The 54,276-nt window shown below is 69.9% G+C and carries 56 protein-coding genes and 3 tRNA genes; 39 read left to right on the forward strand and 20 right to left on the reverse strand.

Translation table 11 applies throughout. The features are described from left to right. Positions 1–44: 44 nt before the first annotated feature. Genes ACFUJ1_RS29175 through ACFUJ1_RS29185 form a run of 3 tightly spaced genes read right to left on the reverse strand, consistent with a single transcriptional unit; the run spans position 45 to position 1,581 of the window. Positions 45–854, reverse strand: a complete 810-nt coding sequence (locus ACFUJ1_RS29175) for a DUF2637 domain-containing protein (protein ID WP_378650534.1) — start codon at positions 852–854, stop codon at positions 45–47. Between the two features lie 2 nt (positions 855–856). Beyond that, on the reverse strand, positions 857–1,135 hold the full coding sequence (locus ACFUJ1_RS29180; RefSeq protein ID WP_378650535.1) for a hypothetical protein: 279 nt from the start codon (positions 1,133–1,135) through the stop codon (positions 857–859). After that, on the reverse strand, positions 1,135–1,581 hold the full coding sequence (locus tag ACFUJ1_RS29185; protein WP_378650536.1) for a hypothetical protein: 447 nt from the start codon (positions 1,579–1,581) through the stop codon (positions 1,135–1,137). Before ACFUJ1_RS29185 ends, ACFUJ1_RS29180 begins: the two co-directional genes overlap by 1 nt. Positions 1,582–1,684: 103 nt before the next feature. Between ACFUJ1_RS29185 and ACFUJ1_RS29190 the strand changes: the two genes are divergently transcribed. From ACFUJ1_RS29190 to ACFUJ1_RS29200, 3 genes are all read left to right on the forward strand, one after another. Next, on the forward strand, positions 1,685–2,542 hold the full coding sequence (locus tag ACFUJ1_RS29190) for a sigma-70 family RNA polymerase sigma factor (protein WP_378650537.1): 858 nt from the start codon (positions 1,685–1,687) through the stop codon (positions 2,540–2,542). 9 nt (positions 2,543–2,551) lie between these two features. Continuing rightward, positions 2,552–3,343, forward strand: coding sequence for a PP2C family serine/threonine-protein phosphatase (locus ACFUJ1_RS29195; RefSeq protein WP_378650538.1), 792 nt, complete (start codon positions 2,552–2,554; stop codon positions 3,341–3,343). Positions 3,344–3,727: 384 nt separating this feature from the next. Next, a complete protein-coding gene (locus ACFUJ1_RS29200) occupies positions 3,728–5,203 on the forward strand; it encodes a hypothetical protein (RefSeq protein WP_378650539.1) in 1,476 nt (491 codons plus the stop codon). 326 nt (positions 5,204–5,529) lie between these two features. Here ACFUJ1_RS29200 and ACFUJ1_RS29205 read toward each other — a convergent pair whose 3' ends face one another. Then, positions 5,530–6,489, reverse strand: coding sequence for an HNH endonuclease (locus tag ACFUJ1_RS29205; RefSeq protein ID WP_378650540.1), 960 nt, complete (start codon positions 6,487–6,489; stop codon positions 5,530–5,532). 691 nt (positions 6,490–7,180) lie between these two features. Here ACFUJ1_RS29205 and ACFUJ1_RS29210 point away from each other — a divergent pair. Together ACFUJ1_RS29210 and ACFUJ1_RS29215 are read left to right on the forward strand one after the other, a co-directional pair. Next, on the forward strand, positions 7,181–7,354 hold the full coding sequence (locus tag ACFUJ1_RS29210; RefSeq protein WP_378650541.1) for a hypothetical protein: 174 nt from the start codon (positions 7,181–7,183) through the stop codon (positions 7,352–7,354). Between the two features lie 1,502 nt (positions 7,355–8,856). Further along, entirely contained in the window at positions 8,857–10,032 is a 1,176-nt protein-coding gene (locus ACFUJ1_RS29215) for a Fic family protein (protein WP_378650542.1), read from the forward strand. Here the strand turns inward: ACFUJ1_RS29215 and ACFUJ1_RS29220 are convergent, their stop codons facing one another. Beyond that, positions 10,033–11,148, reverse strand: a complete 1,116-nt coding sequence (locus ACFUJ1_RS29220) for a nitric oxide synthase oxygenase (RefSeq protein WP_378650543.1) — start codon at positions 11,146–11,148, stop codon at positions 10,033–10,035. Between the two features lie 165 nt (positions 11,149–11,313). Here ACFUJ1_RS29220 and ACFUJ1_RS29225 point away from each other — a divergent pair, with 165 nt between their 5' ends. Continuing rightward, positions 11,314–12,351 (forward strand): alpha/beta hydrolase, encoded by a 1,038-nt coding sequence (locus ACFUJ1_RS29225; protein WP_378650544.1) that lies wholly within the window; start codon positions 11,314–11,316, stop codon positions 12,349–12,351. Here ACFUJ1_RS29225 and hisC read toward each other — a convergent pair. After that, a complete protein-coding gene (gene hisC / locus ACFUJ1_RS29230) occupies positions 12,348–13,427 on the reverse strand; it encodes a histidinol-phosphate transaminase (protein WP_378650545.1) in 1,080 nt (359 codons plus the stop codon). The genes ACFUJ1_RS29225 and hisC overlap by 4 nt on opposite strands. Before the next feature lie 148 nt (positions 13,428–13,575). Between hisC and ACFUJ1_RS29235 the strand changes: the two genes are divergently transcribed. The 3 genes from ACFUJ1_RS29235 (at position 13,576) to ACFUJ1_RS29245 (ending at position 14,582) form a co-directional block, all read left to right on the forward strand. Further along, complete coding sequence (locus ACFUJ1_RS29235) at positions 13,576–14,295, forward strand: dienelactone hydrolase family protein (RefSeq protein ID WP_378650546.1); 720 nt, start codon at positions 13,576–13,578, stop codon at positions 14,293–14,295. Positions 14,296–14,383: 88 nt separating this feature from the next. Beyond that, positions 14,384–14,473: transfer RNA gene (locus ACFUJ1_RS29240), tRNA-Ser, on the forward strand. Positions 14,474–14,509: 36 nt separating this feature from the next. Then, positions 14,510–14,582, forward strand: a tRNA-Arg gene (locus tag ACFUJ1_RS29245). A gap of 124 nt (positions 14,583–14,706) precedes the next feature. Here the strand turns inward: ACFUJ1_RS29245 and ACFUJ1_RS29250 are convergent. Then, positions 14,707–15,018, reverse strand: coding sequence for a helix-turn-helix transcriptional regulator (locus ACFUJ1_RS29250; RefSeq protein WP_378650547.1), 312 nt, complete (start codon positions 15,016–15,018; stop codon positions 14,707–14,709). Between the two features lie 505 nt (positions 15,019–15,523). Between ACFUJ1_RS29250 and ACFUJ1_RS29255 the strand changes: the two genes are divergently transcribed. From ACFUJ1_RS29255 to ACFUJ1_RS29265, 3 genes are read left to right on the forward strand one after another with little or no spacing between them, the layout of a single operon-like run. Further along, the gene (locus ACFUJ1_RS29255; RefSeq protein WP_378650548.1) at positions 15,524–16,177 is read left to right on the forward strand and encodes a LuxR C-terminal-related transcriptional regulator; all 654 of its coding nucleotides are present in this window, start codon (positions 15,524–15,526) and stop codon (positions 16,175–16,177) included. Continuing rightward, on the forward strand, positions 16,174–17,358 hold the full coding sequence (locus ACFUJ1_RS29260; RefSeq protein ID WP_378650549.1) for a sensor histidine kinase: 1,185 nt from the start codon (positions 16,174–16,176) through the stop codon (positions 17,356–17,358). Before ACFUJ1_RS29255 ends, ACFUJ1_RS29260 begins: the two co-directional genes overlap by 4 nt. After that, entirely contained in the window at positions 17,355–18,377 is a 1,023-nt protein-coding gene (locus ACFUJ1_RS29265; protein WP_378650550.1) for a hypothetical protein, read from the forward strand. The genes ACFUJ1_RS29260 and ACFUJ1_RS29265 overlap by 4 nt, the downstream gene beginning before the upstream one ends. Before the next feature lie 68 nt (positions 18,378–18,445). Here ACFUJ1_RS29265 and ACFUJ1_RS29270 read toward each other — a convergent pair whose 3' ends face one another. The 4 genes from ACFUJ1_RS29270 to ACFUJ1_RS29285 all read right to left on the reverse strand — a co-directional run bounded on the left by ACFUJ1_RS29270 (position 18,446) and on the right by ACFUJ1_RS29285 (position 21,600). Beyond that, a complete protein-coding gene (locus ACFUJ1_RS29270; protein ID WP_378650551.1) occupies positions 18,446–19,168 on the reverse strand; it encodes a maleylpyruvate isomerase family mycothiol-dependent enzyme in 723 nt (240 codons plus the stop codon). A gap of 10 nt (positions 19,169–19,178) precedes the next feature. Next, complete coding sequence (locus tag ACFUJ1_RS29275; RefSeq protein ID WP_378650552.1) at positions 19,179–19,835, reverse strand: DUF998 domain-containing protein; 657 nt, start codon at positions 19,833–19,835, stop codon at positions 19,179–19,181. A gap of 230 nt (positions 19,836–20,065) precedes the next feature. Then, positions 20,066–20,470, reverse strand: a complete 405-nt coding sequence (locus ACFUJ1_RS29280; RefSeq protein ID WP_233015525.1) for a very short patch repair endonuclease — start codon at positions 20,468–20,470, stop codon at positions 20,066–20,068. Further along, entirely contained in the window at positions 20,467–21,600 is a 1,134-nt protein-coding gene (locus ACFUJ1_RS29285; protein ID WP_378650598.1) for a DNA cytosine methyltransferase, read from the reverse strand. Before ACFUJ1_RS29285 ends, ACFUJ1_RS29280 begins: the two co-directional genes overlap by 4 nt. A gap of 335 nt (positions 21,601–21,935) precedes the next feature. On the opposite strand from ACFUJ1_RS29285, the gene ACFUJ1_RS29290 reads away from it, so the two are divergent. Genes ACFUJ1_RS29290 through ACFUJ1_RS29300 form a run of 3 tightly spaced genes read left to right on the forward strand, consistent with a single transcriptional unit; the run spans position 21,936 to position 26,227 of the window. After that, positions 21,936–23,735 carry an ABC transporter ATP-binding protein gene (locus tag ACFUJ1_RS29290; protein ID WP_378650599.1) on the forward strand — a complete coding sequence of 600 codons (1,800 nt, stop codon included), beginning with the start codon at positions 21,936–21,938 and terminating at the stop codon, positions 23,733–23,735. Beyond that, the gene (locus ACFUJ1_RS29295; RefSeq protein ID WP_378650553.1) at positions 23,735–25,585 is read left to right on the forward strand and encodes an ABC transporter ATP-binding protein; all 1,851 of its coding nucleotides are present in this window, start codon (positions 23,735–23,737) and stop codon (positions 25,583–25,585) included. The genes ACFUJ1_RS29290 and ACFUJ1_RS29295 overlap by 1 nt, the downstream gene beginning before the upstream one ends. A 36-nt stretch (positions 25,586–25,621) precedes the next feature. Beyond that, positions 25,622–26,227: a putative glycolipid-binding domain-containing protein gene (locus ACFUJ1_RS29300; RefSeq protein ID WP_378650554.1), complete on the forward strand. Its 606-nt coding sequence runs from the start codon at positions 25,622–25,624 to the stop codon at positions 26,225–26,227. A gap of 25 nt (positions 26,228–26,252) precedes the next feature. Here ACFUJ1_RS29300 and ACFUJ1_RS29305 read toward each other — a convergent pair whose 3' ends face one another. Then, entirely contained in the window at positions 26,253–27,179 is a 927-nt protein-coding gene (locus tag ACFUJ1_RS29305; RefSeq protein WP_378650555.1) for a prephenate dehydrogenase, read from the reverse strand. A 59-nt stretch (positions 27,180–27,238) separates the two neighbouring features. Here ACFUJ1_RS29305 and ACFUJ1_RS29310 point away from each other — a divergent pair, with 59 nt between their 5' ends. From ACFUJ1_RS29310 to ACFUJ1_RS29320, 3 genes are all read left to right on the forward strand, one after another. After that, on the forward strand, positions 27,239–27,778 hold the full coding sequence (locus ACFUJ1_RS29310) for a tRNA adenosine deaminase-associated protein (protein WP_233015529.1): 540 nt from the start codon (positions 27,239–27,241) through the stop codon (positions 27,776–27,778). A gap of 28 nt (positions 27,779–27,806) precedes the next feature. After that, positions 27,807–28,238, forward strand: a complete 432-nt coding sequence (locus ACFUJ1_RS29315; protein ID WP_378650600.1) for a nucleoside deaminase — start codon at positions 27,807–27,809, stop codon at positions 28,236–28,238. A 45-nt stretch (positions 28,239–28,283) separates the two neighbouring features. Beyond that, positions 28,284–28,374 (forward strand) — tRNA-Ser (locus tag ACFUJ1_RS29320). A gap of 38 nt (positions 28,375–28,412) precedes the next feature. On the opposite strand, the gene ACFUJ1_RS29325 is transcribed toward ACFUJ1_RS29320, so the two are convergent. Together ACFUJ1_RS29325 and ACFUJ1_RS29330 are read right to left on the reverse strand one after the other, a co-directional pair. After that, a complete protein-coding gene (locus ACFUJ1_RS29325; protein WP_378650556.1) occupies positions 28,413–29,525 on the reverse strand; it encodes a tyrosine-type recombinase/integrase in 1,113 nt (370 codons plus the stop codon). Further along, on the reverse strand, positions 29,512–30,201 hold the full coding sequence (locus ACFUJ1_RS29330; RefSeq protein WP_378650557.1) for a hypothetical protein: 690 nt from the start codon (positions 30,199–30,201) through the stop codon (positions 29,512–29,514). The genes ACFUJ1_RS29325 and ACFUJ1_RS29330 overlap by 14 nt, the downstream gene beginning before the upstream one ends. A gap of 103 nt (positions 30,202–30,304) precedes the next feature. Between ACFUJ1_RS29330 and ACFUJ1_RS29335 the strand changes: the two genes are divergently transcribed. The 13 genes from ACFUJ1_RS29335 (at position 30,305) to ACFUJ1_RS29395 (ending at position 39,245) form a co-directional block, all read left to right on the forward strand. Further along, positions 30,305–30,535, forward strand: coding sequence for a helix-turn-helix transcriptional regulator (locus ACFUJ1_RS29335; RefSeq protein WP_378650558.1), 231 nt, complete (start codon positions 30,305–30,307; stop codon positions 30,533–30,535). Between the two features lie 98 nt (positions 30,536–30,633). Beyond that, positions 30,634–31,143, forward strand: coding sequence for a hypothetical protein (locus ACFUJ1_RS29340; RefSeq protein WP_378650559.1), 510 nt, complete (start codon positions 30,634–30,636; stop codon positions 31,141–31,143). Next, positions 31,140–31,295, forward strand: a complete 156-nt coding sequence (locus ACFUJ1_RS29345) for a hypothetical protein (RefSeq protein ID WP_378650560.1) — start codon at positions 31,140–31,142, stop codon at positions 31,293–31,295. The genes ACFUJ1_RS29340 and ACFUJ1_RS29345 overlap by 4 nt, the downstream gene beginning before the upstream one ends. Next, a complete protein-coding gene (locus ACFUJ1_RS29350; RefSeq protein WP_378650561.1) occupies positions 31,292–32,152 on the forward strand; it encodes a tyrosine-type recombinase/integrase in 861 nt (286 codons plus the stop codon). Before ACFUJ1_RS29345 ends, ACFUJ1_RS29350 begins: the two co-directional genes overlap by 4 nt. A gap of 87 nt (positions 32,153–32,239) precedes the next feature. Next, positions 32,240–33,052: a MarR family winged helix-turn-helix transcriptional regulator gene (locus tag ACFUJ1_RS29355; RefSeq protein WP_378650562.1), complete on the forward strand. Its 813-nt coding sequence runs from the start codon at positions 32,240–32,242 to the stop codon at positions 33,050–33,052. Further along, positions 33,049–33,303, forward strand: coding sequence for a hypothetical protein (locus ACFUJ1_RS29360; protein ID WP_378650563.1), 255 nt, complete (start codon positions 33,049–33,051; stop codon positions 33,301–33,303). Before ACFUJ1_RS29355 ends, ACFUJ1_RS29360 begins: the two co-directional genes overlap by 4 nt. Next, positions 33,296–33,586, forward strand: coding sequence for a hypothetical protein (locus ACFUJ1_RS29365; RefSeq protein ID WP_378650564.1), 291 nt, complete (start codon positions 33,296–33,298; stop codon positions 33,584–33,586). Before ACFUJ1_RS29360 ends, ACFUJ1_RS29365 begins: the two co-directional genes overlap by 8 nt. Continuing rightward, positions 33,583–33,921, forward strand: a complete 339-nt coding sequence (locus ACFUJ1_RS29370; RefSeq protein WP_378650565.1) for a helix-turn-helix domain-containing protein — start codon at positions 33,583–33,585, stop codon at positions 33,919–33,921. Before ACFUJ1_RS29365 ends, ACFUJ1_RS29370 begins: the two co-directional genes overlap by 4 nt. After that, positions 33,918–34,187, forward strand: coding sequence for a hypothetical protein (locus tag ACFUJ1_RS29375; protein WP_378650566.1), 270 nt, complete (start codon positions 33,918–33,920; stop codon positions 34,185–34,187). Before ACFUJ1_RS29370 ends, ACFUJ1_RS29375 begins: the two co-directional genes overlap by 4 nt. A 33-nt stretch (positions 34,188–34,220) precedes the next feature. Then, positions 34,221–35,093, forward strand: a complete 873-nt coding sequence (locus ACFUJ1_RS29380; RefSeq protein ID WP_378650567.1) for a hypothetical protein — start codon at positions 34,221–34,223, stop codon at positions 35,091–35,093. 19 nt (positions 35,094–35,112) lie between these two features. Continuing rightward, positions 35,113–35,406 (forward strand): HNH endonuclease, encoded by a 294-nt coding sequence (locus ACFUJ1_RS29385; protein WP_378650568.1) that lies wholly within the window; start codon positions 35,113–35,115, stop codon positions 35,404–35,406. A 119-nt stretch (positions 35,407–35,525) separates the two neighbouring features. Further along, positions 35,526–38,588, forward strand: a complete 3,063-nt coding sequence (locus ACFUJ1_RS29390; protein WP_378650569.1) for a phage tail tape measure protein — start codon at positions 35,526–35,528, stop codon at positions 38,586–38,588. A gap of 456 nt (positions 38,589–39,044) precedes the next feature. Continuing rightward, entirely contained in the window at positions 39,045–39,245 is a 201-nt protein-coding gene (locus ACFUJ1_RS29395) for a hypothetical protein (RefSeq protein WP_233015532.1), read from the forward strand. 140 nt (positions 39,246–39,385) lie between these two features. Here the strand turns inward: ACFUJ1_RS29395 and ACFUJ1_RS29400 are convergent, their stop codons facing one another. After that, positions 39,386–41,683 (reverse strand): MMPL family transporter, encoded by a 2,298-nt coding sequence (locus ACFUJ1_RS29400; protein ID WP_378650570.1) that lies wholly within the window; start codon positions 41,681–41,683, stop codon positions 39,386–39,388. 214 nt (positions 41,684–41,897) lie between these two features. Here ACFUJ1_RS29400 and ACFUJ1_RS29405 point away from each other — a divergent pair, with 214 nt between their 5' ends. From ACFUJ1_RS29405 to tgt, 5 genes are all read left to right on the forward strand, one after another. Further along, complete coding sequence (locus ACFUJ1_RS29405; RefSeq protein WP_378650571.1) at positions 41,898–42,491, forward strand: TetR/AcrR family transcriptional regulator; 594 nt, start codon at positions 41,898–41,900, stop codon at positions 42,489–42,491. Positions 42,492–42,593: 102 nt separating this feature from the next. After that, entirely contained in the window at positions 42,594–43,052 is a 459-nt protein-coding gene (locus ACFUJ1_RS29410; protein ID WP_378650572.1) for an RrF2 family transcriptional regulator, read from the forward strand. A gap of 46 nt (positions 43,053–43,098) precedes the next feature. Continuing rightward, entirely contained in the window at positions 43,099–44,832 is a 1,734-nt protein-coding gene (locus ACFUJ1_RS29415) for an ABC transporter ATP-binding protein (RefSeq protein WP_378650573.1), read from the forward strand. An 8-nt stretch (positions 44,833–44,840) separates the two neighbouring features. Next, complete coding sequence (locus ACFUJ1_RS29420) at positions 44,841–46,748, forward strand: ABC transporter ATP-binding protein (RefSeq protein ID WP_378650601.1); 1,908 nt, start codon at positions 44,841–44,843, stop codon at positions 46,746–46,748. Positions 46,749–46,774: 26 nt separating this feature from the next. After that, the gene (tgt, locus tag ACFUJ1_RS29425) at positions 46,775–48,016 is read left to right on the forward strand and encodes a tRNA guanosine(34) transglycosylase Tgt (RefSeq protein WP_378650574.1); all 1,242 of its coding nucleotides are present in this window, start codon (positions 46,775–46,777) and stop codon (positions 48,014–48,016) included. 16 nt (positions 48,017–48,032) lie between these two features. Here tgt and ACFUJ1_RS29430 read toward each other — a convergent pair whose 3' ends face one another. Beyond that, positions 48,033–48,812, reverse strand: coding sequence for a queuosine precursor transporter (locus ACFUJ1_RS29430; RefSeq protein WP_378650575.1), 780 nt, complete (start codon positions 48,810–48,812; stop codon positions 48,033–48,035). Positions 48,813–48,841: 29 nt separating this feature from the next. Between ACFUJ1_RS29430 and ACFUJ1_RS29435 the strand changes: the two genes are divergently transcribed. Then, positions 48,842–49,429, forward strand: coding sequence for a DUF4190 domain-containing protein (locus ACFUJ1_RS29435; protein ID WP_378650576.1), 588 nt, complete (start codon positions 48,842–48,844; stop codon positions 49,427–49,429). A 66-nt stretch (positions 49,430–49,495) separates the two neighbouring features. Here ACFUJ1_RS29435 and ACFUJ1_RS29440 read toward each other — a convergent pair whose 3' ends face one another. From ACFUJ1_RS29440 to ACFUJ1_RS29450, 3 genes are read right to left on the reverse strand one after another with little or no spacing between them, the layout of a single operon-like run. Then, positions 49,496–50,215 carry an RDD family protein gene (locus ACFUJ1_RS29440; RefSeq protein ID WP_378650577.1) on the reverse strand — a complete coding sequence of 240 codons (720 nt, stop codon included), beginning with the start codon at positions 50,213–50,215 and terminating at the stop codon, positions 49,496–49,498. Between the two features lie 46 nt (positions 50,216–50,261). Further along, positions 50,262–51,179, reverse strand: a complete 918-nt coding sequence (gene gluQRS / locus ACFUJ1_RS29445) for a tRNA glutamyl-Q(34) synthetase GluQRS (RefSeq protein WP_378650578.1) — start codon at positions 51,177–51,179, stop codon at positions 50,262–50,264. Next, entirely contained in the window at positions 51,176–51,658 is a 483-nt protein-coding gene (locus ACFUJ1_RS29450; protein WP_378650579.1) for a DUF309 domain-containing protein, read from the reverse strand. The genes gluQRS and ACFUJ1_RS29450 overlap by 4 nt, the downstream gene beginning before the upstream one ends. A gap of 437 nt (positions 51,659–52,095) precedes the next feature. Here ACFUJ1_RS29450 and ACFUJ1_RS29455 point away from each other — a divergent pair, with 437 nt between their 5' ends. Together ACFUJ1_RS29455 and ACFUJ1_RS29460 are read left to right on the forward strand one after the other, a co-directional pair. Further along, a complete protein-coding gene (locus ACFUJ1_RS29455) occupies positions 52,096–52,281 on the forward strand; it encodes a DUF397 domain-containing protein (protein WP_378650602.1) in 186 nt (61 codons plus the stop codon). A gap of 118 nt (positions 52,282–52,399) precedes the next feature. After that, positions 52,400–53,749, forward strand: coding sequence for a hypothetical protein (locus ACFUJ1_RS29460; RefSeq protein ID WP_378650580.1), 1,350 nt, complete (start codon positions 52,400–52,402; stop codon positions 53,747–53,749). Positions 53,750–53,793: 44 nt separating this feature from the next. Here ACFUJ1_RS29460 and ACFUJ1_RS29465 read toward each other — a convergent pair whose 3' ends face one another. Further along, on the reverse strand, positions 53,794–54,267 hold the full coding sequence (locus ACFUJ1_RS29465) for a GNAT family N-acetyltransferase (protein WP_378650581.1): 474 nt from the start codon (positions 54,265–54,267) through the stop codon (positions 53,794–53,796). Positions 54,268–54,276 lie beyond the last annotated feature (9 nt).

Below are 54,276 nucleotides of genomic sequence, written 5' to 3' on the forward strand. Positions count from 1 at the left end.
GTCACCGCCCCGGTAGCGACGAGGAGAGTTTCGAGGTTCATGGGTCAGGCACCTCCCACCGCGAGCGGCAGCATCGGCTGCACCACCGGACGCGGACGAACAGGGACAACGGGACGAACAGGAGCCGCCAACGGCGCAAGCGCCGGGGCGGGCTCGGGGACCGGGCCGGGCTCGGGAGCCGGGGCCGGGGTGTCGGCGGTCTTGGCTTTCCCGACGTAGTTGCGGGCGGTCGATGGCGAGATCCCCAGTGCCGCAGCGATGTCCGGGAACTTCACGCCATCGGCGTGCATCTCGATCGCCTTGGCGACCTTGGCCGGATCACGCCGAGCAGCAGGCTTGCGACGGCGAACGGGCGCCGGAGCTGGGCGGGGTGAATCGGCCGGCATCGGCTCGACCACCACGCCCGGCGACGGCTCGGCCTCGGCCGCGACCTCCGGGATGGTCTCGCGGTTGGAGGCCCGGAACAGCATCCCCAGCCCGTGGGTATCGACCAGCAGCGAGACCGGCGCCACCGCGGCGACGAGGGCAGCGGCCCACCAGGGCAGGTGCTGTCCGGCCATCGCCGCGTGCACAGAGTTGCCGATGACCGAGACCAGGGCGCCGCAGACCAGCACTCCGAGGAACCAGCGTCGCTCCGGCCCGCTGGCGAGCACCAGCATGGAGATGGTCGCCTGGATGATGGTGCCGTCGACGATCACCGGCCACAGCCACGCCAGCTCGCGGGGGGTGCGGGCCATGATCGCCAGCTCCTTGAGCGCGGCGAAGGAGAGTGCGAAGGCGGCGACGCCGATGGTCACGATCACCAGGACCGCGACCCAGCGGGCCACCTTCATCGCCGTGGAACGCTCGGACACGACTACGCCGCCTTCCCGGCGTTCACCGCGTCAGCGGTGGTGGTGTCGGTCTCGGCGGTGTCGTGCTCGGTCAGTGCCTTGCCCAGCTCATCGAGCAGGGTCCGGGCGTCGGTGATCGACAGCGACAGGTAGGCGCGGTGCGCGAGACCGGCCAGGTCGACCCGCACCGATGCCGGGACCACCGCGGAACCGAAATCGCTCTCGAACTGGTGCACCCTGGCCGGGTTGTACCGGACCTCCAGACCGTTGTAGCCGTCGACGTCCGCGTGCATGAAGGTCATCACGCCACCGCCTTCGCACCCGCGCCGTTGCTGGTCGAGCGCGGGGCGTTGGTGTCGCCCTCGATACCGGTCGCCCGGATGTTCCAGCCGATCCGCTTGAACTCCCCGTTGCCCTCGATCTTCGGCTTGATCTGCAACCCCGCCAGCTTCACCGGCCGCATCCCCGGCACGACCTCCGGCGCCGCGGGAACCGGCATCACATCGGCCACGAACGTCACGTCGAACGACGCCGTCTTCGCGTTCGCCGCCGCCGGATCGGTCACCGTGCCCCGCCACAGCCGCTTACCGCTGCCGTTGCCCTCGTTGTCCACGTCGGTCCGCTGCCGCTTCGGCGCGCTGCGATCGGAGTTGAACTCGGTCATCGGCTCGATGTCGCCCAGCAGGAACAGTCCCTTGGGGAACGCCTGCTCGAACGTCGGGGTGAACCACACATCCTTTAAAGCCATCTCGTCATCTCCTCATTTGTGTTGATACCCTCTCAATTTCTATTCCAGCAGGTAGCTGGTGGAAATTGATGGGGTGTAAACACAAGCGTACGGCGATGTACGAGTGTCGTCAAGAGGTTCTAAACTCAACAGTGTGGCGAGCGCAGATGAGTTCGAGCAGGTCCGATCCGACTCGGACCCGATCCGGCGTGGTCGGCGGGCAACTGAGCTGATCACTCACTACCAGCAGCGCGCCATCGAGCTGGCCCGGCTCCGCAAGGAGGCGATCGAGGACGCCCACCGCACCGGCCTGAGCTATACCGAGATCGCTGAGCGAATCGGCATCACCAAGAGCCGGATCAGCCAGATCAAGACCAGCGCCCCGCCTGCTGAGCGTGCCTACTTCGGCGTCGGCCCGGTCGCCGTCGGCATCCCACGCCGGTTCGGATTGGAAGACGGCCGAGAGCGCCCCTACTTCGACGCCAACGACCAGGCCACCCGGGAACAGGTCGAGGCCACCTTGGAGCGGCTGTCTCTCGCGACTACCCGGTTCGGGATCGACCCTGATACTGAGTCCGTTCCGCCCGGAGACGCCGTGGTGATCTGCGGTCCGAAGTCCGCTCCCGTGGCCCGGCACCTTCTCGACGGAGACGCCACCCTCAGCTTCGAGAACATCGACGGCACCTGGTACCTGATCGACAAGCACACCGGCGAGCGGTTCAGCTCCCCATTCCGCCACGACAGCAACGTCCGAACCGATATCGGCTACCTCGCCCGCCGGGTCGAGGATGGCCGGGTGATCGTCCACATCGCCGGGGTGACGAGCATAGGCTCGCTCGGCGTCGCGCACTGGCTGAATGGCAACCTCGCCGCCGTCTACCGGCCCGGCGGGCAGTTCAGCGCCGCGGTGATCGAATGCGACTTCGACGCCGAGTACGCGATCACCAACAGCCGGATTCTCGCCGGACCGTTCACCGGCTGAGGGTGACCAATGGACATCGCGGTATCGGTGCTGCCCGCTCACAGCAACGAGGATCGAGCGCTGGTCTTCGATGACGGCGTGGCGGTGCTCGACGGAGCCACATCACACGGTCCCGACGTTCCCCCCGCTTCTGACTACGTCGACGTGCTCGGCGCCGAACTTATCGCCCGGCTGAAGCAGCACAGCGACCCGGCATCGGCACTTGCCGAAGCAATCTCGTCCACCGCACACGCACTGCGCCTACGCCCCGGAGCATCCCCATCGAGCACCGTTGCCGTGGTGCAGCTCGCCGGTGACACGGTGCGCGTGCTGGTCATCGGCGACACCACCGTGGTCATCGGGCACACCGACGGCACCCACGAGGTCCAGACCGATGACCGGCTGAACAAGTTGGCGATCCCGCAGGCCGACGAGTACCGCCGCAGACTGGCCAGCGGAACCGGCTACGACGACCCGCACCGCGGGCTACTCGGCGACCTCCAGCGAGCCCAGCGTGCTTGCCGAAATCGGGAGGACGGCTACTGGATCGCCGAAGCCGACCCGAACGCAGCCCATCACGCCCGCATCATCGACTACCCGCGAGACGCGCTCGCCTGGGTCATCGTCGCCACCGACGGCGCCCGCGACACCATCGGCGTGCTCGGCATCCCGTGGCCTGAGGTCGCCGCACGCTCACAAGCCGACCTCGACGCGCTCCTCGCTCAGTGCCACACCTGGGAGGCCGACAGCGATCCGCACGGGCGCCAGCTTCCGCGAGCCAAGCGGCACGACGACAAGACATTGGCGGTCGTGCACCTGTAGGGAGTCGTTGCCGAAATTCGCTATATAGAGTCAAGGCGCACCGGCGGCGCTACGCGCCGCCGCCGCGCTACGACGCGCGCGCGGCTCCCTGAACCGCGGTCGCCGCGGCGCGTCGGTCGCGTCGGCGGCACCCAGCGCCCGCAAGGTACGGCCACGACACTCCTACCGCACTCTGCATCAACAGAGGCAGTGCTGGGCACGAAGTGAGCCGTACCCCGCTTGCCTCCCGCAGTCAAACACTGCTAGGCCAGATTCGATGCCGGTCCACTGGCTGGGGGCCCGTCCGAAGATTGGTTCGATAGATCAGCTCGGTCAGAAGCGTCCCGGACTATCGTGTACCCCGAGATTGAAGTCCGTAGCCGACGAGTTGCACGTGGGGGCAAGATGGCCGAGCGAGAAGTACGTGTACCACTGCTGTTCTCTGACCACTTCGGGGTAAGTACAGAAGACCTCCAGGACTACGGCGCCTTTGATATTTGCCTACTCGCCGATCTACCCCTATTCATCGACCCGTTCCTGCTGTTTGAAAGCAGTAAGACGGAGTATCAGAAGCTGCATACGGACATCATCGAGTATTTGAAGTTTTTGCGTAGCAAGGCAGGTTCGGCGTCCACTCCTGGCTTGCTCAAGGCGTGGTACACATTCGGAGAAGTTGAGCAGAATTGGCTGGGATTCTCCCTTTCCGGAAACAGCGGTCACGGGCTCGGAAAGAAGTTCGCAACATCCTTGCATAAATCGCTTGGTGACATTCTGCACGACTTTGGATCAGAAAACATCACTAAGGGCAGTCATCTTGAGAAACTGACGCTGATCGAGTCCGGTGTAGGGCGAGACACTATTAGCGACTTCACTACAAATCTCATCAAAGAGTATCTTCTGAATTTTACGCAGAAGTTTGCTCGTGACCACATCGACGAGACATTGTGTGAGGAAGTCAGCGTCGATCGAGTCAGCTTCAACTACAAGACCGAGCGTTGGGCGCCCGGCACATTCTTCCTCCCTAAGTACCTCGAGGACTTCGTACTCCTCACTCCGACCGACATGCTCACCCGGGATGAGACCTGGATCAGCCACACCGACATGGTCAAAAGCTTCAGCCGCCTGCCAGTGGCTGTGCCAGACAACGTGCTGAGAGACACTATTCGCAACTACTTCTATAAACAGCTTGAACCGAACCCAACTCAAGCTGAAAAACGAAAGGCCGCCGAAGAGACCATCAAAGAATTTCCCGAATTGGTGGACTATTACATCAAACTTCGGGAACAAGACGGACAAAAGGCTACCGCTGCAAGTCAGTCTAAAGTAGACGAAGCTCTCGACTTTTTCGTGCGCAGACTCCGGGGTATTGCCAATGGGCTGTCGGAAAAAACGGACTTTTTTGAGGCCCCGTTCGAGACTTATGAAGAGGCGCTCGCGCGTACATTGACGTTCAAGCGCTACGTCGAGAATGAGGATGGCTACCTCCTTCTGAATAAAGCGGACCGGAGGCCATATAAGGAGCGGGACGTGCAAATTCTCTTCACGGCTCTCTGGAAGGGGACGAGCTTCGACGTCAACCGTGAAGTCAATAATGGTCGCGGACCAGTCGACTTCAAGGTGAGTTATGGCGCTAAAGACAGTTCCCTGCTCGAATTGAAGCTCGCGAGTAACACGCATCTTCGTCGAAACCTAGAGAATCAGGTCGAAATCTATAAAGCGGCGAATAACACTGACAAAGCTATTAAAATAATCGTTTGCTATACCAAGGGCGAGCAGGAGAAGGTCAAAAAAATTCTTGAGGATTTGCAGATAGCCGAGGAGGAATCGGTCGTAGTTATCGATGCCCGAAATGACAATAAGCAGTCCGCCTCCACTGTCTAGCCGAGCCCACCTCTGCCCGACCTTCCGGTCGCGTGGACGTGCTGTGTGGTGGGTAAGCTTCAGCGGTTCGACTGGGTCAGCTCCGGTCAGTGGCGGGGGTTGGAGTCCCTGCCTCCTCATGGCCCGATTGTCTGACTTCACTCGGCCGAGTCAAGGGAAAGAGCGCCCTTGACACGACCTCCCTCAGCCAGGGATGGCCAGTATGAGGAAGCAGGGGAAGGGAAGTCACCTGAGGCACGCCAGAGCGACCGACGGAGCCTCTGTGGCGGCCTGCCCCTTCCTTGGCAGGGGCGGCCTCGGCGAGGCAAGTCCAACCGTGTTCGTCGTCATCTACGATGTTCGTTCCAGTGCAGGGCGAACCAATCTCGTTGTGCAGTACTGATCTTCACCGCGAGCGGCTGGCCGTGCAGTGTGCCGTAGGTCGGGTATCGGCGGTAGTCCGCCGCGATGTTAATCGCATCGTTGGCATCGACGGCGATGAGCCCGCGGTCGAACAGCGTGTGCAGGTCGCGGCGCAGCAACACTCCACCATGCTCGTGATGCTTACCGACCTTGGCGTAGCTGTAGAGATGGCAGGCGTCCAGGGCGGCGGCCGGCAGATCACCGGTGAAGGCGCACTTCGGCCCGAATTCAGTAAGCAGCATCTCGCGGAACTGTCGCTGACCGATCCGCACGCGCGTGGGCCTGGTCGCGTGTCCGTCTCGCAGCTGCGCGGTGGTGGAATCTAGAGGTCGCAGGATTCCGCCACCAAGGCGGGCATCGATCTCCTTGCGGGTCTCAGGCCACCGCAGCACTCGGAAACTGTTCTGAGACTTCGGCTTGACGCACAGACTGCGCAGCTCAGCCGCCGTGAACTCGCCGAGCAAGTCGCTCCAGCTCTGCTCATAGCTGGAGCGGTAGGTCGTTATCCCATTGAGTTCCTCGTAGACCGGATCGTCGGACGTCTGCTTGCAGTTCTGACACCGGTAGATCGGGCGTATGGTCTTCCGCTGCTCCAGATTCGTGCTGTTGCAGTAGGAGCAGCGAGCGCGCCGTTTGTCGGCGGTCCCGACGGTGATGTGGTCGATGACCGATACCCCGAGGGACTCGGTCTGGTTCCAGAGCAGGACGATGTCACCGACAGCGACGTCAGCGTGATTGGGGACGGTACTGTCCCAGCTGTAATGGCTCGCCGGGTCGTCGTCGTACTTCGACGCGCCGCCCAGCCGGCGATAAGCGGTCTTTGTCAGCACCAGCCACGCCCGATTGGACCGCCTATCCAAAGATGACAGGATGCTGTCAGCCAAGTTACGTCCCCTCAACCAGATTCCCGGTCGACAGTCTCCCGGGAGAAGAATCGAGTATGCGCGACGGTACCGACATGCCCTCGAATCATCCTCATGTCACCGCGTTGTCACATCTCACCCCGACAACCCCGGACGCGACGGAACTCTTACGGAGGCGTTATCGCACCTCGCGTAGGTGTACGGACAGCCGCGATGCCAGCCAGCGCACCAGGTACTCGACTCGTAATGGAAAGGTGCGCCGGGTGCGAGGCGAGGGGTAAAAGTCGGCCGCCTTTGTCCACGGCTCGGCCCGCCTCGTATGTGGGCCCGGCTGGGGTCGCCACCCGTGCTGTATTCAATCGAGCGCGGACCGTCCGGTGGTGGCAGTAGGCGTCCTCGCGGTGCGACCGGGTCACCCCCGGTCGGTGGCGGGGGTGGTGCAGGTGCGTCCGCAGACCGTGCCGGGGATGACGCCCGTGGTCCTTTCCGGGCCGACGGAACCTGCCCAGGGGTGTACCAGACCACACCCACCCCGGTAAAGGCCGAGCGCTGTCGACGCCGACGAGGGCACGCGGCGATGACGGGCGATCAGGTTGCGGTGACCTCAATGGGCAGGGCCGCGCGCCCCCGCCGACGCCGAGCCTGTACCGGGGCGGGCGCGGCCTGGTCCAGGCGGAGCCCAGATCCCACCGACCCGGAAAGGACCACTCCCATGGCCGTCACCCCCGCCCCGATCTGCTCCATCCGCACCTGCACCACCCCCGCCACCGACCTCTACAGCTTCCGCTGGCAGAACCGCACCGTCGAGAAGTCCTACTGCCACCACCACTACCTCCGGAACCTCGCCAACGACCGCGCCATCGCGACCTGGGACGACCGCGACTGAGTGCCAGGGGGCTTCGGCCCCCTCCTCGGCTGCTCCCTGGTGGAGGACTACTGCGCGTCCTCCGGCCGCGTAGTGGGCTGGAGTCCCTGCCTCCTCATGGCCCGATTGTCTGACTTCACTCGGCCGAGTCAAGGGAAGAACGCCCTTGACACGACCTCCCTCAGCCAGGGATGGCCAGTATGAGGAAGCAGGGGGAGGGAAGTCACCGGGCAAGACGAAGCAGAGGTGTCCCCCGCCTCTCGCTTTGGACGATCGCCAGGGCTGGCGAAACGCCCAAGCAAGGTATTCGACCTACTTCGGTGTCTTCTGACCTCGTTGGAAGAACTCCAAGACTGCAATGAGGACGGTAACGCCAGCAGTCCAGTCAACCAGGAGACCTACGGCACTTCCCAAGCTGAGGGCAAGTGACAGCACGACCAGCGGATGTGGCTGTGGATCGTTGGGTTCGGGGGGATGCGGGGTGTTCGTGTCAGTTTTCGGCGTTAAGCTCATCAGGCCTGACGTCCTCTCTTCGCGGGGCGGATCCGGGTTACACGGCCCCTGCCTCTCTCACAGGCAGGGGCCGCTCTGCTTCCCGAGCCCTGGTGCTGAAGGCTCAGCAACTGCTCGGGTGAAGAGAAGCCTAGCGACAAACACAGACGCATTCCGAAGGGACAGGGGCGGCCTTCACCTGGGTATATCTCGTAGCAAGGCAGATTTCCTGTGGATAACTTCCGTCCCTGCTGCTCAACAGCCAGCGCGGATCTGAAGAATCGAACGCTTGTGGATAACCCGTAGGGGCTTTGGATAAGTCGCCCGCGCTGAGCGACGAGCTACCTTATGACCCTCAACACAAAACGACCAGTCTGCTGTGTCGTACCTTCTCCGTACAATCGCCAACCCGCTTACACCCAGAGGGCTTACCGCAGTCCGGTCGGTATGGTTCCCGCATAGTTGCCGAGCGAGGCACCTCGATCGCTGGCGCTGGCATCCTGGGGAGATGAGCGAGAGGCGATCGGGATCGATGGACGTACTTGTGCCGCGGCGAGTGGCGGACCACGAGTTGGATTCGTTCATTCGTAGCCACGTTCAGCAGGAGCTCGCCAAGACAGGGGAGTGGCCTAGCCGGGTTGAGTACCGGACTGGTCTGGCAGTCGAAGGTTCGCCTGGAGTCATGCGGTGGCGAGTCACCTACACAACGGGTCCTGTGGGAGAGCAAATTTGGTAATGCTGAGGTAGCAGGGGAAGGAAGTCACCCGGTGTCACTGCGTTGTCACAACCCAGCGCGACGACCCCGGACACGACGAAACTCCCACGGAGGCGTTTTCGCACCTTGCGTAGGAGCACGGACAGCCCCGGTACCAGCCGGAACGTCAGATATTCGACTTGAAAGCGAGCGTCGCGAGAGCGACCGGGGGTTCAAATCCCTCCGTCTCCGCCAGGATCGGCCCGAATTCACGGATCTGCGTACAACCCTGAATAGCCGTCGAGGGTTTTCAGGGTTAGGGCGCTAAGCTTGAATCGTGGATCTCGATGCGATGCGTGGGAGCCCGATCGGGCAGCTTGTGCCGACCTCCGGATTCGATCGGCGTTTCGCCGAGCGCTTCACCTGCTCGGCGTACCTACCTGATCCGCTGCCACGGTCGCTGCAGTTGTCGACGCAGACCTGGTCGTTGGTGGTCGACGCGACCGCCGCGATGGCACGGGCGGACGAAGCCGCCGCGAAGTTGCCCAACCTGTCTCTGCTGGTGCGCCCGACGACCCGGCGCGAAGCCGTGAGCACCTCCGCCATCGAGGGCACGTATGCGGCGCTCACCGATGTGCTGGAGGCGGATTTTCTGGAGCTGAACCAGCTCTCGGAGAGCGTCGGCGAGGTGCAGAACTACGTGCGCGCCGCCGAGCTGGCCTACCAGTGGGTCGCGGACGGTCGGCCGATCACCGTGCGCCTGCTCGAGGATCTGCAGGCCGTGCTCGTCCGCGGCACCCACAGTGACGGACGGGACGCGGGCAGCGTTCGCACGACCCAGGTTTTCATCGGGGTCGGACGGGGGCGCGTCGAGAACGCGCGCTTCGTTCCGCCGCCACCGGGGGACCTGCTCCGCGATGGTCTCGCCGCGTGGGAACGGTGGGTGCGGGAGCCGTCGGAGCTGCCCGCGATCGTCCGGATCGCCCTCGCGCACTATCAATTCGAGGCGCTGCACCCGTTCACGGACGGCAACGGCCGCCTCGGCAGGCTGGTCGCGCTCCTGCAACTGGTGGTGAGCGGTGAACTGCGCTCGCCGGTACTCAATCTCTCGGCCTGGCTCGAAACGAATCGCGCCGAATATCAGAATGGCCTGCTCGACGTCTCGCTGACCGGTCGCTGGGACCCGTGGGTCGCATTCCTGTCCGCCGCGATTCACGCCGAGGCGCTGGAGACCTCGGCGCGGGCCGAACGCCTGTCCAGGCTCCGCGAGCAGTTCCAGGACAGGGTCCGGCATCTGCGGCGCGGTAGTGCCGCCGTCGCGATCGCGCAGGACCTGATCGGATACCCGATGCTGACCGCCAGGCTCGCCGCTGAGCTGCACGGGGTCTCGTACCAGACCGCGAACGAGGGCATCAAGAAGCTGGTGGAGCTGGGGGTGCTGCGCCAACGCGCGGAGGGGCGCTACGACCGGATCTTCGTCTGTGATCCCGTTCTGCGTGCCCTCGAGGCGTGACTACGCTCTCGCGACGAAATTCGGGCGCAACTCCGGCTCGGGCTCGTCGAAGTAGCGGTGGAATGTGGGAACGAGCCCGGACGAGAGCGGCGGGTTGATCCAGGACCAGTCGGTGGGGCAGCGGCGACCGGCGGACGCCTCCTTCTCGACGTGCTCACAGAACTGCTTCGCGACCGTGTGGTGATCCACCATGGCAACCCGCTCGGCCCGGAAGCTGTGCAGCACGGCGCGATTGAGCTCGATCAGCGCCCGATCGCGCCACATCGTGCGCGGGTGCGAGGTATCCAGCCCGAGGTGCGCGGCGATAGCCGGGAGCATGTCGTAGCGCTCGGGATCGGCGAGGTTGCGGGCGCCGATCTCGTAGCCGACGTACCACCCGTTGAAGGGGGCGAAGGGGTAGGTGACGCCGCCGATCTCCAGGTCCATGTTGGAGACGGCGGGCAGCGCGTGCCACTTCAGGTCGAGCTCGGCGAACCAGGGGAGCTCCGGGTGCTCGATGCGCACCTCGCGGACCAGTTCGGCGGGGATGTCGAAGCGGGCGAGCGGCTCGTCGGGGGTGCTGATGATCAGGGGGAGGACGTCGAATCGGGTGCCTGCCCCGTGCCAGCCCAATCGCAGTGCCAGGTCGGTGATCTCGACGCTGCCCGGGTCGCCGATGATGGTCCCGTCCGGCCGGCGATACCCGGCGTACCGGATGAGCTGGGAGTTCAGAATCCGAAACTCCGCACCGTCGGGGCGACGCGGCGGGCCGACGGTGATGGTGGATTGGATGGCCCCGTTGTTGGTGGCCTCGCGCAGGTGCCGAAAGCAGGCATCGGCCAGCTCGCGGGCGGTGCGCGCCTGCCTGGCGTCGATGAGTTTCAAAGAGCGCCAATGCTTCCGGCCGACGCAGCGCGCGTGGTTGCGCCAGGCGAGCCGGGCGCCGATCAGCACCTCTTCCGGCGTCTGCGTGTAACTCCCGTTGAAGCGCAGTTCGAGCGCGGCGCCGACACCGCGTTCCGAGGTGAGGTGCGCCAGTTCGGGCAGGCGGAAGAAGTCGAGGCAGTCGCGCAGCCGGCGCGGCAGGTCGGAGCAGACCGGCGGTTCGGGCGGCGACAGGGGTAACGCTGAACTCACAGTTGTCTCCGGCGGTCGGAACTGACTGAGATCGAGCACAAGCGCCACCACCATAAGCGGGGCCGGGCGGGATCGCGGGATGGTACCGGTCCGTCCGAACCCCTAACGATGCCGACACGCTATGAGTGACCGGTCGGTCTGGAGGGTTCTGGCAGGATGGCCGATATGCGTGGTTCTGTCCTGCGGCGAGGTTGCGCCGGCGCCGTCGTCACCCTGGCGCTCTCGACCGGCGCGGCGGTGGCGCAGGCCGCGCCCGACTCCGGCTCCGCCGCGACGCCTGCGCCCGCTCCCGCCGAGCAGGCGGGCACCGCACCGCCGACCACCCCGGCCATCCGCCGGATCGAGCCGGTGGACGACCGCAGGGTCCGCGTCTTCGTCGACTCGCCGGCCATGGAGCGCGAGGTCGAGGTGATCGTGCTGCTCCCGCGCGACCGCTCGCAGCCCCGCCCCACCGTCTACATGCTGGACGGCCGCAGCGCCGAGCCGGACACCAGCAACTGGCTGGAGAAGGGCCGCGCCGCGGAGTTCTACGAGGACAAGCCGGTGAACGTGGTCTTCACCGTCGGCGGCCCGGCCAGCTTCTACACCGACTGGCAGCAGCCGGACCCGGTCCTCGGGCTGAACCGCTGGGAAACCTTCCTCACCGAGGAGTTGCCACCCGCGATCGACGCCGGGTTCGCCGGGAACGGCCGGAACGCGGTCGCCGGCGTCTCCATGGGCGCCGAGGCGGCCATGATGCTGGCGATCCGGCACCCCGAGCTGTACCGGTCGGTGGCCGGGTACAGCGGGTGCTTCAGCATGGGCACCGATCTCGGGCAGGCCGAGGCGCGCGCGGTGATCGCGACCTACGGCGGCGACCCGGACAACATGTTCGGCCCGTCCGACCACCCGGACTGGCTGCAGCACGATGTGGTGCTGCACGCGGCGGCGCTGCGCGGCAAGGCGATCTACCTCTCCGCGGGCAGCGGGATGCCCGGCGTCTACGACGGCCCGGACAACCCCGACTACCCCGGCAATCTCGGCCTCGGCGGCGCGCTGGAGGCGGGCACGAGCAACTGCACCCGCAGGCTCACCGCGCGCTTCCAGGAACTCGGCATCGGCGTGACGGCGCACCTGCGCGCCACCGGCACGCACTCCTGGCCGTACTGGGCCGACGAACTCGGGGTCTCCTGGCCGACCGTCGCGGCCGGGCTCGAGCTCTAGCCGGCGAAGCGTTCGCGCACCGCCGGGTCGGTGGCGAAGCGCAGGAACTGGTCGTTCTCGTGCGGATCGCCGGTGGTCACCCGGACCCCGTCCACGCCGTACGGTCGCACCAGCACCCCGGCCGCGGCCGCCGCCTCGGCGAACGCCGAGTTCTGCTCGCCCAGCGCCAGCCAGACGAAGTTCGCCTCGCTCGGCGGCACCGGGTACCCGGCGGCGACCAGGGCGGCGCGCACCCGGTCGCGCTCGGCGATCAGCGCCCCGGTGCGGTCGAGCAGCTCGGGGCGGGCCTCCAGCGAGGCGATGGCGGCCGCCTGCGCCACCCGGTTCACGCTGAACGGGATGTGCACCTTCATCAGCGCGGTGATCACCGCCGGGTCGCCGACGGCGTAGCCGACGCGCAGCCCGGCCAGCCCGTACGCCTTGGAGAAGGTGCGCAGCACGACGACGTTCGGCCGGTCGCGGGCGATCTCGACGCCGTTCGGGTGGTCCTGCGGGGTCAGCCGGAGGTACTCGAAGTAGGCCTCGTCCAGCACGACGAGCACGTGCGCGGGGATCGCGTCCAGGAAGCGCTCGAGCGCGGCCCTGCCGTGCGCGGTGCCGGTCGGGTTGTTCGGGTTGCAGACGAAGATCAGCCGGGTCCGCTCGGTGACGGCCGCCGCCATGGCGTCCAGGTCGTGCGTGAGCTCGGGGGTGAGCGGCACGGTCACCGCGGTGGCATTGCCGACCTGGGTGACGATCGGGTACGCCTCGAACGAGCGCCAGGCGAAGATCACCTCGTCGGCGGGGGCGGAGCAGGTGATCTGCACCAGCTCCTGGCAGAGCGCGACGCTGCCGCAGCCCGCCGCCACTCGCTGCACCGGAACCCCGAGGAACGCGGCGAGCGCGGTGCGCAGCTCGACGGCGTGGTTGTCCGGGTAGCGGTTCGCCAGCTCGGCCGCCTCGGCGATCGCCTTCGCCGCCGCGGGCAGCGGACCGAACGTGGTCTCGTTGCTGGCCAGCTTGGTCGCCCCCGGGTGGTCCCGGCCGGGGACGTAGGCGGGGATGGTGGCGAGGTCGGGGCGGATGTGCGCGGTCACCCTCCCAGCCTAGGCGGCCGGGCCGGGCGGTCGATATCCCGCACACGACCGACGGCCGAATCGCCGAGCAACCGGAAAAATCGGGCGCGTCCGCCGCTCCGACGTGGAAATTCTCGCAGATACCGGCAGGTACGCCTACCCTTGATTCATGCCGGGCACCTATGACGACATCGCCCCGCTACGCCGTGGCGACGGGGCGGATGGCGACCACACGACCGAGAGCGGCAGCGCCGTCGACCGCGTCCCCATCACCGTGCTCGAACCCGAGGGCAATGCCAGGGGCGGCATCGTGCTGCTGCACGAATCCCGCGAACGCGGCCCCGGCCTGCGCGACCTCACGACCGCGCTCGCCGCCGAGGGCTGGACCGTCGTCGCCCCCGACCTCTTCCACCGGGTCACCGGCGAACCGGAGCACGAGGTCTTCGGCGACGAACTGTTCGCCGACTTCGACGCCTGTTTCGACTGGCTCACCGCGCACGGCGTCTTCCCGGACTGCGTCGGCGTGCTCGGCTTCGACACCGCGGGCACCGCCGCCTTCCTGGTCGCCACCAACCGCCCCATCGGCGCCGCCGTGAGCGTCGCCGCCCGCGGCCTCACCGAGCCGCTCACCGCCGAAGCCGAGGCCCTCGTCCGGGCCGCCCCCCGCCTCCAGGCCCCCTGGCTCGGCCTCTTCGGCGCCGACGACCCCGCCGACGACGTCGAGAAGCTCCGCGACGCAGGCGCCGCCGCATCCGTCGCCACCCTCGTGGTCACCTACCCCGACGCCCAGCACCGCGCCGACCGCCCCGCCGAAGACGAGGACGACGACCCCGTCCGCGTCGACGCACAGACCAGAATCTTCGACTGGTTCGACAGTAATCTGCGCTGACCAGCCGTTTTGGTATGCCGAGGTCGGCTGCTGTAATCTTTCTGCTCGGTGGTCCGAAAGGGCCGGTGCCCTCGAAGAGAAGGCTCCAGGAGGCGTGCCAGAGCGGCCGAATGGGACTCACTGCTAATGAGTTGTCCCTTCACGGGGACCGGAGGTTCAAATCCTCTCGCCTCCGCCAAGCCCGGGTAACCGGGTGTACAACTGAACAGGCTATGCGCCCGTAGCTCAATGGATAGAGCATCTGACTACGGATCAGAAGGTTAGGGGTTCGAGTCCCTTCGGGCGCACAGATATTCACCCCGCTACCAGCTTCGAAGGTAGCGGGGTGAATTGCGTCTCGGGGGCTCGGGCACGGAACAGCCCCCGGGAGCGGACTCCCGGGGGCCGTGAAAACAGTTGCTCATACGCTGATTACAGATCCTCGAGCAGGATCAGGCCGTCCTGCAGCGCCCGGGCGAGCAGCGCGGCCTTGGTCTGGGCGGGTCGCCCGATGGCCTGGTACTTGTCGCGGATGCGGTTCAGGTGGGTGTTCACCGTCCCCATGGTGATGTAGAGCTCCTTGCAGGTCGCCGTTTTGGAGTCGTTGGCGAACCAGTGCAGCATCACCTCGATCTCGCGCGGGCTCAGCTTGGGCTGGGGCCGCTGCGGCAGTGCGGCGGTGCCGGGGTGACGGCCGAGGTGGAGTCCGGACAGAGCGCCCAGCGGCGCGGTGGCTGCAGTCATGACGTCGTTCCTTATAAGAGTGCTCGTGCTCATCGGTGAGATTGTCGGACCCCGACTTTCCGACGTTACTCAGTGTTGCAGGACGAATGGTTCGCCGCGAGATACCAGAACTGGTACCACCGTTACTGGGCTGAATGAAACGTGTTCCGCCACTTCGGTGCAATTTGCCCGTAAACCTTGGTACCACTTTCAACTACCGGCAAAAGCCCAGGTAGGAATGTTATTACCGACAGGTCGGTTTTAATATGGCGATCTCGGAGTGAATGGTGGGGAATTGCTGAGCCTCACCTTACCGGCGCGTACCGGGGATCGCTCGGGGCATGATCCGCATGCGCTTCCGGATTCACTTCCGGGAGAATTGTGGCGGCGAATACGGGGACAAGCTTATGTCCGTTCGGGCGCACTTCACGTCGTGTCTTCGCTCGACACGCTGAGCGTGTCGCGGAAACCGTGCGGCGGTGCCCGTGCTCGGCGAGAATGGCCGCTCGGGGAGGAGGGGTTCACCATGTGGCGGATCGGTGTGGTGGAGGACCACGAGAGCCAGATCATCGGGCTGAAGGCGATTCTGGCCGGGACGGACGATCTGCGGCTGGTCGCGCAGGGCGCGACGGTCGCCGAGATGCTCGCCGGCGCGGGCGATCTCGACCTGGTCGTGCTCGACCTGCGGCTCGGCGACGGCTCGATGCCGGAGGACAATGTGGCGCGGCTGCGCGCGGCAGGCGTCGAGTGCCTGGTGGTGAGCGCGGCGGAGGAGCCGTACCTGGTGCAGTCGGCGGCGCGGGCGGGAGTGCTCGGCGTGCTGCGGAAGTCGGCGAAGGTCGACGAGCTGGTCGAGGCGATCCGGTGCGCCGCGCGCGGGCTGCAGTGGACGACCATGGACTGGGCCGCCGCCATCGACCTGGACGACGAGTTCGTCGCGGTGAAGCTCAGCCCGCGCGAGCGGGAGGTGCTGCGGCTCTACGCGATGGGCGAGTCGGCGCAGCGGGTGGCGAGCGCGATGGGGCTCGCGCTGAACACGGTGAACAAGTACGTGCAGAACATTCGCGAGCGGTACGCGGAGGCGGGGCTGAACGCGAACACCAAGGTCGAGCTGTACCAGCGGGCGCTCGAGGAGGGCATCGTGCCCTACCCGCGCCGGTTCTGGGGGCGCCGCCGATGAGCGCCGCGCTGCTCACCGAGACCGATTCCGCCGCGGAGCGGGTGCTGCGCATCTTCGCCCGCTTCGTCGCCGCGGGGTACGTCTTCTACCTCGGGTTGCTGCTGCCCGACATCGTGCGCGGCACCCAGGTCACCGCGTGGTGGTGGACGCCGATCGCGCTGGTCGCCGTGTACGGCACCGGGTTCGCGCTCGGGATCGCGAGTTTCGGCGGCTCCGAGCGGCGGCTGCGGCTGCTGGCGGGCGCGGCCGCCGCCGGGTACCTGATCGCGGTGCTGCTCTGGTGGCCCGCCTGGAACGGCGGGCAGCTGGTTGAGCTGCGGGGGATGTGGTTCTCGCAGTTCAACGGGTTGGCCAGCCTCGCGGCGGCGGCCGCATGGCGGCCCAGGTCGGCGGTGGCGCACCTGGTGGCCGGGGCGGTGGTGGTGCAGACCATCAACCATCTCGTCCGGTCGGGGGAGAGCGAGCTGCTGCCGGAGATCGCCTGGAGCATCGGGTTCTGCCTGCTCCCGGTCTCGGCGGGGATCATGGCGGTGCGCACCGGCCGCATCCTCGACGAGACAAGGGCCGAGACCTACGCGGCCGCGGCAGGCGCCGCCTCGGCCAAGGCGCGGACGGTGGAGCGGGCCCGGTTCGACGCGCTCACCCACGACGGCGTGATGTCGACCCTGCTCTCCGCTGCACGACAGCCGATGAACCGGCTGCTCAGCACCCAGGCCGCCACCACGATGGCCAAGCTGGACACCTTCCGCTCCGGCGGCGATCCGGCCACCGAATTCGATGTGCCGGAGCTGGTCTCGCACATCCGGGTCGCGGTGAACGAGGTGAACGACCGGGTCGGGGTGGAGTCGGTGGTCGCGGGTGACGCTGCCGCGGCCCGCTTCCCGGCGGCCGCGGCGCGGACCGTCGGGGTCGGCATGGCCGAGGCGCTGCGCAACAGCTACCGGCACGCCGGGGCGGAGGCCGAGCGCTGGGTGGTGCTGCACGTCGCCGACGACGGCTTCCGCGCCACGGTCGGCGACACCGGGCGCGGCTTCGAGCTGGCGGCGGTGCCCGCCAACCGGCTCGGGATCGCGGTGAGCATCGTCCGGCAGATGAACGAGCTGCCCGGCGGCACCGCCGCGATCGAGACCGCGCCCGGCGCGGGCACCCGGGTGCACCTCTCCTGGAGCCGGGACGCATGAGCGCGCGCGACACCAAGGACATTCGCGACCTGCTCGGCATGCACACCACCGGCGCGCGGGTGATGGTCGGCGCGTACGTGCTGCTCATCTCGGTGGTCACCGTCGCGACCTGGCCGGGGATGCGCACGGTCTGGCCGACGGTGCTCAGCCTGATCGTGCTCGCCGCCGCCACCGTCGCGCTGATCGCGGTGCCCGGTGACCCGCTGCCGACGGTGGCGACCGTGGCCATGACGCTGGCCGGGCCGGTCGCCTGCGCGGTCACCCTGGTCGTGGTCCCGGTGCCGATGCTGACGCCGCTGCAGGCGTGGACGCACGGCGGGGCGACCACGGTCTACTGCTTCATGTGCGTGCGCGGGCGCTCGGGGTTCGCGTGGCTCGGCATTCTCGGGGTGACGCTGGTCTACATGGCGTGGACGGGGCTCACCGGGCAGGGCGCGTTGGCGGGATTCGGGCTGGTGGCGATCGAGATCGGGCCGCTCGGGATGGCGACGGTGCTCTCGTACACGCTGCGGCCGAACGCGCAGCTCACCTTCGAGCTGCGCGACGCGGCGCGGGATCGGTACGCGGAGGAATCCGCTGCCGCCGCCGCTCTCCAGGAGCGCGATCACCAGGTGAACCGGCTGGACCGGCTGACCCGGCCGCTGCTCACCCGGATCGCCGCGGGCACCCCGCTCACCGAGCGGGAACGGCTGGACTGCGAACTGCTCGAGGCGCACTTGCGCGACAGTCTGCGTGCCCCTGGGCTCAGTGACGCGCACACCACCGCGCGGGTGCGGGCGGCGCGCAGCCGCGGGGTCGAGGTGGTGCTGATCGATGACCGGGGGATGGTGGAGTCGGCGCCGGAGGTGCGGGAGCGGGTGCGCGAGGCGGTGGTCGCGGCACTGGACGGGACCGCGGACGGGTCGGTGCGGATCCGGATCCTGCCGCCGGGGCGGCCGACGCTCGCTTCGATTCTGGTACGGGCCGGTGCGGACGTTCGGCGTACGGAGTACGACCACGCCGGACTTCCGGCCGGGTGAGGTCGGCGGGCGCCGCGCGGAGTGCCAACGCCGGTCGGTGCCGAACACGACCAAGTGCGAACGGGGCTTCAGCGCCAGGCCGGGAGCTCCGGGAGATCGCCGGTGAGGCCGTCGGCTCCGCGGCCGAGCAGCCAGGCGAGCAGGGCGTGGGCGGGGCCGGTGATCAGGGTGCCGGGGGCGCCCGCGCCGATGGTCGCGCCGAAACCGGTGTCGTCCGTGCGCAGCTCGAAGGCGAGCCGGTCGCCCGCGTTCATGCCGTGCGTGGCGACGACCTCGGGTAGCAGCCGAGCGACGAAATCGGCGGGCCAGTCGTCGGGGGTGTAGCCGAAGGCCAGGTCGACGTGGTGGATCTCGACCTCTTGCAGCCGCATCCAGCCGATGGCGGCACCGGCGAACTCGCGGCCCTGCCGGTTGCGCACCAGCGTGGTCCACGCCGTCGACGGGAGCTCCGCGGCCGCCTCGGCCCAGCGCGCGGCGGCGGTTTCGTTGTCCGGGTACTGCTCGGAGATCGGGCGGCCGGCGCCCGCGGCGATATCGGCGTCGCGGGTGGTGGGGTCCGGGTACTGCGGGGTCTCGATGCCGGTGCGGGCCCAGGTCAGCAGGTTCACCAGGCTGTCGGCATTGCGGGCGAGGTGGGTGAGCAGGTGGCCGCGGGTCCAGCCGGGGAGCAGCGATGGCGCGGCCAGGTCGGCGTCGGTGAGCTCGCGCGCGCTGTCGAGGAAGCGCCGGGTGGCGGCCGCGACGGCGGCCAGATCGGCGGGTACCGGCGGTGGTGCGGCGGCGTCGGTCACCCCATCGACCCTACCGCCGCGGCGGCGCCGCCCGCCCGACTTCGAGCGCGAGCGCGAGCAGCCACAGCGACATGGCCGTCACCTGGATGCGCTGCGCGATGCCGAGCGCGTAATCACCGGAGAGGTTGTCCGCCACCAGCATCCACACCGTCGCCGCCGCGCCGACGGCCAACGCCAGCGCGCCGAACTCGCGCAGCGCGGGCCCGTAGCGGTACCGGAAGGCGGCGAGGGTGCAGGCGAAGGCGGCGACGGCGATCCCGGTGACGGCGAGGGTGCTGGTCAGGGCATGCGGCTGGTGCAACTGCGGGAAGAGGCCGCTGTCCCCGCAGTCGGCGCAGTCGCGCAGCGGCACCCTGGCGTCGGCCACCGTCGCCGCGCCGAAGCAGAGCAGCGCGACCCAGCCGGTCACCGTCAGCGGCCTGCGCGGGAAGCGGGCCAGCGCCACCGCCGCGGCCAGTGCGGCGAGGATGCCCGCCACGGTGTCGGCGGTGGAGAAGACCCAGCGGTAGGGCTTGCCCTCGGCGTCGAGTTCGCTGAGGAAGGCGTGCACGGGGTCGGCGTGCAGCGGCAGCGCGAACTGCAGCACCCAGGCCGAGTAGCTCAGCCCGGCCACGGCGAGGGCGATCGCGACGAACCAGGTGGCGGGGCCGCGATCCGAAGTGAGCATGGATTCGATTGTTACTCGCGCGACCGCCGGACCGAGCGCACACCGATCCCGAAGGGCGCACACAGGCTGGTGTCAGGTTCGGCGTGCAGGCTGGTCAGCGAGACGAGGAGGTGAACCGATGATCGCAATCGCGACGGCGGTGGCCGGCTGCGCGGTGATGGCGGCCATGGCCGTGTCCGGCTACCTGGCGCAGCAGGCGCCGAGCACGGTGGTCCGCGCCAGGCGCTGAGTCAGCGGACGGCGGCCTGGACGCGGTCGGCGGCGGCCGCCGGGTCCTCGTGCTCCCAGATCCGGACGACCTGCCAGCCCGCGGCCGTCAGCTCCGCGTCGGTGGCGCGGTCGCGGGCCACATTGCCCGCGAGTTTCGCCGCCCACCACTCGGCATTGTTCTTCGGGTCGGTGGCGTGCCGCGGGCAGCGGTGCCAGAAGCAGCCGTCCACGTAGACGGCGACGCGGCGGCGCGGGAAGACCACGTCGGCGCGGCGGCGCTGGCCGCGCAGCGGGGCCCGGTCCACGAAGTAGCGCAGGCCGCGGCGGTGCAGTTCGCGGCGCAGCGCCAGTTCCGGCTTGGTGTGCGCGCGGCGCTGACGGGACATCCGCGCGCTCGTTGCCGCGTCGGTGGTGGGGCGGGTCATGCCGCCCAGCCGCCCATGCGGTCCAGGTGCGTCTCGACGTCGTCGAGGAAACCGGGCGGGAAGCGGAGCGTGCCCATGCCGGTGCGGCGCAGGAAACCCGCGGTGGCGCGGGCGGAGAGCAGCCGGGAGCCGGTCAGGTAGTCGGCGAGCCCCTCGTAGGGCTCGTGCACCGGCCAGGTGGAGACCGGGGCGCGGTAGGCGCGGCCGGCCCGGCCCCACGCTGCGCTCGGCCACGGCTGGCCGGGGGCCAGCTCGGGGCCGTCGGGGAGGGGATCCGCGGTGCTGTCCAGGCGGCTGCCGACCCACTCGGCCATCCGGACGCTCACCGCGTTGCCGACCAGTTTCCAGCGGTGGCCCTGGCGGAAGCCGGGGACGGTCAGGGCCGGCTCGGTCCAGCCCGCGGCGAAGCCCTGCAGCCGTTCGCCGTCCTCGATGCCCGGCGTGACGATCTCGCCCGCGGGCAGCCGGACGGCGGGCGGGCTGGCGATGCCGAGCGCCGAGCCGCCCTTGAGCGTCGGGACCGCGTTCACCGCCCAGCCGAGGCCGCGGACGCCCTCGGTCCAGTAGAAGCCGCAGGGGTCGTGCGCGGGGTCGCCCTGGTCCAGCGGGCCCGCGTCCTCGGCGAGCAGGACCCGGCGCGGGTCCTCGGTACGCGAGGCCAGCAGCAGGACGCGCTGCCTGCGCTGCGGGAGGCCGAAGGCGCGGGCGTCGACCACGCGGTAGGCCCAGGTGTAGCCGAGCTCGTCCAGTGCGCCGGTGATGTGCCGCATGGCGGCGCCGCGGCCGAGTTGCAGCATGAACGGGACGTTCTCCAGCAGCAGCCAGCGGGGGCCGCGGCGGCGGCGGACCAGGCGGAAGATCTCGTCGACCAGGCCGGAGCGGGTGCCGGAGATGCCTGCCGTGCGGCCTGCCTGGGAGAGGTCCTGGCAGGGGAAACCGGCGGAGACCAGCTCAGTTCCCTGGGGAAGGGAGCGCAGGCGGGTGACATCGGGGTGGACGGGGATGCCGGGGAAGCGGGCCTCGAGCACCGCCCGAGCGCCGGGATCGATCTCGCAGAGCAGCTCCGTTTGCCACCCGGAAGCGGACAAGCCGAGCTCGAGTCCGCCGATTCCGGCGAAGAGCCCCACCATCCGCATGGACATACATATTGCCTGTGTTGGATTGGCCCGGCTGCGCCGGGCGTGTTCGCCGCCCTTCGGGGTCCCGTCGTTCAGCGCTCGAGTCTCGCGCCTTCGGCGCATGCGCTTTCGAGCGCTGAACGACGGGACGGGCGGCGAACGGGGCTCGTAAGACTCGCCCCCTCGGTGCGGCCAAGGGCAGGGCTGGTGTGGTGGAAATTCGGTTGGCGGGGGCGACGTCCGGTGCCACTCTGGAGGGTCGGAGCTGCTGCCCGTCTTTCACCCGCCCGTCCCGCCGCGTCGGCGGCTGCCGTGGTGCGCACTATCGAGGGGGAACCTTGTCCGTCGTGCTCGATCCCGCCGCCGAGCGAATACCCGCGCCGCCCGCCCCGGCGAAACCCCGGGGCCGGACGGCGGCGCTGCGCCGGTTCCTGCCGTACCTGCGCCCGCATCGAAACAAGATCGCGGCGGCGACGGCGCTCGCCATCCTCGCCATGCTGACCGAGATCGTGATCCCGCTGCTGATCGCCAGGATCATCGACGGGCCGATCGCGGGCGGCCACTACGGCTCGGCGATCCCGCTGATCGGAGTGGTGCTCGCCCTCGGGTTGCTGCAGGCGCTCGGCACCTGGGGCAGGCGCCGGATGGTGGCGCGGCCCGCCGCCGAGTTCGAGGTCGCCATGCGCGCGAAGATCTTCGGCAAGCTGCAGCGGCTCGCCATCGGCAACCACGACGCCTGGGAGTCCGGCCAGCTGCTCTCCCGCGCGGTGGACGACCTCGCCACGCTGCGCCGCTTCGTAGCCTTCGCCGGGCCGTTCCTGGTACTGCACATGGTGGTCGTGCCGATCGGGCTGCTCGTGCTGTGGATCCTGATCCCGCCGCTCGGCGCCGCCTTCACCGTGCTCGCCATCCCGATCGTCGCCGTCTGCTACCGCTTCGTGCAGCGCTACGAGGTGGCGTCGCGGCGCTCGCAGGACCAGAGCGGCGACCTGGCCACCATCGCGGAGGAGTCGGCGCAGGGCATCCGGGTGCTCAAGGCGTTCGGCCGCGGGCCGTTCCTGGCCGCGCGGTTCGTGCGGCAGGCGCGGGAGCTGCGCGGCACCGAGATGGTGAAGGTGCGGCTGGACGCCACGCTGTGGTCGACCATGGTCGGGCTGCCGCAGCTCGCCATCGTCTTCGCGCTCGGCTACGGCGGGTACGCGGTGGTGCACGGCCAGATGTCGCTCGGCACGCTGGTCGCGGGCATCACGCTCGCCACCTTCCTGCAGTGGCCGATCATCTGGACCGGCTTCCTGCTCTCCGAGCTCAACGACGCCAGCACCGCATCGGACCGGTACTGGGAGATCCAGGACATCCCGCTGCTCATCACCGACCCGCCCGACCCCGACCCGCTGCCCGCCGCGGTCCGCGGCGACCTGCGGCTGGAGCACGTGCGGTTCGCCTTCCCCGGCGCGCGCGCCGAGGTGCTGCGCGACGTCACGCTGCACGTGCGCCCCGGCGAGACGGTCGCGCTGGTCGGCGCCATCGGCAGCGGCAAGACCGCGCTGCTCAACCTGATCCCGCGGCTCTACGACGTCACCGGCGGCAGCCTCACCGTCGACGGCGTCGAGGTCTCCCGGCTGCGCCTCGACGACCTGCGCACCGTGGTCACCGCCGCCTTCGAGGAGCCGGTGCTCTTCTCCGCGAGCGTCAGGGAGAACGTGGCGCTCGGCGAGCCGGAGGCCACCGACGCCGACGTGCGCGCCGCGCTGGAGATCGCCCAGGCCACCGAGTTCGTGGAGCAGCTCCCGTGGGGGCTGGACACCAGGATCGGCGAGCAGGGGCTCAGCCTCTCCGGCGGGCAGCGGCAGCGGCTGGCGCTGGCCAGGGCGGTGCTCGGCGCCCGCGCCGGGGGCAGCGCGGGCCGGGTGCTCGTGCTCGACGACCCGCTCTCGGCGCTCGACGTGGACACCGAGGAGCGGGTGCAGGCGCGGCTGCGCAGCGTGCTGGCCGGGGCGACCACGCTGCTGGTGGCGCACCGGCCCTCCACCGCGGCGCTGGCCGATCGGGTCGCGCTGCTCGCGGACGGCCGCATCGTCGCCGAGGGCAGACACGACCAGTTGCTGCGCACCAGCACCCGCTACCGCGAACTGATGGGAGGTGCGTGATGACGACAAGCACCGACGACCGGAAGGACACCGACCCCGCCGACTGGCGCGGGATCGCCAACGAGGACCGCGAGGTCACCCAGACCGGCAACCTGGTGCTCGCCGCCCGCTCGCGCAGGCTGCTGCTCGACCTGGTGCGGCCGTACCGGGCACGGGCCGCGATCGTGCTGCTGCTCATCGTGGTGGACAACGCGCTGAAGGTCTCCGGGCCGCTCTTCATCGCCTACGGCCTGGACAGCGGGCTGGCCGCGGGCGGGCGCGGCGACTGGCGGCCGCTCACCCGCACCGTCGCCGGCTTCGCCGCGGTGACCCTGCTCAGCATGCTGACCACGCTGGTCTTCCTGCGGATCTCCGGCACGCTCAGCCAGAGCGTGCTCTTCGACCTGCGCGGGCGGCTCTTCGCGCACGTGCAGCGGCTGAGCGTGGAATTCCACGAGAAGTACACCTCGGGCAAGGTCATCTCCCGGCTCACCGGCGATATCGAGACGCTGCAGGAGCTGCTGGAGGGCGCGCTGAACCAGGCGCTCAGCGCCATGCTCTCGGTGGTCACCATCGCCGCGCTGCTCATCTACCTGGACGCCGGGCTCGCGGTGATCGTGCTGATCGGCTTCGTGCCGCTGGCGCTGGTCACCCGCTGGGCGCAGCGCAGGCAGCGGAGGGGATACCGGCGCACGCGGGTGGCGATCGCCCGGGTGGTGGTGCACTTCGTGGAGACCATGGGCGGCATCCGCGCGGTGCAGGCGTTCCGCCGGGAGGGCCGCAACCACGCGGTGCTCGCGGCCGAGGACAGCGAGTTCCGCGAGGCCAATGTCGCCGCCGCCTTCGGCATGAGCGACTACACCGGCCTGACCAGGCTGCTCGGCAACCTCACCACGGTGATCGTGCTCTCGGTCGGCGCCTGGCAGGTGATCGAGGGCAACCTCGCGATCGGCGTGCTCGCCGCCTACCTGCTCTACCTCAACGAGTTCTACGGCCCGCTGGACGAACTGGCGCAGGTGTTCAACGCCTACCAGTCGGCGGCGGCCGCGCTGGAGAAGATCTCCGGCGTGCTCGAGGAGGAGCCGTCGGTGCCGGAGCCGCGCGACCCCGTTCCGCTGGCGAACCCGGCGGGCGCGCTGCGGATGGACGCGGTGTGGTTCGACTACGCCGGGAAGCAGGGTGGCGCGCCCGTGCTGCCCGAGTTCGATCTGGAGATTCCGGCCGGGCAGGTGATCGCGCTGGTCGGGGCGACCGGGGCGGGGAAGTCGACGCTGGTCAAGCTGCTCACCCGGTTCTACGACCCGAGCGGGGGCACGGTCAGCCTCGATGGCGTCGACCTGCGCCGGATCGCCGATGTCGAGCTGCGCCGGGCCGTGGTGATGGTCACCCAGGAGGCGTACCTCTTCGCCGGGTCGATCGCGGACAACATCCGGCTCGGGCGGCCGGAGGCGACCGATGCCGAGGTCGCTGCCGCCGCCTCCGCGGTCGGGCTCGACCAGTTCCTCGCGACGCTGCCGGACGGGCTCGGCACCGACGTGCGCAAGCGCGGCGGCAGGCTCTCCGCCGGGCAGCGGCAGCTGGTGGCGTTCGCCCGGGTATTTCTGGCCGATCCCGCCGTCATCGTGCTGGACGAGGCCACCTCCAACCTGGACATCCCGAGCGAGCGGCTGGTCCAGGAGGCGTTGGAGCGGGTGCTGCGCGACCGCACCGCGGTGATCATCGCGCACCGGCTCTCCACGGTGTCGATCGCGGACCGGGTGCTGGTGCTGGAGGCCGGTCGGATCGTGGAGGACGGGGCCCCGGCGACGCTCGTCGCGGGCGCCGGACGGTTCGCCGGGCTGCACGCGGCGTGGCGGGAGACGCTGGTGTGATGCGGCCGACGGCCCCGCGTCGCTTACCGTAGAAGGGTGACGAACCCAGCCCCAGGACCCGAAAGCCAGCCGGAGGAATCCCGGTGGCCGGCGATTCTCACGTGGGTTGCCCACACCGGGAAGCGCATGGAATCCGTGCGCGTGACGCTCAACGGGAATCGGATCCGCGCCGCGGGCCGCATGATCGGCGCCGCCTGCGACGACCACCCGGCCTTCAGCGCCTCCTACGACCTGGTCACCGATGAGAACGGCGCCACCAAGCGGCTCTCGCTGCGCACCACGACCAATGCGGGCGAGCGGCATGCCTCGCTGGCGCGGGACAACGAGAACTACTGGCTCATCGACGCGGGCGGCAGCCATGTGCGGGCCACCTTCGCCGGTGCGCTCGATGTCGACGTGGTGCTCAGCCCGTTCTTCAACACGCTGCCGATTCGCCGTTTCGGACTGCAGCACGCGGTGGAGGAGGTGCAGGTGCCGGTCGTCTACGTCCGGCTGCCCGACCTGCTGGTGCAGGAGGCGAACCTGGTCTACAGCAGCGCCGCCGACGGGATCAGCGTGCTCTCGCCGGTGTCGAGTGCCACCGTCACGGTGGACCGGGACGGGTTCCTGCTCGATTACCCGGGGCTCGCGCGGCGGGTCTGAGTTCGGCCCGCCGGGTCGCCCCGCCTCAGTCCATGGCGGTGAGGACCGCGCCCCGGCGTCCTGCCGCGCGGAGAGTCTCCAGCCAGCCGATGGCGCCGGGCTCGACGCCCGAGATGACTTCTCGGCGCTGCTCCTCGTAGTGGCGGCGGGCGGTATGGCCCGCCTCTGCGAGCGCGGCGAGCGAGTCGTCCTCCAGGGCGCGGCGCGCCTCAGCGAGCACGGCAAGCGTCTCGTCGAGTACCGCTCGCAACGCCTCGGCGTTCGGCTCGCAGATGGCGCGGACCAGGTCCGGCGCGGTCCCCGCCACCCGGGTTCCGTCCCGGAACGAACCGGCGGCGAGCCCGAGCGCGAGCGCCCCGCCCGCGGCCCCGGCCTGCGCCAGCGCCTCGGCCAGCACGTGCGGAAGGTGCGAAATGCGCGCCACGGCGGCGTCGTGCTCGGCGGCGGTTACCGGCACCACGTGCGAACCACAGTCCAGCGCGAGCCGCGCCACCCGCCGCCACACCGCCGGGTCGGTGCCGTCGTCGACGGTGACCGCCCACGCCGCGCCGCGGAAGAGCGCGGCATCCGTGGCCGCCCAGCCGGACTCGGCGGTGCCGGCCATGGGATGCCCGCCGACGAACCGGTCCGCGAGCCCGTGCGCCCGCACCGCCGCGGCCACCGGCGCCTTGACACTCACCACATCGGTCAGCGCGCAGCCGGGGGCGTGCGCCGCGACCTGGGCGAGCACCACGTCCAGCGCGGGCATCGGCACCGCGAGCACCACCAGCGCATCGGCCGCGGCTGCCCGGCGCAGCACGGCGGGGAGGTCGGTGCCGACGTCGAAGCCGTCCGCGCCCGCGGAGATCTCGGAGCGGTTGTAGCCGAAGGTTTCCCAACCGGCGGCGGTCGCCGCCCGGAGCAGCGAACCGCCGATCAACCCGGCGCCGAGCACACACAGGGACGCTGTCATCGGTTCGGAGTTCTCCTACGACTTCAACAATTGAGCTCGGGCAGACTACCGTGGCGGCCATGGCAGCACAGCGCTCGGGAACGAACGGAGCGGCGTCGGACGATTACGACGACGTCGAAGGGTTCGCCGTGGCAGTTGTACGTGAAGAGGGTAAATGGCGGTGTAGCCCGCTGAGCAACGCCGCGCTCGGCGATCTCGTCGCCGCCGAGACCGAGTTGAAGGCTTTGCGCAGCTCCGGCGCGGTCTTCGGGCTGCTGGACGTGGACGACGAATTCTTCGTCGTGGTGCGGCCCGCGCCGAGCGGCACCCGGCTGCTGGTCTCCGACGCCACCGCCGCCATCGAGTACGACATCGCCGCCGACGTGCTCGAGGCGCTCAACCTCGAGGTCCCCGACATCGACCCGGACGAGGTCGACGACGTGGAGCCGTGGGAGGAGGGCGATCTCGGCGTGCTCGCCGACCTCGGCCTACCTGAGCCGGTGCTCAGCGTCATCCTGGCCGAGACCGACCTGTACCCGGACGAGCAGCTCGGCATGATCGCCCAGCGGCTCGGCTTCGCCGACGAGTTCGCCGCGGTGCTCGACAAACTGCCGCACTGAGGTGAACGGCGCCGCCGACGCCGCGCTCATGCGGGCCGCGCTGGACGCGGCCGGCGCGGCCGGTGCGCGCGACGTCCCCATCGGCGCCGTCGTCTTCGATGCCGACGGGCGGGAACTGGCCCGCGCCGCCAACGCCCGCGAGGAACTCGGCGACCCCACCGCGCACGCCGAGATCCTCGCCCTGCGCCGGGCCGCCGCGGTGCACGGCGACGGCTGGCGGCTCGGCGGCACCACCCTGGTCGTCACCGTCGAGCCATGCACCATGTGCGCGGGCGCGCTGGTACTGGCCCGGGTGGCCCGCGTCGTCTTCGGGGCATGGGAGCCGAAGACCGGCGCCGTCGGCTCGCTCTGGGACGTGGTGCGCGACCGCCGGCTGAACCACCGCCCCGAGGTGCGCGGCGGCGTGCTCGAGGCCGAATGCGCCGCCCTCCTCGATCAGTTCTTCCGCGAACACCGCTGACCAGCCGTTTCGGTGTTCCCGAGCCGTCCGTGTATGGTTGTCGGCGGTGGCGTGTCCGAGCGGCCTAAGGAGCACGCCTCGAAAGCGTGTGAGGGGTAACCCCCCTCCGAGGGTTCAAATCCCTCCGCCACCGCCACAGCGCCCTACCTGGTTCCCGCAGGTAGGGCGCTTTTTCTATGCCGTCTCGGCGTCGCTCGCCCGCCGTTTGGGCACGAATTGGGCACACTCGGAATGCAGCGCCGCGGCGACGGCGTCCAGGTCGGTGTCGAAGAGGTCGGCGTACACCCGCAGCGTGACCGACGGGTCGGCGTGGCCGAGCATCCGCGCCAGCGCGAGCACGTTCACCCCGGCGCTGATCGCCAGGCTCGCGCAGGTGTGCCGGAGGTCGTGCGGCGTGATCGGCTGGACGCCGGACCGCTTCACCGCGCCGACGAACCATCCGCCGCTCGACTTCGGCCGCGGCAGGTAGTCCACGCCGTTGCCGAACACCAGCGCGTCGGGGCCGCGACCCTCGCACTGCCCCGCCAGCTCGTTCAGCACGAACTCAGGCACCGGCACGGACCGCTCCGTGCGGCTCTTCGTCTCGCCGACGGCGTGATCGACGCCGAGCTGCACGGCGTTGTCGGCGACCGCCAGGCGCCGCCGCAGGAACTGGACATCGCGCACCCGCAGCGCGACCGCCTCGCCCCACCGGATGCCGGTGAACGCGAGCACCAGCACCAGCGCGCGGTGTTGGCCGGCCTCGCCCGCCAGCCGGGCCACGTCCTCGGCCGAGAGGTAGACGTGGCGCTTCTTGCGCTTGCGGGGCAGGTTCTCCACCCCGCGGGCGGGGTTGCTTCGCAGCCGCTTCCCCTTCACCGCGTCGTCGAGGATCCCGGCGAGCACCCCGTACGCCCGGATCACCGTCGTCGGGCCGCTGCCGCCGCGGCCCATCTCGCCGATCCAGACCTCGACGTCGGCGAGGTCGATCTGCGCCACCTGGCGCGCACCCCACCGCGGCTGCACGTGGTTGCGCCAGGCGGACTCGAGCGTGCGGTAGTTCGACGGGGCGACCTGGGATTCCTTGCGCCGGAGCCAGGTGGGCGCGAGCTCGGCGACCGTGATCCGGCCGAGCGCGGGCGCCACGTAGTCGCCCGCCATCTTCGACACCTCGACGGTGCTGGCGAACTGCTCGGCGTCGATCTTGCGCCGGAACCCACGCTTCTTGGTCTGCTTCCCGTCGGGCTTGCGGTACCGGACTTGGTAGCGCTTACCGGCCTTTGTCTCGTAGGGCTCAATCGTCGCCATCGGAAATCGCCTGTCGCAGTTCGTCCTTCAAGGTCCGGGCGATCCGCCCGCGCTTCTGGTTGCTCGCGCCGTCGCCCGCTCGAGCGTCGCGCTCTGCGGAGAATCCGCGCCCCCACATCTCGACCGATCGCGCCAGCATCTCGGCCACGCTGAGCCCGAGGTCGGCGGCTGCGCGCTCGTCCGCGTCGGTGGCGTTGTGCATCGCGGCCTGCCAGGCGTTCACCTGGTCCAGATCCTCGAGCCAGTCTTCCCGGTTGTCGAGCCATCGACGCACCACGCGCCGCGCTTCTTCCGCCTCGGCCGCGAGCGCCGGAGTCTCCGATGCGAAGACCCGGACCAGCTCGCCTCTGAGGTACCCAGCGAGGCGGGCAGCGGGCATCACCAGGACGTCGTTCAGCCGGATCGGTCCATCGTGGGCAACCAGGTCCGCCAGCGTCACGTCCTGCCCGGTGAGGCTGCGCAGCGCCGCCGCGATGGCGACCAAATTCGGGAGCGTCGGGCTGATGCGTCCCTTCTCGAGATCTGCCACTCGGCCGGTATTCCACTTCAAGCCAGCCCATTGAGCGTGGCGGCTCATCTGATCCGCCGTGTGCTCCCCGCGGATCCGCCGGGCGTTTGCGCCGATCACCTCTGCTACGGGGACCTCGCGGGCGGGTTCGTTCTCGCTGGCGGGCATAGCCGATGACGTTAGCCGAAGTATCCGAGTGTTGACAGTGCGCGCACGGTGTGGTCCCATCTCATCACGTCAGGCAACAAATACGAGGAACGAGGAATCGACCATGACGACCAAGCACGCCGGGGGAGCGCAGTCCGTGCTCAGCGCCGATAAGCCGCGGCCGCTCGCCACCCCCACCGAGATCGCCGAGTACCTGGGGACCACCGTCGCCGCGCTGGCGCAGCAGCGGTACCGCGGCGAGGGCGCGCCCTACAAGTTGCTGGGCAGGCGGATTCGCTACGACTGGGCCGAGGTCACGGCCTGGGTTCAGGCGAACACCGTCGAGTGCGCCTGATGCGCGACCACCCCCACAACGGGAGCGGCCCGGGAGCGGTTGCACCCGCTCACCGGGCCGAGAAGAACCACACCACCAGCCAAGGAAGCGGATTCACCGTGAAGAATACCCCCATCCAGTCCGGCGACCGTGTGCGCGTCGTCGACCTCGACCAGGTCGGTCAGCTCCGGGAGACCGGCCGATTCGGCACGGTGCTGCCGGGCGCCCGCCCGGGCGACGGCTTCTTCCGGGTGCAGGTCGACGACATCACCCGGACGCTGGTGTTCGCGGCGTGGCGGCTCGAGCGGGTCGCTGAGTCCATCGACCAGCTGGTGGACGACGTGCCGCCGCTGGAGGGGTGGCAGGTCGAGCCCTGGAACCTGTCGAGCACCCGGCAGGCCCTCGTCCGGATCTGGTCCCTCGAATTCTCGAAGAGCGGCAACAACTTCGGCGTCTGGCTGGAGGTGACCGACGTGTGGTCGGGCCGCGGCCCGGTCCGGCGCGGCCCGGTCGAGCTGCGGGTGGCGTTCGACGGTTTCGTGCCGCTGAGCTACCCCGATGCGCTTGAGGCCGCCGACGCGCTGCGTCGCGCCGCCGACTACCAGCGCGGGATCCGGGGTGCCCAGTGAGCGCGCCGACCCCCGGGGAGCGGGTGCGGGTGATCGCCACCGGCGAGCTGGGCACGGTGGTCGACGTCCTGGTGGTGGTGCTGCTCGACGACCTCGACGACGGCACCGTGTTCGAGGCTTCCGCGCTCGAGCGAGTGGACGGTGCGCGGTGAGCGGGCCCGACAAGGACCCGGCCGCGCCGGGCGACGTGGCGCACCTCGAGGCCGTGGACAGCCTCTTGATCGCGAAGGCGTACTCGACCGCGTCTCGACGCCTGCGGCTCAGCCAGGGGCGCTGGCTGAGCCGCCAGTCCGTCGACTACGGCGGGCTGTCCGGTGTCGGTCGCCCCCGGCTGATCGAGCTGCAGGGTGATCCGGCGCTGACCCCGGCGGGGCGCCGCAACCGCCGCAACGGCATGGTCTGCGTCATCTCCGCGCTGCACGAGCTCGGGCTGCGGCCGGACAACCCGGCCGCTGGGCTGCCCCGCGTGCGCTGCCCGTTTGGGACGCCGGACCCGATCGACGACCCGGCGCTCTACACCACGCTCGGCGATGAGACGAAGGACTCGCGTGCCCGGCGGTGCGTGCGGATCATGGCCGAGACCGGGCTGCGCCGCCACGAGGCGGCCAAGCTGCGGCGCGAGGACATCCGGGGCTACCCCGGGCGCTACGAGCTGCGCGTGATCGGCAAGGGCGGTGTCGAGCGGGTGATCCCGATCGGCGACGAGCTGGCCGACTTCATCCGCGACGGGCAGGAGACCGGCTACGTCTTCCCCGGGCGCATCGACGGGCACCTGTCCGCGCAGTACCTGGGCAAGCTCGTCGCCGATGCGCTGCCGCCGGGGCGGACCGCGCACAAGATCCGGCACCGGTACGCCTCCACCGCCTACGCGGCGACCAAGGATCTGCGGGCCGTGCAGCAGCTGCTCGGGCACGCGAGCGTGCGCACGACGCAGATCTACACCGCGGTTCCCGACGACGCCGTGCGCGCCGCGGCCATGTCCACCCGCCTCGAGGTGCCGCAGGGGTAGCCGAAGCGATCGGGAGGGGGGTGTTGCACCCCCCTCCCGTACAAGTCCACCGACAGCAACGAGGCCCTGCGGGAGAGGAAAGGTGATGTGGCACCCGCCGACAAATTCGCCTGGATGAAGGCACTACGGGGCGCCGACCTCACGCACGCCGAGTACCGGGTGTTGATCAACCTCAGCACCTGGGCGAACGGCGATCTGACCAACGCCCGGCCCGGGTTCAAGAACCTGTGCGAGGCGGCCAAAGTGAGGCCGCAGACGGCTCAGGAGGCCCTGCGCAAGCTCATCGAGAAGGGCTGGATCGAGGTCTCAGCGCGCGGCGGCGGCAGTGGGCGCTCGACCGTGTACACCCTCACCGTTCCCGCTGGGATGGGGTGTGGCGAACTCACCCCATCGACCGACGAAAACCCCCACGGTGAGCGTGCTGGTTCAACCGAGAACCCCCACGCTCACCGTGGGGGTTCGCCAGACGTAACCCCTACGGTGAGCGTCGAAAACCCCCACGGTAGGAGTCCAGAAACCCCCACGGTGAGCGTCGAAAACCCCCACGGTGACCGTGGGACCACCAGGTCTGATCAGATAACTACACCAGGTAATGATCAGCTGTTCGGTCACCTAAGTAACGCGGGTGCGGGCGCGCGCGGGGCTGAGCAAGGCGCAGCCGAAAGAACTCCTCCCGATCTGAGGGTGGTGAAAGCGGCGGCGGCCGACCCCGGACCCGACCCGTATACGAACCCGATGGCGTGGCTCGACCGCGAACTCCCCTTCGGCGGGTTCCACACCGGGGAGCGCGCACGGGCCGAGCAGCTGCTGGCGGAAGGGGTCGGCTACGCCACGGTGAAGTACACGATCCTGCGCGAGCGTCACGCGTCGAGACCGGCACGCAGGATCGGCCGCTCGTGATCACGCCGGAGGACGAGCAGCGCCTGGACGCCTTCACCGCCGAGCGGTTCGGCAAGCGGTTCCGGGACTGCACCCGGGCGGAGTTCGTCGCCGAGCAGGACCGCCAGCGCGCGGAGTTCACCGCGCTGCTCGCCGCCATGCAGGCCGTCGCGCTCGGGCTCGCGTGGATGGACGCCGAGGCGGGGGAGGTGGCGCAGAGCGTCGCCGAGCTCGAGCGGCTGGCGAACGAGCGGTGGCGGGCCGATGGGTAAGCCGATGCACATCCCCGCCGCGGTGGCCCGGCTCGCCGATCCCCGGCTCTACGGCGCCGCCTGCAGCGGCATGGCCCCGGCCTTCGACGTCGAGCCGCTCGACGGTGAGGAGCAGCAGGAGCGCGCCGAGCGCCTGGCCGTGGCGGTGAAGGTGTGCACCGGCTGCCCGGTGCGCGCCGCGTGCGGGACGGTCGCCGAAGAGCTGGGTCGGTACGCGGCCGGGCTCGTGTGGTCGGGCACCGCGCGCGGTGTGCGGGGGCGGCCGCGCAAGGACATGCGGTGACCGCGGCCGACCCGCTCGCCCGGCACCTGGCGTTCCTGCGCTGGCTCGTCGCCTCCGAGATCCACCGCCGCGCGCAGGCCGGGCGGTCGATCCCGATGGAGCTTCGCGCCGCCGAGCGCGACCTGACCAGCGCGCTGTCCGTTGACGGACAGGCCGGCGTCCCCCCTGGCGAAGAATCCGAGTGGATCACCAGCACGGAGGCCGCGCACCGGCTCGGATGCACCGAGCGCACCGTGAGGCGGCACGGGCCCCGGCTCGGTGGCCGGAAGGTCGGACGGTCCTGGATCTTCCGGGCCGACGCCGTAGCCGAACACGCAGGAGGCAGCACGCCATGACCGACATCGACCCGCTCGACGTCGCCGAGTACGTCTCGGGGCTCAGCGACGAGCACTTCTCCGCGCTGGTGCGCCACGCCCGCCCCGACGGCAGCGAGACCGCGGACCGCGCGGCGGTGCGCACGCTGTTCGGCCGCGCCGAGACCGTTGAGCCGCCGGTCGAGGAGGAGAAGCCGCGCAACCACGTGCCCCGCGAGGGGCGGACCCAGCAGCGACCGGGTGAGGACCCGGCGCTCGCCGTCGTGCGCGAATTGTTCCAGCCGTAGCCGACCCCGACGCCTGACCCCGAGGAGAACCACGTGAACGTGGAGAACACGTTTGTCATCACCGCGCTGCAGCAGACCCGCCAGCACTTTCGCTACTTCGAGCTCGAGGTGCCCGCCCAGCTCGAGGCCGACCTCGCCGATGTCGACAAGGTCGCGGCCCGGATGGGCCACACGTACGAACCCGGTAAGCTCCTCGATCGCGTATGGGACGCGCTGGCCGCCGACCGTGACCCCGTCACCGACAAGGCCGTCGCCGCCCAGCTGCACGCCGATCTGCTCTGGAAGCAGAACCTCGGCCCGGCGCTGGACGGCCGCATCAGCCGGGAGAAAGCCGCGGCCATCACCAAGCACGCGCCCGCCATCCTCAAGGCGATGGCGCCCGTGGTCACCGCGGCGGACAAGGCGATCGCTGCGGCGCACGCCGTGATCCCTGGACTCAACATCTCCAGCACCAACGCCATGACCACCGTGCCCGCCGTGCACGCGACCGCGTGGGCGCAGGCGCGGGAGACCGCCATCAAGCTCACCCGGGCGCACCAGGTCTGGGAACTCGTCGCACGCACCGCGCGGCTGGTGAAGCCCACCAGCTTCAACGCCCCAGGACTTCCCGGCCTGGTCTTCGCCGAACTGTCCCCCGATGAACTGGACGCACTCGCCGAGGTGAGCGCCGCGGCGACGGGCAGCTCGGGCGCCGACCCCTGGGCCGTGGCGCTGGTGCAGGCCGGGCACCGGCTCAACTACGCCGCCGACCCCGCCGAGTACAACGACCGCGCGCAGGCCATCGCCGACTATCGCGCTGCCGTGCGCCAGGCCGAGCGCGAGGCGTACGAGCGGGGCACCGCGCCGAAGGCGGTGACCCTCACCCGCATCCGCTCCGGCCAGGTGTTGGACCGGTTCTCGGTCTGACGGGAATGGGGCAACGCCGATGGTCGCTCGGAACACCACGACACAGAACCGCCACCGCGCCTACCTCCGGCGCAGCCGCCCGCCGTGCCACCTCTGCGGGGGCGAGATCGACTACTCGCTGCACTGGCGAGACCCGCTGTCGTTCGTCGTGGATCACGTGATCCCGCTCGCTCGAGGCGGCGAGGACACGCGGGAAAATACCAGGGCTGCTCACCGGCACTGCAATAGGCAGAAGTCCGACAAGCTGCTCGACGAGCTGGCAGCGCGTCCGGGCCCGGCACCGCGGATCTTCGTGACCGAGCGGACATGGTGACCGTGACCCCCTGCGGGGGCAACCGCTGGTAGGGGGGTCAGCTGGCGCTCCGGTCATAGCCGCTCTTCTCTCCCCGACACTCCCCCCCCCCGCCCCTCAAGCCGCTCTAGGAGGCCAGGATGCCCACCGGCAGTGAGCTAGCCGTCGGGTACGTCACCGCCACGGTGGCGACCGACCAGATTCCCCGGCAGCTGGCCGCCGCCTTCGGCCAGGCCGCCGACCGGGCGCAGCGCGATTTCACCACCGCGTTCGGCCGAGTGGCCGACGTCAGCGGCAGGGAGTTCCGGCAGGAGTTCGGCCGGTCCTCCGACGCCATCGCCCGCGACCTTCGGCGCGACCTGGGCCGCGCCGGAGAGCAGGCCGGGCAGGGCGCGGGCGACGCCGCGGGCGGCGGTATCGCCGACGGGCTCAAGGGCAAGGCGGGCATGTTCGGCGCGGTGCTCGGCCCGGCGCTGGCGCTGGCCGGCGTCTCCGCGGGCGGGCTGTTCGTCGCCGGGCTGATGCGCGGCATGGAGCGCGAGCAGACCCTCGACATGACGCAGGCCCGGCTCGGCGTGGACGAGGCGACCATGCAGCGCATCGGCTCCGGTGCCGGGCAGGCGTACGCCGGGGCGTTCGGCGAGTCGGTGGAGGCCAACATCGACGTGGCCCGCCAGGCGATCCAGGGCGGGCTGCTGGACCCCGGCGCCACCTCGCAGGAGATCGCGGGCGTGGTGGCGAACCTGCAGGGGCTGGCCGACCTGATGGGCGGCGACGTCACCGAGACGGCGAAGGCCGCGGGCATCATGGTCAAGAACGGCCTGGCCGCCAACGCGGGGGAGGCCTTCGACCTGATCACCGGCGGATACCGGGCCGTCGGGCTCGCCGGTGACGATCTGGTCGACTCGATCAAGGAGTACTCGAGCGGCTGGAAGAACCTGGGCATCACCGGCACGGAGGCGATGGCGCTGCTCGCGCAGTCCACCGACCAGCTCGGCGCCGACTCCACCGACCGCGCCGCCGACGCGATGCGCGAACTCGGCCGCCGGGTCACCGAAGAGGGCGAGGACATGGTCGCGGCCATGGACGGCATCGGGCTGTCCGGCCAGGAGATGTACGACGCGCTCAAGGGCGGCGGCCCGGGCGCGTTCACGGCCATGGACACGATCTTCGACAAGATCCGGGGCATCCAGGACCCCACCGAGCGCAACGCCGCCGCGATGGCGCTGCTCGGCGACACCGCGGGCGACTTCATCGACGTGTTCACCCAGTGGGATCCCAGCGCCGCGGTGGAGAAGTTCGGCACCGTGACCGGCGCAGCGCAGAACGCGCTGGACACGATGGGCGGCAACGCCGCCTCGAGCATCGAGTCCGCCAAGCGCTCGATCGAGGTCTCCGCCGACGGCATCTCCTCCGCGCTGGCGGGCGCCTTCGGCCCCGAGCTGGCGAAGGTCGCCAACTGGGTCAGTGAGCACCAGCCGGAGATCCTGGGCTTCCTCGGCACCGTCGCCGACGGCGCGTTCGCCACCGGCGATGCCTTCCTCGCCTTCTCCAGCACCAGCCTGGACGCGCTGGCGCTGTTCGCCGAGGGCTCGGCCACCGCGCTCGGCTACGTCATGGATCCCCTCGGCCAGTTCGCCGAGCTGTTCGGCAAGATCACCGGCTCCGGTGACATCGAGGACGCCGGGCGCGCGATGCGCGAGCTCGACGACGGGCTGCTGTCGGCGGCCGCCGGAGCGTCGCACCTGTCCGACATGATCGACCAGCACGCCCGGCCTAAGCTCGAGGGCCTGCGGGCCAACGTCGCCGACAACGTGCAGGGCGCCGTCGTCGGCGCGGAGATGTTCCGCGCGCTCGGCGACGCCGTGGTCAGCGTGCCCGACGGCAAGACCATCCACATCGACCAGAACACCCCGGAGGTGCGCGACGCGCTCGCCGACCTCGGGCTCACGATCACCGAGCTGCCCAACGGGGAGTTCATCGTCACCTCGAACACCGCGGAGGGACAGCAGCGGCTCGACCAGTTCGTCGCAGCGAACAACGGCCGGCCGATCGAGCTGATCCCGCGCATCTCGGGCCGCACCTTCTCCGGCACGGTGACCGTGACCCCGAACGCGCTGGGCGGGATCGTGCGCGCCGGAGACGCGGCCATCCAGAACCGCACCATCAACCAGTGGGCGGAGGAAGGGCCGGAGGCCTACATTCCGCTGTCGCCGGGGCGGCGCGGCCGCGCGGTGCCGATCTGGCTCGAGGCCGGGCGGATGCTCGGCATGATCGACGCGCACGCCGCGGGCGGAATCGTGCCCGGCAAGCAGTTCGCGCAGAGCATGGACCCGGCCGCCTACGCGATGGGCGGATTCTCGCGCTCGGCGATCGACTGCTCGGCGATGGCCGCGGCCACGATCAACGACGCGATGGGCCGCGAACCCTTCTCTGAGCGTATGACCACGATGAACGCGGGCTCGTGGCTGGCCGCCCGCGGTGCGGAACCCGGGCTCGGCGGCCCCGGCGATATCGCCGCCGCGTGGTTCGACAACGGTGGCGGTGCGAACGGGCACATCGTGCTCCGGCTCGGCGACGGCACCGGCGTCGAGTCCCGCGGCGGTGACGGCGTGGTCATCGGTTCCGACGCCACCCCGGTCACCGACCCCATGTTCGACCACCGGATGCACCTCCCCCGTCACCTCCTGCTCGGCGGGGACGCTGGTGCTACCGGTGGCGGTGCAGGCCCCGCCGCCCCCTCGCTGGGCGGGAGCGGCGGGGCCGGAGCACCGGGCGGCGGCGCGGGCGGGGGAGCGCTCGGCGGCAACGCCGGGGGCGGGTCGTTCGGCGGCCAGGACGTGCCCGCCGGGGTCGTGCCGGTGTGGGTCATCGGGCCGAATGGCGTTGTCTCGCAAGCACCCTCAACGGGCGCAGAGAGTCCCGGGCCGACCGCGGCACCGGCCGACTCCTTCGCCCCGCAACAGCAGCAGACGCAGCCCGCGCAGATGCCAGACATCGGCGCGCGGGCAGCGCAGGCGGGCGGCGACTTCCTGAACGCTCAGGTCGACGCGCTGCTCGGGGACCTCGGGCTGCGGCGCTCCGGCGGCGCCGCGCAGGCCGTGGTGCAGACGCTTATGGACGCGGTGGCCGTGCAGGTCGACGCGGGGCTGAAGGCGTACGACGCGCGCCAGCGCGCTGGCGCGGCGCCCTGGATGCGCTGACCCCCCTGCGGGGGCAACCGCTGGTAGGGGGGTCAGCTGGCGCTCCGGTCATAGCCCAGCACCCCCTCCTGCCTTTTTCCACACGGGCCCCGTGGGCACATTCTGGGCACAACAGGCCGTTATTTCGGGCTATTTCGGGCTATCCAGCGTGAGGGCGCGACTGCGCAATTACGCAGGTCAGACGCTATTTTCGCTGGTCCGCCGCCGTGGTGCCCAAGGTTTCAAATCCCTCCGCCACCGCCACAGCCCTTCACCTGATTCACCCAGGTGGAGGGCTTTTTCGTGGTTCGGGGCAGTTTCGCGTCCATCCCCCTTACGCTGACAGCACCGGACATTGCCCCCGCCGCCGGATAGAACGCCGGACAGTGGGTATCCGCGCCGATAGATCTTGCGGGAAGGAAAGCGAAGCATGATGCGCCGCACGACGATCCGCACTGAGCGATGCGCGAGAGAAACATGAGAATCGGAAGTGTTCTTGTCCTGGTCTGGCTGATCATCGGCATCATCGCCGCTGCTCAGCGCGATTACTTCGACAGCGGGCCGGTGAACTGCGCTGGATTCAGCACGATCGCGGTCACCGTGATCGCCGGACCGCTGAACTACCTGGGTGTGAATCCCAAGGTCGATGACTGCAATGTGCCGCAGCCGAGCCCGTAGCGGGCCGGCGCTACCCGCGAGGTAGCCGCGAGACGAGGCCCGGGTGTGGCGGCATCCGGGTTTCTCGGGGAAGACAGCGCCCGGCGGGTGGAGAGCTCCTTCGGCCTCCACCCACCGGGCGCTGTCGTGTGTGCTGTGGGTCAGGAGACCGTGGCCGGCTCCTTCTGCTCCGCGTCGGTGCGCGGCTCGCGCAGCGCGGCCAGCTTGGCGCCCTCGACATCGATGTCCGGCAGGATCCGGTCCAGCCAGGCCGGCATCCACCAGGCCCACTTGCCGAGCAGGGCGAGCAGCGACGGAATCACGATCATCCGGACGATGAAGGCGTCGAACAGCACGCCGGCGGCCAGCGCGAAGCCCATCGACTTCGCCACCACGTTCGTCTCGAGCAGGAAGGAGCCGAAGACCGAGATCATGATGATCGCGGCGGCGATCACCACCCTGGCGCCGTGGTGGTAACCGCTGATCATGGCCTCGACCGGCGACTTGCCGTGCACGTACTCCTCGCGCATGCGGGTGACCAGGAAGACCTGGTAGTCCATGGCGAGGCCGAAGACCAACCCGATGAGCATGATCGGCAGGAAGCTGATGATCGGCCCCGGATCCTCGATCAGCCCGAGCGCGCCGTCCTGGAAGATCAGCACGGTCGCGCCGAAGGTGGCGGCCATGGAGAGCAGGAAGCCGAGCGCGGCGGTGAGCGGGACCAGGATCGAGCGGAACACCAGGATGAGCAGCACGAAGGCGGCGCTCGCCACGATCGCCAGGTACGGCACGATCTTGCTCAGCAGCACGTGGTCGATATCGGCGTAGATGGCGGTGGAGCCGGTGATGCCGTACTCCATGCCGTACTCGCTCTTCAGCTCGGCCTCGGCGTCCCTGGCCTCGGCGACCAGATCCTTGGTGGCCTGGTCGTTCGGGCCCGCCTTCGGCACGCCGTCGATCAGCGCGCCGAGGCCGTCCTCGCTGCGCTGCGGCGCGGTCACGTAGTCCATGCCCGGGTAGGAGCCGAGCCGCTCCTGCAGCGCGGCGAGCGCGGCATCGCGCCGCTCGGCCGGGACGTCCGCCAGGTCGACGGCGACATTGAGAATGCCGTTGCTGCCCTCGCCGAAGCCTTCGGTGCGCAGCTCGTAGGCCTTCCGCACGGTGGTGTCGCGCGGCATGCTGTCCTCGCCGGGTAGGCCGAGCTGCAGCCCGGCCGCGGGGGCGGCGAGCGCGCCGAGCAGCACCACGCTGAGCAGCAGCGTCACCGCGGGCGCCCGGGCGATCACCCGGGCGATCCTGGTGCCGACGGTGACCACCGTCTCGTCCTCGGTGTCGTGCTTGGCGACGAACGGGAGCTTCGGCTTGAAGAGGAAGCGGCCGAAGGCGCCGAGCAGCGCAGGCATCAGGGTGATGGCGGTGAGCACGGCGAAGGCCGCGGCGATGGCGCCGCCGAGACCCATGAAGGTCAGGAAACTGACGCCGACGATGCTCAGCCCGGCCAGCGCGATGATCACGGTCAACCCGGCGAAGACCACCGCGGAGCCCGCGGTGCCGAGCGCGGTCCCGGCCGCGTCCTCCGGTGAATCGCCGACGCCGATCTCGTGTTTGTACCGGGAGACGATGAAGAGCGCGTAGTCGATGGAGAGCGCGATGCCGATCATCGAGGCGAGGAAGACGGTGAAGCTCGGCATGTCGATGAAGTTGGTGCCGACCATGATCAGCGACGTCGCGGCGCCCAGCCCGACCAGCGCGGTGAGGATCGGGACGAAGGCGGCCACGATCGCACCGAAGGCCACGATCATCACCACCAGCGCCACGGCCATGCCGATCAGCTCGGACTTGCCGCTCGGCGCCTCCGTCTCCTGCGCGATGCTCCCGCTCAGCTCGATGGTCAGCCCGGCGTTGCGCGCGTCGCCGCCGACGTCGTAGGCGGCCGTGCGGTCGTCGGCGGTGACGTCGGCGAACTCGGCGATGCCGAAGGGGACGCTGAGGATGGCGACCGAGTCCGGACTCTCCCGATTGAGCACGTTCAGCGGCGCCGAGCTGCACTTCGACGGGTCCCGGTCGGTGAGGCAGCCCAGCTTCTCGGCGGCCTCGATCGGGTCGACCAGCGGCTTGGCGTGGTCGACGATCGGGAGCTCGTTCAACTTGGCGATGAACGCCTCCACCGCGGCCCGGTTCGCCGGGTCGGTGAGCTTCTGGCCCGCGGGCGCGCCGATCACGTAGGTGCCGGTGACGGCGTCGAAGTCGAAGGCGGCCGAGGCGCCGGGGAAGTGCTTGTCCAGAATCTCGGTGGCCCGCTCCGATGGCAGGCCGGGCATGCTGAAATCGTCGGTCATCGGTTTGCTCAGGGCACCACCGGCCGCGCCGAGCAGCACGAGCAGGATGAGCCAGACCGGAAGCACTATCCATTTACGGCGGAAAGCGAACTTTCCCCACCGGTAGAGAAGTACGGACACGAGGATATCTCCTGACGATGTCTGGGCGCGCTGAGTCGAGCGGTGTGCAAAGCACCGGTGTAGACAGCACCCGCGGGGCCACCCGGCCCTCGCCTCCACAAAACGCTCTCTGCCTACCGTGCGGTAGGTAGAATAACCGCCGGGCGGCGGCCGCGACAACACCGCCGCCGCGGGGTACGTGCTCCGTGTACCCAGGCAGGAAAGGACCGAACACATGCCGAGCCGCAGCCCGGCCGCCGCCGTATCTGCAGGTGGCAGTACCAAAGACGCGATTCGCGACGCCGCGCTCGAGCTCTTCTCGGCCAAGGGCTTCGAGCAGACGAGCCTGCGCGAGGTAGCCGATGTGGTGGGAATCACCAAGGCATCCCTCTACTATCACTACGCCTCGAAGCAGGATCTGCTAGGCGCGATCATCGATCCGATCATCGAGCACATGCGCTCGATGGGCGCGAAGGTCGACGGCATCGCCTGGTCCGGCGCGAACGTGCGCACCGTGCTGCGCGACTATCTGCGCGGGATCGTCCAGCACCGGCACGCGGGCGCGCTGCTGCTGCGCGACACCGTCGCCATCATCAACGCGCTGCACGATCGCTACCCGGACTGGATCGACAGCAGCGAGCGGATCCGGCTGTGGCTGGCGGGCCCCGCGCCGACCGACGAATCCACGCTGCGCGCCGCCGCGGCGCTCGAGGTGATCACGGTGGCGCTGGTGAGCGCGGAGTACGTCCCCGGCGCCCCCGAGGAGCTGGTGGAGCGGCTCCTGCTGGACTGCGCGGTGACGGTGCTCGGTGGCATCGCCGATCGGTGAGACGTTCCGGCGCGGGCGGATTCGGCCCGCGCAGCGCGTAGATTCTCCGGTGTCCACCGTGATACCGGGAGTACGACGATCGCCGAATCCAGGAGCTTAGCCGTGCACATCACCGCGAGGGTCGACTACGCGGTACGAACGCTGCTCGAGATCGCGCGCGGCCAGGCGGCGGGGTCGGTGAAGGCGGATGCCATCGCCACCGCGCAGCAGATCCCGCCGAAGGTGCTGGAGACGGTGCTCGGCGAGCTGCGCCGCGGCGACCTGGTGACCAGCCGCCGCGGCCCGGACGGCGGATACCGGCTGGCCCGCCCGGCCGCCGAGATCTCGGTGGCCGACGTCATCCGCGCGGTGGAGAGCCCGCTCGCCTCGGTGCGCGGGCAGCGGCCGGAGAACGTGAAGTACGCGGGCGTGGCCGAGCCGCTGCAGCAGGTGTGGATCGCGTTGCGCGTCAACATCAGATCGGTGCTGGAGAACGTCTCCATCGCCGATATCGCGGCCGACGAACTGCCCGGTTTCGTGGTTTCGCTGACAGCTGATCCCGGGGCCTGGGCCCGGCGGTGAAAAGCTCGCGACGGCATACCCGGTGCCAGGTAACCTCCAGAACATCATGTTGATCGGACTGCTTCGCACCCGTCTCCACCCCTATCGCAGGCAGCTCGCCGCGGTGGTGGTGCTTCAGCTGATCTCGGTCATCGCCATGCTCTACCTGCCGAGCCTGAACGCGGATCTGATCGACGGCGGCGTCACCAAGGGCGACATCGGCTACATCTGGACCACCGGACTGTGGATGCTCGCGGTCTCCGGGGTTCAGATCCTGGCCTCCGCGACCTCGGTGTACTTCGCGGCGCAGGCGGCCATGGGCGCGGGGCGCGACATGCGCGGCGCGCTGCTGCACCGGGTCGGCACCTTCAGCGCGCGCGAGATCGGGCAGTTCGGCGCCCCCTCGCTGATCACCAGGAACACCAACGACGTGCAGCAGGTGCAGCTGCTCGTGGTGATGTCGGCGACCATCCTGGTGATGGCGCCGATCATGTGCGTCGGCGGCATCATCATGGCGCTGCGCGAGGATCTCGGGCTCTCCTGGCTGCTGCTCATCGCGGTGCCCGCGCTCGGCATCTCGATGGGCGTGATCGTGGCCTTCATGGTGCCCGGGTTCCGGCAGATGCAAGACCGCATCGACCAGGTGAACCGGGTGCTGCGCGAGCAGATCACCGGGATCAGGGTGGTCCGCGCCTTCGTCAGGGAGCGGCAGGAGACCGCGCGCTTCGAGGTCGCCAACGACCTGCTCACCGCGGCCTCGCTGCGGGTCGGGCGGCTGATGGCGCTGATGTTCCCGACGGTCATGCTGATCAGCAATGTCACCGCGGTCGGGGTGATCTGGTTCGGCGGGCACGCGGTGGATTCCGGCGCCATGCAGATCGGCTCGCTGACCGCGCTGCTCTCCTACATCATGCAGATCCTGATGGCGGTCATGATGGCCTCGTTCCTGGCCATGATGGCGCCGCGGGCCGCGGTCTCGGCCGATCGCATCGGCGCGGTGCTCGGCACCGAGTCGTCGGTGCGGGCGCCGGAGACGGCGCTGCCGTTCCGGGGCGACCCGGCCACCGTCGAGCTGCGCGATGCCGAGTTCGCCTTTCCCGGCGCGGAGAAGCCGGTGCTGTGCCGGGTGCGGTTCCGGGTCGGGCCCGGCACGACCACCGCCGTCGTCGGCTCCACCGGTTCGGGCAAGACCACGCTGGTCAACCTGATCCCGCGGCTCATCGACGTCACCGCGGGCGCGGTGCTGGTCGGCGGCACCGACGTCAGGGAGCTGGACCTCACCGAGCTGCGCGAGCGGATCGGGCTGGTGCCGCAGAAGGCGTACCTGTTCTCCGGGACGGTCGCGGAGAACCTGCGCTACGGCAAGCCGGACGCCACCGACGACGAGCTCTGGCACGCCCTCGAGGTGGCCCAGGCGGCCGATTTCGTGCGCGAGATGCCGCAGGGGCTGGCGACGCCGATCGCGCAGGGCGGCACGACCGTCTCCGGCGGGCAGCGGCAGCGGCTCGCCATCGCGCGGGCGCTGGTGCGCAGGCCGAAGGTCTACCTCTTCGACGACTCGTTCTCCGCGCTCGACGTCGCCACCGACGCCAGGCTGCGCGCGGCGCTGCGCCCGGAGACCGCCGACGCGGCGGTGCTCATCGTGGCCCAGCGGGTGACGACGATCAGGGACGCCGACCAGATCGTGGTGCTGGAGGACGGGGAGATGGCCGGGATCGGCAGCCACGAGGAGTTGCTCCGGGAGTGTCCGGAGTATCGGGAGATCGTGGAGAGCCAGCTCTCCGCCCAGGAGGCACGGTGACCAGGCCGATGCCGGTGCCGGGGGCGCCGGAGACCAAGGCGAAGTCGTTCAAGCCGTCGCTGAAGCGGCTGCTCGGCCGGTTGCGGCCGCACCGGATGCTGGTCGGCGTCATCGTGACGCTGGTGACCGTGTCGGTGGTGCTGAACACGCTCGGCCCGTACATCCTCGGCAAGGCCACCAACCTGATCTTCGACGGCGTCGTCGGCAAGAACCTGCCGTTCCCGCCGGGCACCACGAGGGACGAGGCGATCGCGGGTGTCCGGGCGAGCGGCCAGGGCACCTTCGCCGACATGCTCGGCGCGATGAACGCGGTGCCCGGCGTCGGCGTCGACTTCGACGCCGTCGGGCGCATCCTGGTGCTGGTGCTCGCGCTCTACATCGGCGCGGCGATCTTCGGCTGGCTGCAGGCCTTCCTGCTGAACCTGGTGATCAACCGGACCGTCAAGCAGCTGCGCGCCGACGTGGAGGACAAGATCCACCGGCTCCCGCTGCGCTACTTCGACTCCACGCCGCGCGGCGACCTGCTGAGCCGGGTCACCAACGACGTCGACAACGTCTCGATGAGCCTGCAGCAGACCATGAGCCAGCTGCTCACCTCGGTCTTCTCGGTGCTCGGCATCCTGATCGTGATGTTCTGGATCTCGCCGCTGCTCGCGGTGATCGCGCTGCTCACCGTGCCTGCCGCGGTCGTGGTGACGGCGCAGATCGCGAAGCGCTCCAAGCCGCACTTCGTGGACCAGTGGAAGTACACCGGCATCGTGAACGCCCAGGTCGAGGAGGCCTACACCGGCCACGAGATCGTCACCGCCTTCGGCCGGGTCGCCGAGGTCGGCGCGGAGTTCGACCGACGCAACGAACAGCTCTACCAGTCCAGCTTCAAGGCGCAGTTCATCTCCGGGCTGATCATGCCCGCGATCATGTTCCTCGGGAACCTCAACTTCGTGCTGGTCGCGCTGGTCGGCGGGATCCGGGTGGCGACGGGCAACCTCTCGCTCGGCGACGTGCAGGCCTTCATCCAGTACTCACGCCAGTTCAGCCAGCCGCTCACGCAGATCGGCGCCATGGCCAACCTGCTGCAGTCCGGGGTCGCCTCGGCGGAGCGGATCTTCGAGATCCTGGACGCCGGGGAGCAGGGCAAGGATCCGGTGGAGTTCGCCGGGCGGGACGAGGGAAGGGGCCGGGTCGAGTTCGATCACGTGTCGTTCCGGTACGACCCGGAGACGCCGGTGCTCGACGACCTCTCGCTCGTGGCCGAGCCGGGCCACGTGGTCGCCATCGTCGGCCCGACCGGTGCGGGCAAGACCACGCTGGTCAACCTGCTCATGCGCTTCTACGAGCTCGACTCCGGCGCGATCCGGATCGACGGCGCCGACATCACCGCCATGACCCGCGACGCGCTGCGCGCCCGGATGGGCATGGTGCTGCAGGACACCTGGCTCTTCCGCGGCACCATCAGGGAGAACATCGCCTACGGCAACGAGCACGCCACCGAGGCGGAGATCCTCGCGGCCGCGCGCGACGCCTACGTCGACCGCTTCGTGCACGCGCTGCCCGATGGGTACGACACCGTGATCGACGAGGAGGGGTCGGGGGTGAGCGCGGGCGAGAAGCAGCTCATCACCATCGCGCGGGCCTTCCTGGCCAAGCCGTCCATCCTGATCCTGGACGAGGCGACCAGCTCGGTCGACACCCGCACCGAGCTGCTGGTGCAGCAGGCCACCGCGGCGCTGCGCCGGGACCGCACCAGCTTCGTGATCGCGCACCGGCTCTCCACCATCAGGGACGCCGACCTGATCGTGGTCATGGAGAAGGGCGCCATCGTCGAGCAGGGAACGCACCACGAGCTGCTGGAACGCCGCGGCGCCTACTACCGGCTCTACAACGCCCAGTTCGCGGCGGCCACCGCACAGGTGTGACCGGGGCGCCTGCGAGGATGGGCGGCGTGGCTGCCGACTTCTCGTTCCGCATCGATGCCAGGCTGCCGGGGCGGCACGGGCGCGCCGGGGTGATCTCGACCCCGCACGGCGAGATCGCCACCCCCGCCTTCGTCCCGGTCGGCACCAAGGCGACGGTCAAGGCGGTGCTGCCGGAGACCGTGGCCGAGCTGGGCTCGCAGGCGGTGCTGGCCAATGCCTACCACCTCTACCTGCAGCCCGGCCCCGACATCGTGGACGAGGCGGGCGGGCTCGGCGCCTTCATGAACTGGCCGGGCCCGACCTTCACCGACAGCGGCGGGTTCCAGGTGATGTCGCTCGGCGCCGGGTTCAAGAAGGTGCTCGCCATGGAGGCGGTCACCGTGCGGAGCGACGACGTGATCGCGCCGGGCAAGGAGCGGCTCGCCACCGTTGACGAGGACGGCGTCACCTTCCGCTCGCACCTGGACGGCTCCGCCCACCGGTTCACCCCCGAGGTCTCGATGGGGATCCAGCACCAGCTCGGCGCGGACATCATGTTCGCCTTCGACGAGCTCACCACGCTGCTGAACACCCGCCGCTACCAGGAGGAGGCGCTGGCCCGCACGCACCGCTGGGCGCAGCGCTGCCTGGACGAGCACGAGAAGCTCACCGTGCGGCGCGCGCACCGGCCCTACCAGGCGCTCTTCGGCGTTATCCAGGGCGCGCAGTACGAGGACCTGCGGCGCAAGGCGTGCCGCGAGCTGGCCGCGCTGCGCGGCGCGGAGGGGTCGGGGTTCGACGGGTACGGCATCGGCGGCGCGCTGGAGAAGGCGAAGCTGGGCGCGATCGTCGGCTGGTGCTGCGACGAGCTGCCGGAGCAGCGGCCGCGGCACATGCTCGGCATCAGCGAGCCGGAGGATCTCTTCGCCGCGGTGGAGAACGGCGCCGACACCTTCGACTGCGTGAATCCCTCCCGGGTCGCGCGCAATGCCGCCGTCTACCACCCGGACGGCCGCTACAACATCAACACCAGCCGGTTCCGCCGGGATTTCACCCCGATCGACGACGAGTGCGACTGCTACACCTGCGCGCACTACACCCGGGCGTACCTGCACCACCTGTTCAAGGCCAAGGAGATGCTCGCCTCCACGCTCTGCACGGTGCACAACGAGCGCTTCACGGTGCGGCTGCTGGATCGGATCCGGGCCAGCATCATCGCGGGCGACTACGACGAGCTCCGCGCGGAGACGCTCGGCCGCTGGGGCACCGGGCGGGCGGCCACGAACTGAGCCGCCCGCCCGCGGCTCACTCTTCGATGGCGGGGTGCGGGCGCGGCCCGTAGTCCTCGTGCTGCTTCAGCCAGGCGATCACCCGGTAGGTGATCGGCAGGACGAGCACCTCGCACAGCGTCTTCCAGAGGAAGCCGACCACCAGGTAGTTCAGGAACTGCTGCCAGGTGTCGATGCCGATGGCACCGGCCGCGATGGCGCAGAAGAGCAGGGTGTCGGCGAACTCGCCGACGATGGTGGAGCCGATCAGCCGGGCCCACAGGTACTTCTCCTTGGTGCGTTCCTTGATCAGCACCAGCGTGGCGGAGTTCAGCAGCTGCCCGACCAGGTAGCCGGCCAGCCCGGCGAGCACCAGCCGCGGCGTCGTGCCGATGACGGTGCGGAACGCCTCCTGGTTCTCGTAGAAGCCGGCGGCGGGCAGCCGGATCGCGATGGCGAAGCAGGCAACGGTGATCAGCAGCGCGGTGAAGCCGTAGAGCACGGCGCGCCTGGTCGCGCGGAAGCCGTACACCTCGCTGAGCACGTCGCCGAGGATGTAGGCGAGCGGGAAGAGGAAGAAGGCGCCGTCGGTGGCGATCGGCAGGATCTGCACCGGTCCGAGCATCAGCGAAGAGCCGGCGAAGAACTCCACGCCCTTGGTGGCGCAGACGTTGGAGATGATCAGGGTGGTGGCGAAGAGCGCCACGATCGGGGTGTAGTAGCCCCGTGCCGCCTGGGCGAATGCCGCATGGCCGGACACGGGGCGCCCAGACCCGTCGTGGTCGTCGAGCTTGGTGGAATCGGTCACGTGCCTCATCAAACCAGGTCGTGGAATACGCTGTAGCCATGACGAATCCCGGCGATTCCGACGAGTGGTGGAAGCAGTACGGCGGCCAGGGCGTGTCGCCCGACTCCGGCGCGCAGAGCTCGGCGCCGCAGTACCCGACCTCCGACCAGCCCGGATACCCGTCGGCGCCGCAGCAGCCGGAGCAGCAGTACGGCCAGCAGCAGTACGGGCAGCCGCCGCAGTACGGGCAGCCGCAGAGCCAGCCGCAGCAGAGCCAGCCGCAGCAGCCCTACCCGGGCCAGTCGTACCCGAGCTATCCGCAGCAACCCGCCGCGCAGCCGTACGGCCAGCCGCAGCCGAACTACGGCGGCCAGGGCTACGCGCCCGGCTACCAGCCCTACGGCTACCAGCAGAACCAGGGCACCAACGGCCTCGCCATCGCCTCGCTGATCGTCTCGCTGGTCGGGCTCTGCACCTGCCTCGGCTCGATCGTCGGCATCGTCCTCGGCATCATGGCGCTGAACCAGATCAAGGAGCGCAACGGCCAGGACGGCCGCAACATGGCGCTGGCGGGCATCTGGATCGGAGTCGGCGGCATCGTGCTGACCGTCGTGTACTTCGTGATCGTGCTGGTCGGGTCGGCCTGACCAGGGAAACGCGCGCGGGGCGCCCCCACCGGTGGTTGGGGCGCCCCGCGTTTCGTTCGGCTGTGGCTACTGCCCGGTCTTGACGACCTGGGTGCCGCCGGCGAACTTGTCGTGCCAGCCCTGCCGGTTCGGGTCGTTCGAGATGGTCACCATGATGTAGATGACCAGGCCGAGCGAGATCAGGCCGCCGACGCAGGGGATCACGTTGGCGAGCATGAACAGGTTGCGCTTGACCGAGGTCTGCGGGTCGATCTTGGCCGCGCCGCCGGGAGCGAGCACCTTGAGGCCGAAGATCTTCTTGCCGAGCGTGGCGCCCTGCGAGGTCTCCAGCGCGACGAAGTAGGCGATGCCGGCGAGCGAGATCAGCAGACCGGCGATGAACTGCCCGACGAAGTTGTCGTAGCCGATGAGCGCCGCGACGATGGCGACCGGGATACCGACGATCAGGTTGTCGATGATCCGGGCCACGATACGGATGCCGAGGTCACCCGGCTGGCCGGGGCCGGTGTAGCCGGGCTGCTGGCCGTACTGCTGACCACCCTGCGGGTACTGCTGCTGCTGGCCGTACGGGTCCTGCCCGTACTGCGGCTGCTGCCCGTACTGTGGCTGCTGGCCGTACTGGGGCTGCTGCTGGCCGTACGGGTCCTGCCCGTACTGGGGCTGCTGGGGCTGCTGCTGGCCGTACTGCTGGCCGCCGCCCTGCTGGGGGTATTGCTGGCCGCCGCCCTGCGGGTACTGCTGCCCGCCCTGCGGATACTGGTTGGGGTCGTACCCACCGCTCGTCATATGTATGTCCTCGTCCGTGATCAGTCGATCGGGTCGAGTGCGTACGTTACGGACATTCCTTCGCTGGCGACAACCTATTCGGGTCCAGTGTCCAGGGATCGCGCGGCAACCGCGCGGGATCGAATCGGGCCAGCGCAGCGGCCGGAGTGTGCCCGGCGAGGCCGAGCGAACCGGCCAGCAGCGCGAAAACCCGCTCCGCGGAATCGCCGAGCGCACGGCGATCGGCGAGCGTCACCGCCCCGTCGCGCTTGGCCAGCCGCTGCCCCGCCGTGTTGCGGACGAGCGGAACGTGCGCGTAGCGCGGCACCGGAACGCCGAGCAGGGTGGCGAGATACGCCTGTCGCGGCGCGGAGGAGAGCAGGTCGTCGCCGCGCACCACCTGGTCGATTCCCTGCGCGGCGTCGTCGAGCACCACCGCGAGGTTGTAGGCGGGGACGCCGTCGCCGCGCAGCAGCACCACGTCGTCCACCGCCCCGCGGTAGCGGCCGTGCAGCTCGTCGACGATCTCGAACTCGGCGATCTCGGCGCGCAGCCGCACCGCGGCCGGTCGCCCCGCGGCCAGGAACTCGGCGCGCTGGTCCGGGGTGAGCGCGCGGCAGGTGCCCGGGTAGGCGCCCTGCGGCGCGTGCGGCGCGGTCACCGCCTGCTGGATCTCCCTGCGGGTGCAGAAGCATTCGTAGGTGCGGCCGGCGGCGGTGAGCCGCGCGACGGCGGCGCGGTAGCGCGGCAGCCGCTCCGACTGCCTGATCACCGCGCCGTCCCAGTCGAGGCCGATGGCGCGCAGATCCGCGAGCTGGCGCTCGGCGGCGCCGGGGCGGACCCGGTCCAGGTCCTCCATGCGCAGCAGGAAGCGGCGTCCGGTGGAGCGGGCGAAGAGCCAGGCCAGGATGGCGGTGCGGAGGTTGCCGAGGTGCAGGTCGCCGGAGGGGCTCGGCGCGTAGCGCCCGGCGCCGGGTGCGCTCATCGGCCGCGCAGTGCCGGGCGGAGGTCGTCCGGGCCGATGGCCGCGCCCTCCGCCAGTCGCGCGAGCAGCGCGCGGGCGTACTCGATGAGCCCGGTGCGGTCGACCCCGTGGTCGCCGCCCTGCTCCGGGGCGTACAGCTCGAGCCGCCCGGCGGCGCGGAGCAGCAGCGTGCGCGCGCCCTTGGCATTGCCGCGCTGGATGTGGGTCAACCCGACCGCGAGCTGGGCCAGCCCCTGCCAGAGCAGCCGCTCGGCGAAGGGGCCGTTCTTCCAGGCCGCCTCCAGCACCTCGTGCGCGTTGAAGGCGAGGCCGTCGTCGAGCAACTCCTGCGCGTAGCCGAGCGTGCGGTCCGGCGGGAGCTCCAGGTCGTCCGGGATCCGCGGCACCCCGACGCTGCCCGGCGGCAGCGGCCTGCCGAAGCTGTCGCGGGGTCTGGCGTTGCGCGCCCTGCCCCCGGCATCTCGTTCGCGGTCGTGCATCCGTCCATCATCCACGGTGTGCCCGGTTGCCCGGTTCGGCCACCCGACGGGATTAAAAATGAACGATCACGAACAAATCACGCCGACTTGGAATGTAGACTTCAAGCGTTGCCCGGTAATGGTGCGAGGCACCTGGCAATGGTTGCGCAACATCCCGAACTGCACCTTTCAGCGCAGGAACGGAGTCGAATAGGTAAGAGGTGAGCAATTTTTCGGCGGACCTGCTACTGTCTAGCACGGGGCCGGCCCTGATCGAGGTGGTTTCCACCTAGGCGACCAGTGCACTCGCGACGCACTGGGATGTTCGACACCATCAACTAATTGACGTACCAGGGTTTTCGCATGCGCGAAGCCCGGTGCCGTGAACGAACTCAGGAATTATCGTTCTCGACGCAGCAAAGGAGACTAGTGCCGTGGAGGTTGATACAACCGGCGCTGTGTGGCGGAAGAGTAGTTACAGTGGGCCCGACGGGAACTGTGTGGAAGTCGCATTCCTGATCGACGGCAACGTAGCGGTCCGGGACAGCAAGGCCGATGGGCATGGCCCGGTACTGGCGTTCCCCCGGGGCGAATGGAACACGTTCCTATCCGGGCTACCCGGTGCGGAATTCCGCCGCCGCTGAACCGGTCGGATTCTCGAGCGGAATGGATGGCCCCGAGCCGGCGGGCTCGGGGCCTTCGCGCGTCCGGGGCCGATAGCCCGCGCTGGCACTCCGTACCGGCGCCGGTAACCTCGGGTCGGTGGAATCGCTGGCGGCGCAGGACGCGACGATGTACTGGCTCTCGGCGCGCGGCCCCACCGATCTCTTCCTGCTCTACTGTTTCGCCGATACCGGGTGCCCCGGCGCGGAACTGCGCGAATTCATCGTCCGCCGCAGCGCGCGCATCCCGGAACTCTCGGTGCGCCTCCGGCGGACCCCCGCCGACCTGAACCAGCCGTTCTGGACGCCGTCACAATTCCATTCAGAACAATTCCGGCAACATGAGATTCCCGATCCTGATTGGCACGGGGTGTCGCGTGCGCTCGGGGCCCTGCTCGGCGGCCGGGTCGAGGCCGCGGAGTTTCCGTGGCGGCTGCACGTCTTCCGCGGGGTACGCGGTGTCCCTGGAACGGGTGCCACCGGCGAATCCGCGCTCGTCGCGGTGCTGCAGGTGTCGCACGCGCTGGCCGACGGCCGCGGCGCGGCGCGGCTCGCGCGGCAACTCTTCGGGGTCGAGGAGCCGGTCGCCGCTGCACGTGCGGATGTGCGCGCGGCCGGAGTGTTGCGCGCGCTGACCGGTATGGGGCGCTACCCCTGGCGGGTGGCGGCGACGGTGCTGCGCGGCATCGGAGCGGCCAGGGCGGGGCGGGAGCTGGCTGCCCGCACGGCTGCGGGGGAGATCCCGCCGCCCGGCCCCCGCTATCCGCCCGGACCGTTGAACCCCGCCGCGCTGCCCGCCGGACACGTCGCGCGGGTGCTCGTGCTGCCCGCCGACGAACTGCGCGCGCCGGACCGCACCGTCACCGCGCTTGCCCTGACCGTCGTCTCGGTGGCGCTCGCCGGGTACCTCGCCGAGTGTGGGCACGAGGTGCGGCGGCTCGGCGCGCAGGTGCCGGTAGCGATCCCGGCGGGGGCGGGCGGGCGGAACAATTTCCGCAGCGTCGGCGTCGAGCTGCATCCCGAGGTGCCGGAGCTGCGGGTGCGCTCGGCGCTGATCGCCGCGGAGCTCGCCGCGCGGCGCACCAGGGCGGTGCACCCGCTGCTCCTGGCGCAGGATCGGGTGACGGCGGTGCTGCCCGCCGCGGTGCTGCGCCGGGATATCGAGCGGTACCCGGCGGCTGTCGTGCCGAGCGAGATCACCGGGCACACCGTCGTCTCCAGCGTGCACCGCGGTCCGGCCGACCTCGGCTTCGGCGGGGGAGCGGTGCACTGGACCGCCGGGTTTCCCGCGCTGGGGAGCGTCATGCACCTGACGCACGGCGTGACCGGACTCGGTGCCACCGTCACGCTCTCGGTGCACGCCGACCCGGCGGTGCTGCCCGACCCGGATCGATACATGGAGCTCCTGGCCGCGGCGGTGGCCGAAGTCGGCGCCGCGCACCGGGATTGATCAGCGCAGCTGCCGGATGGCCGGGCACGTCGGCGCGGGGTCGATCAGCGGAGCCGCCAGGTGCCGTGCACGTCCGTGCCGTCGACCCGGACACTCGCGCCGTCCATGAGCGCACGCGCGGCGGCGTTCTCCGGGGTCGTCGTCGCGACCATGCGCCGCGCCCCGGCGCGCAGCGCCTCGGCCCGCAGCAGCGCGACCACCGCGCGGCCGACCCCGCGGCCGCGCGCGCCGCGGCCGAGCCAGATGCCGGTCTCGAATTCACCGGCACCGGTCGGCCGCAGCCGCGCCGCGCCGACCACCGCCGCCGACTCCAGGACGACGAAGGTCAGCTCGACCGGCTCGGCGGCAAGTCCGCGCGCCCGGTGGAAGGCGAGGAAGGCGGCGCGGCGCTCCGCTGTCCACCCGGGTTGACCCGGTACCGGCGGCATGACCTCGAGCGGGTCGGCATCGGCGACCGCGGCGGCGAGCAGCGCGGGCAGCGTGGCCTCGGTCAGCGGGTGCAGCGCGATATCCGGCACGCGGGCCAG

The sequence above is a fragment of the Nocardia sp. NPDC057227 genome, from assembly GCF_042669725.1.
Classification (GTDB): domain Bacteria; phylum Actinomycetota; class Actinomycetes; order Mycobacteriales; family Mycobacteriaceae; genus Nocardia; species Nocardia asteroides_A.

What these genes read in the sequence shown, in the direction of transcription:
- ACFUJ1_RS29180 (WP_378650535.1), bottom strand. Translation starts at nt 1,135, where the DNA reads ATGACCTTCATGCACGCGGACGTCGACGGCTACAACGGTCTGGAGGTC.
- ACFUJ1_RS29185 (WP_378650536.1), bottom strand. Translation starts at nt 1,581, where the DNA reads ATGGCTTTAAAGGATGTGTGGTTCACCCCGACGTTCGAGCAGGCGTTC.
- ACFUJ1_RS29195 (WP_378650538.1), top strand. Translation starts at nt 2,552, where the DNA reads ATGGACATCGCGGTATCGGTGCTGCCCGCTCACAGCAACGAGGATCGA.
- ACFUJ1_RS29200 (WP_378650539.1), top strand. Translation starts at nt 3,728, where the DNA reads ATGGCCGAGCGAGAAGTACGTGTACCACTGCTGTTCTCTGACCACTTC.
- ACFUJ1_RS29210 (WP_378650541.1), top strand. Translation starts at nt 7,181, where the DNA reads ATGGCCGTCACCCCCGCCCCGATCTGCTCCATCCGCACCTGCACCACC.
- ACFUJ1_RS29225 (WP_378650544.1), top strand. Translation starts at nt 11,314, where the DNA reads ATGCGTGGTTCTGTCCTGCGGCGAGGTTGCGCCGGCGCCGTCGTCACC.
- ACFUJ1_RS29235 (WP_378650546.1), top strand. Translation starts at nt 13,576, where the DNA reads ATGCCGGGCACCTATGACGACATCGCCCCGCTACGCCGTGGCGACGGG.
- ACFUJ1_RS29250 (WP_378650547.1), bottom strand. Translation starts at nt 15,018, where the DNA reads ATGACTGCAGCCACCGCGCCGCTGGGCGCTCTGTCCGGACTCCACCTC.
- ACFUJ1_RS29255 (WP_378650548.1), top strand. Translation starts at nt 15,524, where the DNA reads ATGTGGCGGATCGGTGTGGTGGAGGACCACGAGAGCCAGATCATCGGG.
- ACFUJ1_RS29260 (WP_378650549.1), top strand. Translation starts at nt 16,174, where the DNA reads ATGAGCGCCGCGCTGCTCACCGAGACCGATTCCGCCGCGGAGCGGGTG.
- ACFUJ1_RS29265 (WP_378650550.1), top strand. Translation starts at nt 17,355, where the DNA reads ATGAGCGCGCGCGACACCAAGGACATTCGCGACCTGCTCGGCATGCAC.
- ACFUJ1_RS29275 (WP_378650552.1), bottom strand. Translation starts at nt 19,835, where the DNA reads ATGCTCACTTCGGATCGCGGCCCCGCCACCTGGTTCGTCGCGATCGCC.
- ACFUJ1_RS29280 (WP_233015525.1), bottom strand. Translation starts at nt 20,470, where the DNA reads ATGACCCGCCCCACCACCGACGCGGCAACGAGCGCGCGGATGTCCCGT.
- ACFUJ1_RS29285 (WP_378650598.1), bottom strand. Translation starts at nt 21,600, where the DNA reads ATGGTGGGGCTCTTCGCCGGAATCGGCGGACTCGAGCTCGGCTTGTCC.
- ACFUJ1_RS29295 (WP_378650553.1), top strand. Translation starts at nt 23,735, where the DNA reads ATGACGACAAGCACCGACGACCGGAAGGACACCGACCCCGCCGACTGG.
- ACFUJ1_RS29305 (WP_378650555.1), bottom strand. Translation starts at nt 27,179, where the DNA reads ATGACAGCGTCCCTGTGTGTGCTCGGCGCCGGGTTGATCGGCGGTTCG.
- ACFUJ1_RS29310 (WP_233015529.1), top strand. Translation starts at nt 27,239, where the DNA reads ATGGCAGCACAGCGCTCGGGAACGAACGGAGCGGCGTCGGACGATTAC.
- ACFUJ1_RS29315 (WP_378650600.1), top strand. Translation starts at nt 27,807, where the DNA reads ATGCGGGCCGCGCTGGACGCGGCCGGCGCGGCCGGTGCGCGCGACGTC.
- ACFUJ1_RS29325 (WP_378650556.1), bottom strand. Translation starts at nt 29,525, where the DNA reads ATGGCGACGATTGAGCCCTACGAGACAAAGGCCGGTAAGCGCTACCAA.
- ACFUJ1_RS29330 (WP_378650557.1), bottom strand. Translation starts at nt 30,201, where the DNA reads ATGCCCGCCAGCGAGAACGAACCCGCCCGCGAGGTCCCCGTAGCAGAG.
- ACFUJ1_RS29335 (WP_378650558.1), top strand. Translation starts at nt 30,305, where the DNA reads ATGACGACCAAGCACGCCGGGGGAGCGCAGTCCGTGCTCAGCGCCGAT.
- ACFUJ1_RS29365 (WP_378650564.1), top strand. Translation starts at nt 33,296, where the DNA reads ATGGGTAAGCCGATGCACATCCCCGCCGCGGTGGCCCGGCTCGCCGAT.
- ACFUJ1_RS29375 (WP_378650566.1), top strand. Translation starts at nt 33,918, where the DNA reads ATGACCGACATCGACCCGCTCGACGTCGCCGAGTACGTCTCGGGGCTC.
- ACFUJ1_RS29385 (WP_378650568.1), top strand. Translation starts at nt 35,113, where the DNA reads ATGGTCGCTCGGAACACCACGACACAGAACCGCCACCGCGCCTACCTC.
- ACFUJ1_RS29390 (WP_378650569.1), top strand. Translation starts at nt 35,526, where the DNA reads ATGCCCACCGGCAGTGAGCTAGCCGTCGGGTACGTCACCGCCACGGTG.
- ACFUJ1_RS29395 (WP_233015532.1), top strand. Translation starts at nt 39,045, where the DNA reads ATGAGAATCGGAAGTGTTCTTGTCCTGGTCTGGCTGATCATCGGCATC.
- ACFUJ1_RS29405 (WP_378650571.1), top strand. Translation starts at nt 41,898, where the DNA reads ATGCCGAGCCGCAGCCCGGCCGCCGCCGTATCTGCAGGTGGCAGTACC.
- ACFUJ1_RS29415 (WP_378650573.1), top strand. Translation starts at nt 43,099, where the DNA reads ATGTTGATCGGACTGCTTCGCACCCGTCTCCACCCCTATCGCAGGCAG.
- ACFUJ1_RS29420 (WP_378650601.1), top strand. Translation starts at nt 44,841, where the DNA reads ATGCCGGTGCCGGGGGCGCCGGAGACCAAGGCGAAGTCGTTCAAGCCG.
- ACFUJ1_RS29430 (WP_378650575.1), bottom strand. Translation starts at nt 48,812, where the DNA reads ATGAGGCACGTGACCGATTCCACCAAGCTCGACGACCACGACGGGTCT.
- ACFUJ1_RS29435 (WP_378650576.1), top strand. Translation starts at nt 48,842, where the DNA reads ATGACGAATCCCGGCGATTCCGACGAGTGGTGGAAGCAGTACGGCGGC.
- ACFUJ1_RS29440 (WP_378650577.1), bottom strand. Translation starts at nt 50,215, where the DNA reads ATGACGAGCGGTGGGTACGACCCCAACCAGTATCCGCAGGGCGGGCAG.
- gluQRS (WP_378650578.1), bottom strand. Translation starts at nt 51,179, where the DNA reads ATGAGCGCACCCGGCGCCGGGCGCTACGCGCCGAGCCCCTCCGGCGAC.
- ACFUJ1_RS29450 (WP_378650579.1), bottom strand. Translation starts at nt 51,658, where the DNA reads ATGCACGACCGCGAACGAGATGCCGGGGGCAGGGCGCGCAACGCCAGA.